Raw genomic sequence first — 56974 nt, 5'->3', positions numbered from 1 at the left:
CGCCGCAGCGTCAGGATTACCAGCGCTCCGCCGGCCTGTTGAACGAAGGCGCGCGCGAGCTGGGGTTCAAGGATGTCGGCGCGATGTGGCGGTCGAATTACGACATGCCGCCGGAGGAGTTCGCGAAGCTCACCGACAAATTGTGGAACGAGGTGAAGCCGCTTTATGAGTCGCTGCACACCTATGTCCGCTGGAAGCTTAACGAGAAATATGGCGACGCGGTTCAGTCCAAGACCGGCCCGATCCGCGCCGATTTGCTCGGCAATATGTGGGCGCAGGAATGGGGCAATATCTATGACGTCGTCGCGCCGGCGGGGTCGGGCGATCTTGGCTTTGACGTCGGCGAATTGCTGGTCGCCAAGGACTATGATGCGATCAAGATGGTCAGGACCGGCGAGGGCTTCTACTCATCGCTCGGGCTTGAGCCGATGCCGGAGACGTTCTGGAAGCGCTCGCAGTTCGTGAAGCCCGCCGACCGCGAGGTGCAGTGCCATGCGTCGGCGTGGAATCTCGACAATGTCGATGATCTGCGCATCAAGATGTGCATCAAGGTGAATGGCGACGATTTCACCACGATCCACCATGAGCTGGGCCACAACTACTACCAGCGCGCCTATAACAAGAAGCCGTTGCTGTACCGCAACGGTGCCAATGATGGCTTCCACGAGGCGATCGGCGATTTCGTCGCGTTGTCGATCACGCCGGATTACCTCGTCTCGATCGGGCTGCTCGACCAGAGCAAGGTGCCGAGCGCGGACAAGGACACCGGGCTGTTGCTGCGTCAGGCGATGGACAAGGTCGCGTTCCTGCCGTTCGGCCTGCTGATCGACAAATGGCGCTGGGGCGTGTTTTCGGGCGGCATCCCGGCGACCGGCTATCAGGGCGCATGGGACGCGTTGCGGCTGCAATATCAGGGGATTACCCCGCCGGTGAAGCGCGATGAGACCAAGTTCGATCCGGGTGCGAAATATCACATCCCGGCGAACGTGCCGTACACCCGCTACTTCCTCGCGCGTTTGCTGCAGTTCCAGTTCTACAAGGCGGCGTGCGACCAGGCCGGCTGGAAGGGGCCGCTCCACCGTTGTTCCTTCTATGACAATAAGGAGGTCGGCGCGAAGCTGAACGCGATGCTGGAGATGGGCGCGTCAAAGCCGTGGCCCGACGCGCTCGAGGCGTTCACCGGCAGCCGCGAGATGTCGGGTGCGGCGATGGTCGAATATTTCGCGCCGCTGAAGACGTGGCTCGACGAGCAGAACAAGGGCAAGCCGACCGGCTGGTAACGAAAAGGGCCGCCGCGAGGATCTCGCGGCGGCCCTTTCTCGATGGCGAGGGAGCGTGGCTTACTTAGCCGGCTTGTCCTTCGACTTGTCGGCGTCGTTCGGGCCACCCTGACCCTTTTGCACCGCGTAAAAGATCCCCGCGACCGCTGCGCCGATCGCGGCGACACCTCCGATCACGGTCGCGAAGAAGTTGCGATCGCCCATTTTCTCGCGCGTTTCCGCAACGAACTGCACGGGGGCGGATTCTGTCACGGTCTGCGCGGCACTCTGGGCTGCCGACGAGACCTTGGCTGCGGCAGCCTCGACCGCGGCGCGCGGGCGGCTGCTGGTGGCAGTCTTGCGCGTCGATGCGCGTGGCTTGGCGCTCGCAGCCGGCTTGCGCGTCGCGGCGGAGCGGCGTGGGGGCGGTGCCTTGTCGGCGGGGGCCGGAGCCTTGGCGGCGGCCGGCTTGCGCGCGGGGGCCTTGGCTGGCGTCGCAGGTTTTTCGATCGCTACGGGCGCTTCAGCGGCTGGCTTGGGCGCGACCTTAGGCTTTGGTGGAGCCTTGGGCTTCGCGGGAGCCTTGGCCTTCGCCGGCGCCTTGGCCGGGGCGGCTTCCTTCGCGTCCCCCGCCTTGGCCGCAGGCTTCGCTGCCGCCTTGCGCGGCTTGGCAGCGGCCTTGGCTTCGGTCGGGGTGTCGGCGTCGTTCGATGTGGTCGGGGCTTTCGCCATCACGCAACTCCAGTGGTTTCGTGTCTGTAACCAACCTGAGGCAAATCGGTTTCCCGCGTCAATGAAAAGCGCGCGTTCGCCCCGAACTTACCGGAAGGGCGGCTCGTTGAACGCGCGCAGCTTGCGACTGTGGAGTTTGGCGCCCTCGCGCCGCAGTTGCTCGCAGGCTTCGATCCCGATCTTCAAATGCTCGGCAATCGCGCGCTCGTAGAAGCGGTTGGCCTGGCCCGGGAGCTTCAGCTCGCCATGCAGCGGCTTGTCCGACACGCACAGCAGCGTGCCGTAGGGGACGCGGAAGCGATAGCCCTGTGCGGCGAGCGTCGCGCTCTCCATGTCCACGCCGACCGCACGGCTGAGCGAGAAACGCAGCGCCGAACGCGAGAAGCGCAGTTCCCAGTTGCGATCGTCGGTGGTGACGATCGTCCCGGTGCGCAGGCGGCGCTTGAGTTCGTCGCCCGACTGGCCCGATACCGTCTCGGCGGCGCGGGCCAGCGCCTGCTGCACTTCGGCGATGGCGGGGATCGGGATTTCGGGCGGCAGCACGTCGTCGAGCACATGATCGTCGCGCAGATAGGCGTGGGCGAGGACATAGTCGCCGATGCGCTGGCTGGGGCGCAGGCCGCCGCAATGGCCGATCATCAGCCACGCCTCGGGCCGCAGCACGGCGAGGTGGTCGGTGATCGTCTTCGCATTGGACGGGCCGACGCCGATGTTCACCAGCGTGATCCCGCTGCCGTCCTCAGCCATCAGATGCCATGCCGGCATCTGGTGCCGCCGCCACGCGCTGTCGGTCAGCAGCATTTCGGGGTCGTCGCCGGCCTTGAAAATCATGCCGCCCGGCCCGGACACGCCGGTAAAGCGGCTGCCTTCGCCAACCTGCTCCGCCGCCCAGCTGACGAATTCATCGACATAGCGGTGATAGTTGGTGAACAGGATGTACTGCTGGACATGCTCGGTCGGCGTGCCGGTATAGTGGCGCAGCCGCGCGAGGCTGAAATCGGTGCGCAGCGCGTCGAACAGCGCGAGCGGGCGGGTGCCATCCTGGCTGATCCAGCTGCCATCGGCGATCTCGTCGCCGATATGCGCGAGCTCAGTCGCGGGGAAATGCCGCGCGAGTTCGAGCACCGACACCTGATCCATCTTCAGCACATGGCTAGGGTCGATGACATAGGGGAAGGGGATTTCCTGACGCCCGGTGGTCGCGGTGACCTCGACGTCATAATCCTCGATCAGCAGGGTCAGCTGCTCGATCAGATAATCGGCGAACATCGCGGGGCGAGTGACGCTGATTGCATAGTCGCCGGGCTCGACAAGGCGGCCAAAGCTGCGCGCCGGGGTCGGGCGATCGACCTCGTTGCGGTAGCGGACGCGGATTTCGGGATAGGCGAAGCTGCCGTCGTGACGGTGCTGCGGATCCGGGGCGATCCCCTGGGTCAGATAGAGATCGAGGGCCTCACGCAGGCGGGTGACGGAGGCGGTGTGCAGCCGATCCAGTTCGGCGACGATTGTTTCTGCTTGTGTCATCTTCAACGGCTAATTTGCCGCGATGACATTGGCAAGACTCGATGGGGTAGCGGACGACGGAGACGCGGTCGCTTTCGCGGCACGCCGATCGCGGGGATCGACGTGCCGCAAAGCGTCACTTCGCGTCGTCGTCCTTGTCGAGCAGCTTGCTGATGCCGAATGCGGCACCCGCCACTGCGGCGGCCGCGCCTGCGGCAATCGCGGCGGTCGCGACGGGGTTCTTCTTGGCCGCTTCCACAAGATCGTCGACGACGTCGCCGATCGTCTCACCGGCGTCGGAAAGTGCTTCCTTGGCCTGGCTGAACAGCGTGTCCTCGCTGGCGGTTTCGGTCGTCGCCGGAGTGGCGGCGGGCTTGGTCTCGGTGGTCATTTCGGGGTCTCCCTTCCACAGTGACAACAGCTTCGCCGCACACCGGTTCCACCGTCAACGGGAAACCGGCGCGCGACTGAAACGGTTAGTCTTCCGATCCCGGTTGATCGTCAATCCGGGCAAGACCGGATGGCGTCAGAGATTCTCAAGCAGATGCTCGGCCGAGCTGACCTTGAACTCGCCCGGTGCTTCGACGTGAAGCTGTTCGACCACGCCGTCGTTGATCAGCATCGAATAACGCTGGCCGCGCGTGCCCATCCCGAACTTGCTGCCATCGAACTCGAGGCCGACCGCCTTGGCAAAGGCACCATTGCCGTCCGAAAGCATGGCGATGTCGCCGGCATCGGCGCCCTTCGCCCAGGCGCCCATCACGAACGCGTCATTGACAGCAGTGCACGCGATTTCGTCGACGCCCTTCGCCTTCAGCTCTTCGGCCTTCTCGACATAGCCGGGCAGGTGACGCGCCGAGCAGGTCGGGGTGAACGCGCCCGGGACCGAGAACAGCGCGACCTTGCGGCCCGCGAAATATTCGTCCGAGCTGACCTGCTCAGGCCCGCTTTCGGTCGCCTTGACGAAGGTGGTGCTGGGAATGCGTTCGCCGATCTGGATCGTCATCTGGTTTTCCTCTCACTCCGCGGAACTGCGGCTTGCCGTCCAAGTGGCATGGTTGTCGGGATTTTCAAGCGTGGCGGAGCGCAAGCCGTGCGCCTATGTTGGCGCGCGATGGACGATAGCAGCTTTCTGACCGGGCAGATCCTGCTCGCCTTGCCCGGGATCGGCGATCCGCGGTTCGAGCGCGCGGTGATTGCGATGTGCGCGCATGACGATCAGGGCGCGCTGGGCGTCGGGATCGGCCATGAGATCGAAGGGCTGAGCTTTCACGAACTGCTCGGCCAGTTCGAGATCGATCCGGGCGCCGCGCCGGATGCGCCAGTTCACTATGGCGGTCCGGTCGAGCCGCGACGCGGCTTTGTGCTGCATTCGACCGATTGGGGCGGACAGGACACGATCGATGTCGCCGGGCGCTGGGCGCTGTCGGGGACCGTCGACGTGCTGCGGGCCATTGCCGAAGGTACCGGCCCGTCGCGCTGGATCGTCGCGCTTGGCTATGCTGGTTGGGCGGAGGGGCAGCTCGACGAAGAGATGACGCGGCACGGATGGTTCAACGTTCCGGGCGACGCGGCGCTGCTGTACGAGAACACTGCCGATCGCCGCTGGGAACGCAGCTTCGCCCGCGCCGGCATCGATCCACGGCTGTTGTCGAGCGGCGCTGGGACGGCCTGATCCCATTGCTCGCACCTATCAGGCTGACAGCAGGCGTGGGACAGGGCAGGAGCGGGGCATGAGCCACCTCCTTGATCGCCCAATCTGGTTTGCGCTGACGAGCGGGTGGACCCACTTGGCCGAAGGCAGTCCCGCCGCTTTGCGGATCGACCGTGCAGTCGGCCTGTTCGGGGCAGCGGCCGATGACTCGCCCGAGAGCCTGGCCGCGCTTGCTGACCTCGTGCCGGAGGATGGCGAGTTGTGGCTGGTCGAGCGGCAGCCCGCGCCTGCGCCGCTGGGAACGCGGGTGGTGCGTGAGGGGCTGGCGGTGCAGATGGTCCTCGATACCTTGGTCGCCGCCGACCGCGCGCCGCCGGTGATCGCGCCGCTGGGCGAAGCTGATGGTGATGAGATGTTTGCGCTGGCGATGCGCACCGAGCCGGGACCATATGCCCGGCACAGCCATCGCCTCGGCGGCTTTGTCGGCGTGCGCGTCGATGGACAACTGATTGCGATGGCGGGTGAGCGGATGCGGATGCCGGGCTATGCCGAGATCAGCGCGGTGTGCACTGCCCCCGACTGGCGCGGTCGCGGGCTGGCCGGGCATCTGACGCGCCATGTTGCTCACGCAATTCTGGCGCGTGGCGAGACGCCATTCCTGCATTGCTACGCCAGCAACCTCCGCACCGTCGCGCTCTATGAAGCAATGGGGTTCCGCATCCGGACGGAGATCCGCGCACCCATATTGGTACGCGATGCGCCATAACTTCGTGAAGGACATATAAAGATATCTTTATGTTTCATTTGCGCATCGTGCGCTGATCGGCTAGGGGCGCGCGCAGAGCCGCGGGCATGCTGCGGCGACACCGTTCATTAGCCGGAGAAAGATCGTGGCCACCGCGCTCGACAAGACCGATTACGTCATTCAGGATATCAGCCTCGCCGATTTCGGTCGCAAGGAAATCGACATCGCCGAAACCGAAATGCCGGGCCTGATGGCGCTGCGCGAGGAATTCGGCGCGAGCAAGCCGCTCAAGGGTGCGCGCATCACCGGTTCGCTGCACATGACGATCCAGACCGCCGTGCTGATCGAGACGCTGGTCGAGCTGGGCGCCGACGTGCGCTGGGCGACCTGCAACATCTATTCGACCCAGGACCATGCCGCCGCCGCGATTGCCGCCGCCGGCATCCCGGTGTTCGCCATCAAGGGCGAGACGCTTGAGGAATATTGGGATTACGTGATCCGCATCTTCGACTGGGGCACGGACACGACCTGCAACCTGATCCTCGACGATGGCGGTGACGCCACCATGTTCGCGCTGTGGGGCGCGCGCGTTGAGGCGGGTGAAGAGCTGTTCACCCCGTCGAACGAGGAAGAAGAGATCTTCGTCGCGACGCTCAAGCGCTTCCTGGCCGATCGTCCGGGCTACCTCACCAAGACCGTCGCCGCGATCAAGGGCGTGTCGGAGGAGACCACCACCGGCGTGCATCGCCTGTATGAGCTGTCGAAGAAGGGCAAGCTTCCCTTCCCGGCGATCAACGTCAACGACAGCGTGACCAAGTCGAAGTTCGACAACCTCTATGGTTGCAAGGAATCGCTGGTCGACGCGATCCGTCGCGCGACCGACGTCATGCTCGCCGGCAAGGTCGCCTGCGTCGCCGGCTTCGGCGATGTCGGCAAGGGTTCGGCGCAGTCGCTCCGCAATGGCGGCGCGCGCGTGCTGGTCACCGAAGTCGATCCGATCTGCGCACTGCAGGCGGCGATGGAAGGCTTTGAAGTCGTGACGATGGAAGAGGCGGCGACCCGCGCCGACATCTTCGTCACCGCGACCGGCAACGAAGGCGTGCTGACCGTCGATCACATGCGCGCGATGAAGAACATGGCGATCGTGTCGAACATCGGTCACTTCGACAGCGAGATCGAGATCGCTGGCCTCAACAACATGAAGTGGACCGAGATCAAGCCGCAGGTCGACGAGGTCGAGTTCCCCGATGGCAAGAAGATCATCATCCTGTCCAAGGGCCGTCTGGTGAACCTGGGCAACGCGACCGGCCATCCGTCGTTCGTGATGTCGACGTCGTTCACCAACCAGGTGCTGGCGCAGATCGAACTGTGGACCGGCGCGGACAAGTACAAGAACGACGTGTACGTCCTGCCCAAGCATCTCGACGAGAAGGTCGCGGCGCTCCATCTGGAGAAGCTGGGCGTCAAGCTGACCAAGCTGAGCCAGAAGCAGGCCGATTACATCGGCGTTCCGGTCCAGGGTCCGTACAAGCCGGATCACTACCGCTACTAAGCGGCGGTCAGGCTGAAACAGAAAAGGGGGGCGCTTCCGGTATCGGGAGCGCCCCTTTTTGCAGTCAGGCGCCGGCGAGTGCGCCGAGCTCTTCGCGTAGCGGCGCGAGCCATTCAGAATAGGGGCGCCAGATGTCGAAACCGTCGCGGTTGAGCGGGCGGCGCACCTGCTCGCTGCTGGGTGTGCGGACCACGCGATCGAGCGTGTGGAAATCCAGGATCGATGGCGTCCAGTCGAGCCCGAGATAGGCAAGGGCAGGGCGCAATTGCGGCTCGGGATCATCAACCATTGCCGCATAGTCGATATGGTGGACGAGACCGGGGGCTGTCGCGTCGATGTGATCCATCAGGCGCACATAATCGACATAGCTGCGCCCGATATGCCGCAGGTCGAACGAAGATGCGTGCGCGCTCGAGAATAGCTGGGTGTAGTTCGAGAAGCAGCAATCCATCGCATCGCGTCGAATGTCGAGGAAACGTGCCTGAGGCAGGATGCGCTTCAGGAAGAGCAGGTTGCTCCAGTTGTGCGGCAACTTGTCGATGAAAAACCGGCTGTCGGTACGGCGATGCTCGGCAGCACGCCGCAGATAGTCTTCGCCGAGCACGCGCGCCTGATCGTCGGTCAGATTGCGGGTCAGTTGCGGCACGGTCATCGGGCCACGCCGTGTCGCCAGTTCGATCGCCGAGCGCAGGATCGCGGGGCCATAAGGCAGTTCGCCGACCGCTTCGAGCTCAGGGTGGCTGCCCAACATCTGTTCGAGTAGGGTGGAACCCGACCGCGGCAGGCTGACGATGAAGATCGGCACCGAACCGTCGCCCACTGGCGCCTGTGGCATGCGTGCAATGAAATCGGCGTCGATCGTCCGCTTGATCTCGCTAATTTCGTCGGTCAGCTCGGCCGGGTCATATTGCAGGCTCGCGGCGCGCTGATCATTGCCCTTGGTATAATGGGCGAAGGCTTCGGCGTAGCGACCCCGGTCGTGCAGCGCCTTGGCCATCGCGAAGTGCAGCGGCGCGCTGTTGCGCGGGTCGATCGCGATCTCGATGCCACGCGCGATGAGGTCCAGATTCTGATCGGTCAGCACCTTGCGCTTGATGCTGGCGAGACTCCACCACGCTTCGCCAAATTCATAGTCGGCTTCGGCCGCGCGCCGGTAGGCGGCTACCGCCTCGTCAACACGCCCCATCGCGCGAAGAATATGGCCGAGCGGGATCAGCAGGCTGGGCTGGGTGTCACCGGCCTGGTTCACCAACTGCTGTTGAAGCGCAAGCGCCTCGTCATGACGTCCCAGCTTGTCGAGTAGCGCGCTCCGTGCGGAGGATATGGAAATATCCGACAGCTCCTGCTCCAGCGCCTCCATCAGTGCCAGAGCCTCGACCGGGCGCTGCTGTTGATTGTAGACGGCCGCCAACTCACGTCGTGCGTCTGGCCCCGTGGCACCGAACGCGATCGCCTGGCGCAGGAATTGCTGCGCCTGTTCGAGCGCGCCGAGCCTGTTGGCAATCGACCCCAGCATGGTCAGCGCATCCGCATCGCGCGGATAGCGTCGCAGATGGTCCATCACCTCGCGCGCCGCTGCCTCGGGCTTTTCCGCAGCGAGCAGCGTGCGAGCGCGGGCGAGGGCGGGGCGGGACGAAACGGTGTCGGCGTGGTTCATTCAGTCAGCCTACGCATAACCGAGCAGGGCGCGAAGGCCCGGCGCGTTGAAATCGACCAGCGCCCGGTGACGATCGCCCAGCGTATCGGGCAACTGCTTGATGATCCCGGTCAGATTGTCGCGTGCCGTTCCGCTTTGTGCGGGATTGGCCCCGGTGCGGACACGCATCTGCCAGTCAGCAGGCATCGCGATGCCGCATGCGTTCAGCAGTGCCGAAAAGAAGGAAGCCGCAGCGTCGGTTTCCGGCGCCTTGGCGTGCGCGACGAGGTCCTCGAACTTTACCGGGTAAACGTGCGAGCCAAACCAGGCCGCGACATTCAGCTCGTACATCGCATGCAATGAAGGTTGCTTGCCGGGAATTCCGAAGATCATCATGGTCAGCAACTCGTCAACGCCGAGCGCGCCGGACTTCAGGAATTCGACATTGCCGCTGAATTGTTCGGACAGAAAGAAGCGGGCTTGAGCGATCACCCAGTCATAGGGGTCGCGATACAGCAGGATGCGGCGCGTCGATGCGGTTTCGATAACCGAGGCATCGGCGAAGAAAAGGTGACCCCAACTGAGCTTGGGTGCCGCCGGGTCGAAGGCGGCGCGATGGCGCTGCAGCGTCGGCCACTGGATGAAATCGGCCTGATATTGCTGCGCTACCGGAACGAACATTCTGAGGATGTTGCGAAGCAGGTGGCTGCCGCTTTTGGGCAGGCTGTTCAGGAAAATCGGCTGCGATAGCTCCGCCTGATCGAACTGGCGGTTCGCTTCATCAAGCGTGTCGGGCGTTACGAGGACTTGCGGCATTGCGCGGCCCAATTCCTTTCGGTCCACAAAAAAGGAAACGGGCGACATGTCACCATGACGCCCGTTCCCGTTTCCGTGATGTCTCGGATCAGAACTTTGCCGAGACGTTGATGAACGCGCGGCGTCCGACGAAGCTGTACTGCGACGCGGCGACGACCGGGCCGAGCATGCTGATCTGACCACCGTTCAGGACCGACACGCGCGGCGGGCGCGTGTTGAACAGGTTGCTGACACCCAACGTGATCTCGAACTTGTCCGCCACTTCCTGCGTGATCGACGCGCTGTGGTAGAAGGTCGCGTTGGTGGTCAGATCGGGGCAATAGGTGCCACGGACCGGCACGCCGTCTCCGCGATCCCCGTTGACGCACGGATTGCCGCCATTGTCCGCCAAGAACTCGGCAACGTTCGACGTCCCCCCAATCACGTTCATGCTGTAGAACAGCGTGGTCCCGCTGCTCGGCAGGTTCCAGGTCAGGCGGAAGTCGCCAACCCACTTCGGCGATCCGGCTTCGCCATTGTCGGTCTGCAACGGCGAGGTCGGGAGCAGCTGGAAGTTGTCGCGGGTCTGCCAGGTCATGTCGGCGGTGAAGCTGATATTGCCCCACGAGCCGAGGTCGCTGCGCACATTGGCGGTCAGGTCGACACCGCTGCTCTGCTGGCTTGCGATGTTGATATACTGATCGGACACGGTGTTGATGTTGAACGGTGCACCGGTCTGGCCGCGCGTGAAGAGCGAGCAGAGCGGATCAGTCGGGAAGCTGGCCGAGTCATAGCACCCGAAGATGATGCTCGCGGCGCCCAGCTGCGAGACCTGGCCCGACACCTTGATGTCGAAATAGTCGACCGCGATGTTGATGCGCGTGCGGCTGCCCAGGAACCCGAACTTGGGCGTCAACACGCCACCAACGACCAGCGCCTTCGACGTCTCCGCCTCGAGATTGCCGATGCCGCCCTGTGACGAAACGGTCGCCGTCACCCCCGACCCGTTATAGCTGGTCGGAATACCCTGCGCGACGCAGTTGTCGCGCTGACGCTGGTTGATCCGGCCGGTCAGGAAGCCATTGGTGTAGCCCGCGCACGGATCGATGTTACGCGAGGCCTGGAAGCTCGTTTCGTTTGCCAGGAACTGCTCGAACAGTGCCGGCGAGCGGTAGGAGGTGCCATAGCTGCTCCGGAAGCGAAGCCACTCGGTCGGCGCCCAGTTGCCGCCGAACTTGTAGGTCCAGTTCCCGTTGTCGCTGTCGGAGAACCCGTCGGAGGTGCGCGTCGAGGTAACGTTCGTCACGCGCCCTGCGGCCGAAAGCGACAGTTCGTGAATGAACGGCAGGTCCTTGAACAGCGGGACGTTGACTTCGCCGAACGCTTCCCAGGTCTTGGTCGAGCCAGCGGTGATCCCCGAGGTCGATGCGCCCCAAGCGTTGCCGGCGCGGGTGATTTCGCCTGGCGTGTCGTTGATCTCGTCCCGGCGGAACGCGGCGCCGAGCGCGACGCCGACCATGCCACCCGGCACCTTGAACAGTTCGCCAGTGATCGCGCCTTCACCGGTCCACTGGGTATAGAGCGTGCGACCCTCTTCCCAGTCGAACAGGTACGCCTTCTGCGCATCGGTGAGCTCACCCCGCAGGAAGAAGGGGTTGGTCCACGGGATATCGATGCACTGGCGACCCGAAACTGGGGTCACCATGCCGACGCACGAACCGATCACACCAAAGCCCTGCTGGGTGCTGATGTCATAGGCATCCTGCAGGACCTGCTGCGAGCGATAGCGACCGATGCTGCGGCTGTACTGGCCGTAGACTTCCCACTTCCAGTTGTCGGACGCGCCGAACGAACCGCGCAGGCCACTGACGCCGCGATAATAATCGACCTTCTGGCTCGAATCGCTCTGATCGGTGATCGCGGTCGGGCTGATCAGGTTCACGCCGCCGAAGCCGCCTGCCCAATAGTTATTCGCGTTACCGCCCGGATTGTAGCCGTAGAGGTCGCCGGTGTAACCAAAGCTCCAGAATTGGCGCCATCCGTTCTGGTAGGTTTCGCGACGGTTGAACAGGAACTCGCCGAACCATTCGATCGAGTCGGTGATCTCCTGCGACCCTTCGGCGAATACGGTGTAGAGGTCGCTCTTCGGGATGATCGTCGATTGCTCGACGAACGGGTGATAGGCGTTCTGCACCGCCAGCGATGCGGTGTCGTAGCCGGTCGGGAACCATCCGGCCGGAGCGGTGAAATCGCCGGGATAAGCAGGGGCGCCATAGCCCGGGATCCCAAGGGATTCGCCCGGATACTGGTATTGCAGCAGGACCGTCGAAGCGTTGAACGACGTGTTGCGCCCGGTATTCGGACCACCCGGTCCGTCGAGCTGCAGGTTGTCGATCAGGTTATAGGTCCAGATGTGGCCCCAGCGCAGGTCTTCGCACGCGTAATTGCCGGTGCGCGGATCGATCAGGTCGGCGCGCGAGCCGTCGGGACGGAACGTGTAGGCTTCGGGGCAGGCGAGATAATCGCGATCGCCGCGAGTCAGTTCGTTCTGGTGCCAATAGTCGGCGCCGATCAGGAAGTGACCCGTATCCCACTTCTTCCCGTAGATCGCGTTGATGCGGTAGTTTTCACCACCGCCGTCGAACGGGGCAGACACGTTGCCCGCAATCTCAAGGCCTTCGATGTTGGTCTTGGTCGTGATGTTGACCACGCCGGCGACTGCGTCCGAACCGTAGACCGACGACGCGCCGGTCTTGAGGATGTCGATGCCCTGAGCGATTGAGGCGGGCAGGACGTTCAGGTCGAACGAGGACACGCCGCCGCGCGTGCCGGCCGGGCCGGCGCGGCGACCGTTGAGGAGAACGAGCGTGCGGTTGGCGCCGAGGCCGCGAAGGTCGATCGTCTGCGCACCAGGACCGCCATTGGTAACGAAGTTCGACGAAATCGCCGACGTGATCTGGGTCGAGCCGGCCGCGATCGGGCTGCTCTGCAGCATCGAGGCAATGTCGGTCTTGCCTTCCTTGGCAACCAGTTCAGGATCGATCTGGCTGATCGGGTCGGGACTGTTGAATGGCGTCAGGCCGCGGATACGCGAGCCGGTGACGATGACTTCCGAGGCCTCCGGCGCCTGAGCGGTGGTCGGCGCTTCGGGTTCTTCAGCAGTTGCGTCTTGCGCGAACGCTGGAGCTATGCCGGTAACCGCCAGCCCGATCGAAAGGGTCCATAGCGCAGTTGCGCTCCGAAAGCGTGATTTAGTCATTTTGTGCCCCCTATTGCACAGCTGAAGCACTTTTGTTGCTGCGATGCGAAAGGAAGGCAAGTGCGGGGTAAGCAAGTCGCGATTTTCATTAGCTTTACGGAACGGTTGTAGCAAATCTGCAACACCACGCGCGTGAGGTGGTCACGTCGCCTATTTTGCCGCTCGCTTTGGCGTCTCAGAAACTGAGGCGCTGGGGCAACATTCTGAGAAAATCGACGCAGAGGGTTGCGCAGAATGGATAAAATGACGCATCGCGAACTTAGGGTGGGGACCCAATCGTGTGTGTAAAAGGGATTTGTACCGATGCGTTTCCTCCCATCCGCCAGCAGGTCTGGCTATCATAAGTCGGTGTCTGTCGCCGCGCTGGTGCTGGCGGGCATGGCCCCCGCGCTGGCTCAGGACGGTTCGACCCAGACTGCTTCGCCCCAGGCAGACGATGTTGCGACCTCTACCCAACAGTCGGATGACGAGGTCGTTGTCGTCACCGGATCGCGTATCGCGCGTCCCGAGATCAACTCGCCCAATCCCGTAACCTCATTCAGCGCCGCGACGGTCGAACAGTCCGGGCGGACCAACCTCACCGACTTTCTGGTCCAGAATCCGGCACTGATCGGATCGACCACCAGCGCTGACCAGTCGGGTTCGACCAGCGGCTTTGGTGCGACCGGCACCAACCTTCTCAACCTGCGCAATCTGGGCACCGACCGTACGCTGGTGCTGGTAGACGGCCGTCGCCATGTCGCGGGCCTGCCGGGTTCCGCATCGGTTGATATCAACACGATCCCGAAGGACTTGCTGGAGCGAGTCGACGTCCAGACCGGCGGTGCGTCGGCAGTGTACGGCGCCGATGGCGTGTCGGGCGTGGTCAACTTTATCCTGAAACGGGATTTCGAGGGCGTGCGCGTCCGTGGCCAGATGGGCATTTCGGAAGACGGCGACGCGGCCAACCGTTTCGTATCGGTCACCGTTGGCAAGAACTTCGCCGGGGACCGCGGCAATATCGCGTTGTCTTATGAATTCACGGATGATGATCGCCTGAGCTCCTCCGCTCGCGCCCGGGGCGGCGATCCGCTGCAGACGTTCGGGCTGGTCCGCAATCCGGATGACTTCCCGGATTCGCCGACGGTTTATGACCGCATCCTGCTGAACAATCTTCGCTATGCCGACAGCTCGCGCGACGGCGCGGTCGATCTCGACCTTGATGGCATTCCCGACTTTACGGGCACGGGTGCGGTGTATGACCGCGGTCGTCTGCTGCCCAGCTCCGGTGGTTTGACCCAGGGTGGGAGCAGCACGCCGCTCGCCGGGTATCAGGGGGACCTGCAGCCGCAGAACCGCGTTCATAATGTGAACGTGATTTCCAGCTTCGAAGTGTCCGATGCACTGCGCATCTATGCCCAGGGCAAATATGCGCGCACCGAAAGCTTCTCGGTCGCGCAGCCCAGCTTCGACTTCTTCACCTATCTGGCGCCCGACAACGCCTATCTGATCGAGCGCTTCGGTGCTGCGGGCGCGCCTAACGGCGCACTGCTGTCGCGCGATAATTTCGATCTTGGTGTCCGTGGCGAGTCGACCGAGCGCGAGACGTGGCGTGGCGTGATCGGCGCGGAAGGCCGGATCACCGACAATGCGCGGTACGACCTGTCCTATACCTATGGACAGACGTCGAGCAGCTTCCTGAGCACCAATTATCGGCTTGCCGATCGCTATTTCGCGGCGCTCGACGCGGTGCGTGATCCGGTCTCGGGCCAGATTGTTTGTCGTTCGACGATCACTGCGGGCAACATCGATCCGAACAACTTCGATTCGCCAGCGACCACGTTCACCCCGGGCACGGGCAGCGCATGCCGTCCGCTGAACCTGCTGGGCGAGAATGTGGCGAGCCAGGCGGCGCTCGACTTCATCAATGTCGATTTGCTGAACCGCTACAAGGTTACCCAGAATGTCGTCTCCGGATCGGTAACCGGCGATTTCGGCGCGCTGTTCCGTCTGCCGGGCGGTCCGGTCGGGTTTGCGATCGGCGGCGAGTATCGCAAGGAAACGAGCGAATTCGAGTCGGATCCGTTCCTGCAGCGCGGCGAACTGGCGGACATCGCGCAGATTTCGCCGGAGCGGGGTAGCTTCGACGTCAAGGAAGCGTTCGCGGAGCTGCGCGCGCCGCTGCTCGCCGACCTGCCGTTCGCACATATCCTGGAACTGAATGCGGCGCTGCGCCTGTCCGACTATTCGACGGTCGGCAGCACCACGACCTGGTCGTTCAGCGGCATTTACGCACCGGTTCGCGACTTGCGTATTCGCGGGACTTACTCGCAGGCCGTCCGCGCGCCGAACATCACCGAGCTGTTCGCGCCGACGAACGGGACGTTCTCGTTCATCGATGATCCGTGCGATCCGACCAACATTGCCGAGGGCACGTCCTTCCGTGCGGCGAACTGCAGTGCCGCGCTTGCCGCCGCCGGTCTCACCCCGGCGCAGATCGCGGCGTTCAATCCGGTCGATGACCCCACCGCGACGGTCAGCCTTCCGGGTCGCGTCGGGGGCAACCGCGATCTTGGCGAAGAGACGGCGCGCACCTGGACCGCGGGCTTCGTTCTTCAGCCGTCGTTCCTGCGCGGCCTGACGATCACCGCCGACTGGTACGACATCCGTCTGGAAAACGCGGTGCGCACGGCAACGGCGCAGGAGTTTGTTGATCTGTGCGTCGATCAGCCATCGCTGGATAACGTCTACTGTCAGAACATTACGCGCAGTGGGACGACCGGTTATGTCAGCGACTATCTGGTGCGCCCGGAGAATGTCGCGGCATTTGAAACGGCCGGCCTCGATGTGACGGTGAACTATGCGTTTGACGCGGGCAATATCGGTCGCTTCAACGTGCGTTTGCAGGGTAACTATCTGGACAAGCTGACGTTCGTCCCGACGCCGGGTGCGGATGCCGAAAACAGCAAGTTCACGGACTTTGCCCCGGAGTATAGCGGCAACTTCGACCTGACCTGGACGAAGGGCCCGGTCACGCTGAACTACGGTCTTGCCTATTTCAGCAAGACGCGTCGCTACAGCGAGGATCAGCTTCGGGCGAATCCGGATATCGCCGATCCGCAGTACTTCTGGTACCGCGAAAAGTGGGAGCATGATTTCCAGGCGTCGTTCTCTGTCAACGATCGCTACAGCTTCTACATGGGCGTCAACAACTTCACCGATGAGAAGGGTGATGTTGCTCGCATTGCTTATCCCTATTCGGAGATTGGCCGTTACTTCTACGCCGGTGCGCGGGTCGCGCTCCCCGGCTTCTGATGATCGCATAAGGATGGGGCCGGGCGACCGGCCCCATCTGTTTTTCGGACAATCGATAGCACTTTGCGCTGGCAATCGCTTCGCCTTAGAGAGCGCAGATGACTAGCGGTGTGCGCGCGTGATCGAGATTTCCCAAACCGCAGCGACGCTCGCTGGCGCGGCGCTCGCCCTGTTGCTTGCTGCTGGCGGGGCGATGCTGTTTGTTGGTCTGCGCGCGCGGTCGCGGGCGGGGCAGCTGAGCGACGCGAATGCGCGGCTGCTTGCACTGGCGGCGGGGTCGCCGGCGTTGGCGATGATCGTGCGGGCGGATGGGCGGATCGAATTGTCGATCGCGCTCGCCAACCTCTTCGGGTTCGACGCGGTGCCGGCCCATTTTTCCGACCTGATCGATAATGACGCGGTGCTCGCGCCTGAGGACGCGCGGGCGCTGGATCAGGAGGTGAGTGCGGCGCAGCGGGCGGGCAAGCCGTTCCGGATGATCGTGCCGGTGCGCGGAGCGAGCCGGACCTTGCTCGCAACCGGCGTCCGTGCGCCCGATGCGGTGCGCGCGCCGGGTGGGGCGGTGTTGTGGTTCCTCGACGCGACCGAGCCGAGCGAGGAAGTGGCGCGCTTTGCGGCGGAGGCCGATCGCTATCGCGTCGCGTTCGATGCGTTGACCGGCCTCATTCAATCCGCGCCGATGCCGATGTGGTATCGCGATCCCGAACTGCGCATCGCGATGGTCAACAATGCCTATGTCGAGGCGGTCGAGGGCAAGGATGCCGAGCAGGTCGTCGCCTCGGGTGTCGAACTGGTCGATGCTTCGGCACCGGGCGGGCCGCTCGCCAGCGCGGCGCAAGCGCGTGAGGTGGGCGCGCCGCAGATGGTGAAGCTGCCCGCGACGATCGGCGGCAAGCGGCGCACGCTGCACATCCATGACGTCCCGCTGCCGACCGGTGGGGTCGCGGGCTTTGCCGTGGATGTCGAGGAACTGGAGCAGGCCCGCGGCGGGATCAAGCGCGCGGCGGAGGCGCAACGCGCGATGTTCGATCGACTGTCGGCGGGCGTGGCACAGTTCGGGCCGGATCGCGCACTGGTGTTCTGCAACCAGCCATTCCGGCGCATTTTCGAGCTGAAGAACGAATGGCTCGCCGATCGGCCCGAGTTCGACCGCATCCTCGAGCGGATGCGCGAGGCCAACCGCTTGCCGGTGGTGCGCGACTTTCCGGGTTGGAAGAATGAGCGGCGCGAATGGTTTCTGGCGGCGGAGAGCGCGCGCGAGGAAAACTGGACGCTGCCCGGCGGCACGCATCTGCGGGTCGTTGCCCAGCCGCTGCCAGAGGGCGGGTTGCTGACGATTTTCGAGGATCTGACCGAGCAGGTACAGCTGGCGAGCGCGCGCGACACGTTGCTGCGGGTGCGGACGGCGACGTTCGACAATCTGTTCGAAGGGCTGGGCGTGTTCTCCGCCGACGGGCGGCTGCAGCTGTGGAACAACCGGTTCAAACAGGCCTGGGGGTTCGAGGACGCGTTCATCACCGGGCATCCGCGGGTCGATGCGCTGGCCAAGGAAGCAGCGGCCAAGCTCGCCAAGCCGGGTCGTGCGGCGCTGATCGGCGATCTGGTGCGTGCGGCGACAGTCGAGCGGCAGCAACGCGGCGGGTCGATCGACTTTGCCGATGGCCGCATTTTCGAGGTGGCGGCGGTGCCGCTGCCCGATGGAAATGCGCTATTCACGATGCTCGACATTTCCGACCGGCGGCGGATCGAGAATGCGCTGCGTGAGCGCAATGACGCGCTGGAGGCGGCGGACCGGATCAAGACCGCGTTCGTCGCCAGCATGAGTTATGAGCTGCGCACCCCGCTGACGTCGATCAAGGGCTTCGCCGAGATGCTCTATAACGGCTATGCCGGGGCGTTGCCGGAGACGGCGGTCGAGTATTCGGGGGCGATCCTGGAGTCGGTCGGGCGGCTCGGCGATTTGGTCGATGATGTGCTCGACCTGACCCGCGATGGCGGCGCGCTGGCACGGGAGGCGGTCGATCTCGAACTGGTCGCGGGCGCTGCGGTCGAGAATGTCCAGCCGTCGATCAAGACCAAAAAGATCGAGCTGGCGGTCGAGATTCAGGGGAGCGCTGGCAGCATCCAGGGCGATGCGCGGCGTATCCGCCAGATCGTCGAGAACCTGCTGCGCCACGCGGTCAGCGGTACCGGTGAGGGCGGTCGGGTGCTGCTGCACATCGACGGATCGGACAAGCGCGCGCGGATCGTCGTGTCGGATGACGGCCCCGGCATGGCGGAGGCGGTGGCCGCCAAGGCGTTCGACCGTTTCGCGCAGGCCGGGATCAGCCGCAATGGCGAGCGCGCGCTGCAACTCGGCCTGCCGATCGCCAAGCAGTTCGTCGAGGCGCATCGCGGGACGATCGAGCTGGTGTCGGAACCGGGGCAGGGGACGATGGTGGTCGCGGAGCTGCCGCGCGCATGATCACGCTCGCCGATGCTGCTGCGACGCAGGCGTTCGGGCGCGCGCTCGCGGCGCAAGTGCGGCCGGGCGATGTCATCGCACTGTCGGGGCAACTGGGCGCGGGCAAAACGAGCATTGCGCGCGGGCTGCTCGCGGCGCTGGGGCTGGAGGCTGAAGCGCCGTCGCCGAGCTATGCGATCGTGCAGCCCTATGACCCGCCCGAGGTCGCGTTTCCTGTGCTGCATGTCGACCTCTACCGCATCGACGATCCGGATGAGGCCGAAGAGCTGGGGCTGGAGGATGCGCGCGGCGATTCGCTGCTGCTGGTCGAATGGCCCGAGCGGTTGCCCGATGCCTGGTGGGCGGATGCCCTGTGGCTGACACTGACGATCGAAGCCGATGGGTCGCGTGGCTTGACAGCGCGGGTACCGGCGGCATGGAAGGACCGATGGCCCCTGCAAGCGACGGCGTGATTTCGCCCCCCGACATGAACCCGCCCGCACGGGCTCCGCATTTCCTGGCCGAGATTGGCTGGGGCGATGGGGAGATCCTGCCGCTGGCGGGGGACGCATCGTTCCGCCGCTATTTCCGGGTGCAGGCGCCGGGGCGCAGCGCGATCCTGATGGACGCGCCGCCGCCGCATGAGGACCCGCGTCCGTTCATTTCGATCGCGCGCTGGCTGACCGACCGCGGGTTCGCCGCGCCGACCATCTATGGTGAAGACCTGGACACCGGGCTGGTGCTGATCGAGGATTTCGGCGACGCGCGGCTGCGTGAGACCGCGGACGCCGCGCCCGAGAGCGAGTTGCGGCTGTATGAAGCCGCGATCGACGTGCTGATCCGCCTGCGCGGGCATGCGGCGGCGGACATCGACCCCTATGACGTTGACACGTGCCAGCGTGAGGCGGCGTTGCTGACCGATTGGTATTGCCCGGCGATCGGGGTCGAGGCGGACGTCGAGGGCTATCGCGCCGCGTGGGACGCGGTGCTGGCCCCGACGCTGCAGGGGCAGCGGGTGACGGTGCTGCGCGACTATCATGCCGAAAACCTGATGCTGATCGAGGGCAGCGAGACGCTGGGCCTGCTCGATTTCCAGGACGCGCTGGCGGGGCATCCGGCATACGACCTCGTCTCGCTGTTGCAGGACGCGCGGCGCGATGTGCACCCCGATCTGGAGGCGGCGATGCTCGACCGCTATCGCCGCATCACCGGCGCGGATCAGGCGTTCGTCGATGCCTATCATGTGCTCGGCGCGCAGCGGAACGCGAAGATCATCGGCATCTTCACCCGGCTGTGGCAGCGAGATGGCAAGCCGCGTTATCCGGGGCTGTGTCCGCGTGTGTGGGGCTATCTTGAGCGCGATCTTCAGCATCCGGCGCTGGCCCCGGTGAAGGCGTGGTTCGACTCGAACATCCCGGCGCATCTGCGCGGCGACCCGATGGTGGTGGTGCAGGCGTGAGCGCGAAGAAAACGCTGGCGATCCGGCCGATCCCGGCCGGTGCAGTGCCGCGCACCGCGATGGTGATGGCGGCGGGGCTGGGCAAACGCATGCGCCCGCTGACCGCCACCCGGCCCAAGCCGCTTGTCGAGGTCGCGGGTAAGCCGTTGATCGACCATGTGTTCGACCGGTTGCGCAGCGCCGGCGTCGCGCGCGCGGTGGTCAATGTCCACTACCTCGCCGATGCGCTGGAGGCGCATGTCACCCATCGGGTGAAGGACATCGACGTGCTGGTATCCGACGAGCGCAAGCAGCTGATGGAGACCGGCGGCGGGCTGGTGCAGGCGCGCGAGATGCTGGGCGATGACCCCTTTGTCTGCGTCAACAGCGACAATCTGTGGGTTGATGGCCCGATCGACGCGATCCGTCAGCTGGCGGCTGCGTGGGACGATGACCGGATGGACGCGCTGCTGCTGCTCGTCCCGCTCGCCCGCGCGCATTGCCATGGCGGGCAGGGGGACTTTCACCTCGACCCGTTCGGCAAGATCGTCGGGCGACGCAAGCCGGGGCGATTGGCACCCTTTGTCTATACCGGGGTGCAGATCCTGTCGCCGCGAGTGATCCGCGACTGGCCGGAGGGGGCGTTCTCGACCAACCTGTTCTGGCAGCGCGCGATGGAGGCCGGGCGGGCGTTCGGCGTGGTGCATCAGGGGCTGTGGTTCGATGTCGGCAGTCCGCCGGCGATTGCGGCGACTGAGGCGGTGTTGGCGGATGGGTGACGGCAGGGGGAGCCTGGGCATCCGTTTCTGACAGACGACAATCGCGCTGCTTTTCCGCATGATGGGGCCGTGGCCGTGCTCAAACCCCTGATACTGGCATTGGCGATCACGAGCGCTTCGCCTGCGATCGCGCAGCAATGGCCTGTGCCGGTGGCCGCCCGGGAAGCATCCGAGCGCAACGACCACCGTCAGGCAGCGGCGACGATCCTTGCCGAACTGAAACAATGCGAAGCGGTCGAGCCATCCCGCTGCGCGCTGCTGTTGATGTGGGCGGGGTCAGAGACGTTCCAGTTCGATTATCAGGCGGCCGAACGGCTTGCGCGGCGGGCCGTCACGCTGACCGCTCCACCTGACGGCAAGAGCTACCCTGACCGAGCGCATGCGCTGGACTTCCTGGCTTTGACGCTTGGTACGCAAGGCCGGTTCGTCGAGGCGGAGGCTCCCCGACGCGCAGCGCTGGCGCTGCTCGAGCAGACCTTGCCGGAAGCCGATCTGCGGGTTGCCGACGGTTACAATCAACTGGCCGGCGTTCTCGATCGGCTGAGCCGGCATGGCGAGGCAGAGGTATTTCTTCGCCGCATGCTGCTGCTGCATGAGCGCCATCGGCCGCCAGGGCATTTGTTGATCGCGATGAGCTACAACAACCTCGCAGACAATCTCGCCAGTCAGGCCCGCTACGTCGATGCGGAGCCATTTTATCGCAAGGCAATGGCGCTGCGGGAGCAATTGTCGCCATCCAATCCATCCGCACTCGCCGCGAGCTACGAAGGGTTGGGACGGGCGCTGATCAACTTGTCCCGCGCCGACGAAGCTGAGCCGCTGTTGCGACGTGTCATCGACATCCGCATCAAGACGTTCGGGGCAGAGGGCTACATCGTGGCGTGGAGCTACGACAATCTCGCCACGCTGTTGGAAAATCGCGGTGATTATCGCGAGGCCGAGTCGCTGCGCCGGAAATCACTGGCAATTCAGGAGGCCAACTGGCCCGCTGGGCATCTCACGATTGCTGCGGGGACAGCGATGCTGGCGAGCAACCTCGATCTGCAAGCGCGGTACGTTGAGGCAGAGCCGCTGCACCGCAAAGCGATTGCGGCATACGCTGCCGTGACGCCGGAGGATGCGCCGGCGATGGCGGATCTCTACGACAGCCGTGCCTTCAACCTGGAGGGACAAGATCGCGAGAAGGAAGCCGAGCGGTTCTATCGGCGATCGCTTCGTGCCCGGGCAACGCTGCCCGCAGCCCATCCCAGACGGATTTTCGGCTACCGGTCATTGGCAGGGTTTCTTCGCGATCACGATCGTTCGTGGCCCGAGGTTCGTTCCCTGTATCGTGCCGCGCAGGCTGGCATCTTTGACCGCCTCGCCAGCTATTCGAGTTTCGACCGTGAAGCGCAGATCGAACTGCGGGACTACCAACCGGTGTTCACCGGGCAGGTGCGCGCGGCATGGACGCTATCGAATATGCCCGCCCGCCCATAATCGCCTTGGCGGGGACGGCGCAGGGCGGCTACGCATTGGCGAATGACCACCCGCCTCAACCTCTACACCATCCCGCCGCATCGCGCCTTTGCCGATGCGCTCGCGCAGGGGTTGATCCGGCGGCATGGCGGCGATCCGTTGCGGCTGGCGCGGGGCGTGGTGCTGGTGCCGACCAATCGCGCCAAGCGGACGATCACCGATGCGTTCGTGCGCGCGAGCGGGGGCGGGTTGTTGTTGCCGCGGATGGTGGCGATCGGCGATCCCGAGCTCGACGAGGCGGCGGGGCCGTTTCTTGATCCCGCCGACGAGGACGCGCCGATCCCGCCGGCGGTCGATCCGTTGCAGCGGCGGATGATCCTGGCGCGGCTGATCGAGGCGCATGACCGCAGCGTCGATGCGGCGGAGGCGGTGCGGCTGGCGGGCGATCTGGGGCGGACGCTCGATCAGATGCTGGTCGAGGAGATCGCGCCGAGCGCGCTGCGCGACGTGGTGCTGCTCGATCACCTGACGGTGCATTGGCAGCGTGCGCTTGATCTGTTCGAGATCATTTTGGAGAAATGGCCACAAGAGCTTGAAAAGCTTGGGCGGATTGATCTGGCCGAGCGGCGCAACCGGTTGCTCGATCGGGTCGCGGCGCGGTGGCGGGCGGAGCCGCCCGAGCGCTTTGTTTGCGCGGCGGGGATCACGACGAGCGCGCCCGCGATTGCGCGGCTGCTGCGCGTCGTTGCGGGGTTGCCGCAGGGGCAGGTGGTGCTGCCGGGTGTCGATCTGGCGATGGCGGATGAGGAATGGGCGATGCTGGGGCCGTTCCCGGCTGACCCGGTCAGCGGGCGGCGCAAGCGCAGCCTGGAGACGCATCCGCAATTCCATCTGAAGCTGTTGATCGACCGGATGGGGGTGCAGCGCGGCGAGTTCGAGAGCTGGCGCGTCGCGACCGAGCTCGATGCGCCGCCCGCGCGCAGCAAGGCGATTGCGAGCGCGATGATGCCAGCCGAGCGCACGACAGTGTGGAGCGACTTGCCCGCGGGCGAGCGGCGGCTGGCGGGGGTGCGCGTGCTCGAAGTCGCGACCCCGGCGGAGGAGGCGCAGGGGATTGCGCTGGCGCTGCGGCAGGCGCTGGAGGAGCCGGGGCGGACTGCCGCGCTGGTGACGCCGGATCGCGCGCTGGCCAAGCGGGTCGCGGCGCATTGCGCGCGCTGGGGGATCGCGATCGACGATTCCGCCGGGTCGGCGCTGTCGATCCTGCCGCCGGGGACGCTGTTGCTGGCGCTGGCCGAGGCGGCGGCGCAGGGGTTTGCGCCGATGGCGTTGCTGGCGCTGCTCAAGCATCCGCTGGTGCGCGCGGGCGAGGCGCGGATTGGGTGGCTGGAGCAAGTGCGGTCGCTCGATCTCGCGCTGCGGGGGCCGAGGCCGCCTGCGGGGCTGGCGGGAGTGACGGCGCATCTCGCCTATCCTGACGGATATGACGCGCGGACGCGGGGGAGGGCGATCGAGCCATGGGCTGAGATTGCCGCGCTGCTGGAGCCGGTCGAGGCGGCATTTGTGGCGGAGATGGTGCCGCCTGCGACGCTGTTGGCGCAGTTGCGCGAAGGGGCGGAGCGGCTGTGTGGCGAGCGGTTATGGGCTGGCGTCGATGGCCGCGCGGCGGCGGCGTTGCTTGACGATCTGGAGCGCGAGGCGGTGCATGGTCCTGCACTGATCGCCCCGGCGAGCCTGCCCGCCTTGCTGCGGACATTGATGGACGAGGTGGCGGTGCGGCCGCCACAGGGCGGGCATCCGCGGCTTGCCATATTGGGCGTGATCGAGGCGCGGTTGCATGCCGCCGATCTGCTGGTGCTGGGCGGGTTGAACGAAGGGGTGTGGCCGGGGCTGCCCGCGCCCGATCCGTGGCTGGCGCCGCGTATCCGCAGCGAATTGGGGCTGCCGGGGTTGGAGCGGCGGATCGGGCTTGCGGCGCATGATCTGGCGCAGGGGCTGGGTGCGCGTGAGGTGCTGTTGACGCGGGCCAAGCGCGATGCGGGGGCGCCGACGATTGCTTCGCGCTTCTGGCTGCGGCTTGAGGCGCTGTCGGGCGGGCTGGAGCGCGCGACCGAGCTGGAAGCATGGGCACGCGCGATCGACGTGCCAGGAGAGCACAAGCCGGTCGCGCGGCCCGAGCCGTGCCCGCCGGTGGCGATCCGGCCGCGATCGATTCCGGTCACCGATGTCGATCGGTTGAAGGCCGACCCCTATGCCTTTTACGCCAAGCGCATGCTGCGGCTGCGCCCGCTCGATCCGGTCGATGCCGATCCGAGCGCGGCGTGGCGCGGGACGGCGGTGCATGACGCGCTGGAGCAATGGGCGCGGCACGATGGCTGCGACCCCGACGCGCTGGAGCCGCGCGTGCTGGAGATGCTGCGTGCCGCGCACCCGATGATGCGGGCGCTGTGGCAGCCACGGCTGATTGAGGCGGTGCGCTGGATCGTGCGGGAGACGGCGGCGCATCCGGCGCGGCGCATTCTGGCGGTGGAGCAGGAAGGCGGGATCGACATTGCCGGGGTGCGGCTGACCGGCAAGTTCGACCGGATCGACGCGATGGGCGACGGGACGATAGGCATCGTCGACTACAAGACCGGCCAGCCGCCGAGCACCAAGGCGGTGCGCGCGGGCTATAGCTTGCAGCTGGGCCTGCTTGGCCTGATTGCCGAGCGCGGCGGGTTTGCGGGGATTTCGGGGCGGGCGAGCTGTTTTGAATATTGGTCGCTGGCGCGCAAGAATGGCGAGTTCGGCTATGTCGCGACGCCGGTCGATCCGGCTGAGAAATATGGGCGGATGAAACCCGAGGAGTTCGTGCCGACCGCTGCGGAGAATTTCGCTGATACGGCGGGGCGGTATCTGACGGGGGGCGAGGCGTTTACGGCCAAGCTGCACCCCGAATATGCGCCCTATTCCGATTATGACCAGCTGATGCGCCGGGACGAATGGTATGGCCGTGAGCGGCGCTAATATCTCCGCCCTTCCGCCGCTCGCCGGGAGTCAGGGCGCAGCGTCGCAGCCGGAGGCGAGCGTGTGGCTGTCGGCCAGCGCGGGGACGGGAAAGACTCAGGTTCTGGCGGCGCGTGTGTTCCGCCTGTTGCTGCGCGGGGTCGATCCGGGTGCGATCCTGTGCCTGACCTTTACCAAGGCGGGCGCGGCGGAGATGGCGGCGCGGGTCAGCGGGCGGCTGGCATACTGGGTGCGGGCGAAGCGGACCGAGCTGTTCGCCGATCTGGAAGCGCTCGGTGAGCCGGCCGATGATGCGCAGATTGCGCTTGCGCGGACGCTGTTCGCCAAGGTGCTGGATGCGCCGGGCGGGGGGCTTCGTATCCAGACGATCCACAGCTTTTGCCAGACGTTGCTGTCGGCGTTTCCGGTCGAGGCGGGGCTGACGCCGGGGTTCCGGCCGCTGGAGGCGCGCGAGGAATCGGCGCTTGCACGCGAAGCACTGGCGGAGATGCTGGTGACCGCCGAGCGCGAGGGGCGCGGATGGGTGATCGACGCGGTCGGCGCGCTGAGCTTGCGGCTGGGCGAGGGCAAGGCCGAGGCGTTTCTGAGCGCCTGTGCCCGCGCGCCCGAGGCGATGGCGGCGATGCCGAGCGGGATCCAGCCATGGTTGCGGCGCGCGTTCGGGCTGCCGTCGGGCGATGTCGCGGCTGAAGCACAGCGCTGGTGTGATGACGAACATTTCGACACCGACGCAGTGCGCCGTCTTGCAGATGCCAACCACGCGTGGAAAACGGCTACCGGTGACAAGGATGCCGCGATCGCCGAACGCTGGCTCGCGGCTGATCCTGCCGGGCGATTTGAGCAGCTTCGTGACCTTAGCCTTATCGCATTGAAGAAAGACGGTGATTTCCGGGTGTTCAAGGGCAAGTTGCTCACACTTGACCCGGATTACGCAGAACTAGCGGTCGCACTCGGCGAGGCGTGCATCGCGGTGCAGGGGATGGTGGCGCGGGCGGGCTATGTTGATTGTCTGGCGCAGGGACTTGAGGCCGGGCGTGAGTATGCGGCGACCTACACGGCGGCGAAGCGGCGCGCGGGGGCAGTCGATTTCGACGATCTGATCGGCAAGGCGGTGGCGCTGCTCGAACAGCCGGGGATGGGCGACTGGATCCGCTACAAGCTGGATCAGGCGACCAGCCATGTCCTGATCGACGAAGCGCAGGATACCAATGTCGCGCAGTGGCGGATCGTGCGTGCGCTGGCGGATGAGTTCTTTGCCGGCGAGGGTGCGCATGGCGAGGAGGTGCGGACGATCTTTGCGGTCGGGGATTATAAACAGGCGATCTTCGGCTTTCAGGGGACCGATCCGGTCAATTTCCGCGCGGCGCAGCAGCATTTCGACACGCGCGCGGCGGGCGCGCTGGATACGCTGTCGCTGGTACACAGCTTCCGTTCGACCGCGCCGGTGCTCGAGTTTGTCGATGCGGCGATCGATGCGTTACCGACGCCCGGCATGGGGGCCTTTGCTGAGCCCGAGCCACATGCCAGCCGGGTCGAGGGGCCGGGGACGGTGACGCTGTGGCCGCCGGTGGTGACGGGCGGCGACCCGGAGGATGAGGAAGGCTGGATCGACGACGCGACGCGCGAACTCGCCAACCGGATCGCGCGGCAGATCAGGGACTGGATCGGCACGCTGGAGCTGGAGAGCAAGGGGCGGGTGCTGCGGCCTGAGGATGTGATGATCCTGGTGCGGCGGCGCGGCGAGCTGGCGGGGCTGATCGTGGCGCGGCTTTATGCCGAGGGGGTGCCGGTGGCGGGGGTCGACCGGCTGCGGCTGAACGCGCCGCTGGCGGTGCAGGATCTGCTCGCGGCGGTGCGGTTTGCGTTGCAGCCAGACGATGATCTGTCGCTGGCGGCATTGCTGGTGTCGCCGCTGATCGGGTGGAGCCAGGATGAACTGATGGTCGCCGCGATCCGCGAGCGCGGGAGCCTGTGGCGCCATCTGCGCGCGACGCAGACGCCGGAGCGGCTGGAGCCGTTGTTCGGGCTGCTCGCCCGCGCAGATTTCATGACGCCGCACCGGTTTCTGGAGGCGATCCTGACCGGGCCGATGGACGGGCGGCGCAAGCTGCTCCACCGGCTGGGGGCTGAGGCGCTCGATCCGATCGAGGAGTTGCTGACGGCGGCTTTGGGGTTCGAGGGGGTGGCGACGCCGACGCTGCAGCGCTTCCTGGACTGGTTCGACCGGGGCGATGTCGAGATCGTGCGTGACGCGGCGCAACCGCAGGCGGCGGTGCGGGTGATGACCACGCATGGGGCGAAGGGTTTACAGGCGCCGCTGGTGATTCTGGCCGATGCCACCGCCGATCCGGTGGCGGGCAATCGCGGGGATTTTGTCGAGTGGCAGCCGGACGGCGAAGGGTTCAAGCTCCCGGTGTTTCGCCCCGGTAAGGCCGAGCGCGGCGGGCCGGTCGATGCGGCGGTGAGCGCAGCGGAAGCGCGCGAGCTGGAGGAGCATTGGCGGCTGTTCTACGTCGCGGCGACGCGGGCGGAGGAGCGACTGGTGATTGCGGGGTCGCTGGGGCCGAAGGCGAATGGTGAGCCGCCCGAGTTGAGCTGGTACACGGCGGCTGCTGCCGGGCTGGACGCGCTGGGCGTGGAAGCGGGCGAGGCCGAGCGGAGCTTTACCGGGCTGGCACCGACCCGTGCGGTGCCGCGCAAGGCGATCGTCGCGGATGCGGGCGAGGCGGCGGGTGCCGTACCCGATTGGGCGCGGCGTGCGGCTCCGGTCGAGGCGCGACCGCCGCGCCCGCTCGCGCCGTCTGCTCTGGGCGAGGATCTGGTCGCCGATCCGCCCCCCGCTGCGGCATTGCGCGCGGCGGCGGAGCGTGGGCGGTTGATTCATGCGTTGCTGGAGCGCCTGCCGGTGGTCGCGGCCGAGCGGCGCGCGGAGGTGGCGGAGCGCTGGCTGGCGGGTGCGGGTGGCGTTGATGATGCGGGCGAGCGGGCCGTGCTGGCGCGTGCGGCGCTGGGGGTGCTGGCCGAGCCGCGCTTTGCCGAATTGTTCGGGCCGGAGGCGCTGGCTGAAGCGCCCGTGGCGGCGGTGGTGGGCGGCGGGCATGTCGTCTCCGGCACCGCCGACCGGCTGCTGGTGACCGACAGCCGCGTGCTGGTGGTTGATTTCAAGACCGGGCGGCGCGCGCCGGGCTCGCTCGGCGATGTGCCGCCCTATCATGTCCGGCAGATGGCGGCCTATGTCGCGGCGCTGGAGGTGATCTTTCCGGGGCGCGAGGTGGTTGCGGGGCTGCTCTACACCGCTGGGCCGGTGCTGTTCGAACTGCCCGCCGATCTGGTCGCTGCGCACAAGCCGGGCTTCGCAGGGAACGAACAAAGCTTGCCACTCGATGCTTGAGACGGGCGGCCGCCGACCCTAGTTAGGCAGCAACACACAGGAGATTTGAGACATGGCGAAGGCCGTTACCGACGAGAGCTTTGCAACCGACGTGCTGCAGTCCGACAAGCCCGTGCTGGTCGATTTCTGGGCCGAATGGTGCGGCCCGTGCAAGATCATCGGCCCGAGCCTGGAAGAGCTGGCCGAGGAGCTGGCCGACAAGGTCACCATCACCAAGCTGAATATCGAGGAAAATCCGGACACGCCGGGTCAGCTGGGCATTCGCGGCATCCCGACGCTGTTCGTCTACAAGGATGGGCAGAAGATCGCGCAGCAGGTGGGGATCCAGGAGATCAACACCAAGTCCAAGCTGAAGGCGTGGATCGAGAGCGTGGTCTAATCTTCATCGTCACCCCGGCTTCGTGCCGGGGTCCACTCCGCCGGGCGCGCGTCGTCTGGCCTCTTGCTCCGCGCTCGCCACACGATGGATCCCGGCACAAGGCCGGGATGACGATTGTTGCGATTAACTCCGATAGTCCGCGTTGATCGAGATGTAGCCGTGCGTCAGGTCGCAGGTCCACACGGTGGCGCGGCCTTCGCCAAGCCCCAGATCGACGCCGATCTCGATGTCCTGACCTTTCAGATGCGCGGCGACGGGGGTTTCGTCATAACCCTCGACCGCGAGGCCGCCTGACGCCACTTGCACGCCGCCGAAGGTGATCGCGAGTTTGTCGCGCTCGGCGGGTTCGCCGGCCTTGCCGACGGCCATGACGATGCGGCCCCAATTGGCGTCCTCGCCCGCGATGGCGGTCTTGACCAGCGGGGAATTGGCGATGCTGAGTGCGATGCGGTGCGCGCTGGCGTCGTTTTCGGCGCCTTCGACATCAACGCGGATGAACTTCGACGCGCCCTCGCCATCGCGGACGACGAGATGGGCGAGTTGGAGGCAGAGGTCGGCGAGCGCGGCGCGGAAGGCGTCGGCGCCATCGCTGTCGTCATCGCTAAGCGGCGCATTGCCCGCCGCGCCGGTGGCGAAGGCGAGGACGGTGTCGCTGGTCGAGGTGTCGCTGTCGACGGTGATGCAGGAGAAGCTCTTGCGGTTGGCGTCGCTCAGCGCCCGCTGGAGGAATGCCGGATCAACTGCGGCGTCGGTGAAGACATAGCCGAGCATCGTTGCCATGTCGGGGGCGATCATGCCGCTGCCCTTGATGATCCCGACGAGGTTGACCGTGCGGCCATCGACGATGGCGGAGGTCGCTGCGCCCTTGGCGAAGGTGTCGGTGGTGCCGATGGTGTTGGCGGCATCCTCCCAGCCGCACGGTTCGGCGGTGAAGGCGGCGTCGAGGCCAGCCTCGGCCTTGTCGATCGGGAGCGGCACCCCGATCACACCGGTGGAGGAGACGAATACGTCCGAGGGCTGGCAATTCAGATGCCCCGCGACCCGCGCGGCAATTGCCTCGACCGCAGCGCGACCCCGGTTGCCGGTGAAGGCGTTGCTGTTGCCGGCATTGACCACCAGCGCGCGCGCGCCACCGAGCGGGAGCGCGTCGCGGCACCATTCGACTTCGGGCGAGGGGCATTTGCTGGTCGTGGTGACGCCTGCGACTGCCGTGCCCTCGTCCAGCGTCACGAAGGTCAGGTCGCAGCGGTCCCACTGCTTGTAGTGCGCGCGGGCGACGCGGAGCGTGACGCCGGGGATTGCGGGAAGCGCCGGGAAGGCGGCGGGGGCGAGGGGGGAGCGGGTCATTTCTGTTCCTCTATTCCTTTCGTCGCCCCGGCGGAGGCCGGGGCCGCCCTGTGGTGGGCTTCCCTAACAAACTTGGCGGCCCCGGCCTGCGCCGGGGCGACGGAACCTTAAGCCAGCGCGCTTGCGGCGCTGAGCACGGCGCGGACGCTGGCGGTGGCGACGTCTTCGTCGATTCCGACGCCCCACACGGTCTGGCCATCGGAGGTGCGGCATTCGACATAGGCGGCGGCCTGCGCGCTAGAGCCATGGCCGATCGCATGTTCGGCATAGTCGGCAATGTCGAGTTCGACGCCAAAGCCCTCACGGATCGCGGCGACGACGCTGGAGATCAGGCCGTTGCCGCGCCCGCTGACCGATTTGGACACGCCATCGACCTCGATCGTTCCGGCGAAGATGCGCTCGCCATTGGAGGCGCGCGTTTCGTCATAGGCGCCAAGCGTGAAGCGCTGCGGCGTCTCGAGGCGATAGGCGCTCTGGAAGGTTGCCCAGATGTCCTGCGCGTTGAGTTCGCGGCTGGTTTCGTCGGCCATGCGCTGGACGTGGCGGCTGAAATCGGCCTGGAGCCGCTTGGGGAGTTTCAGCCCCTTGTCCTGTTCCAGCACCCAGGCAACGCCACCCTTGCCCGATTGCGAATTGACGCGGATTACCGCCTCGTAGCTGCGGCCGAGATCGGCGGGGTCGATCGGGAGATAGGGGACCTCCCAGAAATCGTCGTTGCGCGCGTCCTGCGCGGCGAAGCCCTTTTTGATCGCATCCTGATGGCTGCCCGAAAAGGCGGTGAAGACCAGGTCGCCGGCATAGGGCGTGCGCGGATGGACCGGGATGTTGGTGCAATATTCGACCGTCTTCACCACTTCGTCGATGTCGTCGAAGGTGAGCTTCGGATCGACGCCCTGCGTGTACAGGTTCATCGCGACGGTCACGAGGTCGCAATTGCCGGTGCGCTCGCCATTGCCGAGCAGACAGCCCTCGACGCGGTCGGCGCCCGCCATCAGGCCCAGTTCCGCCGCCGCGACGCCGGTGCCGCGATCGTTATGGGTGTGCAGCGAGATCACCACGCTGTCGCGATTGGGGATGTGGCGGCAGAAATATTCGATCTGGTCGGCATAGATGTTGGCCGTCGCCGCCTCGACCGTCGCGGGCAGATTGAGGATCAGCGGGCGATCGGGGGTTGGCCGGAGCACCTCCATGACGGCGGCGCAAACCTCGACCGAGAAATCGAGTTCGGCGGTCGAGAAGGTTTCGGGTGAATATTGGAAACGCCAGTCGGTGTCGGGCTGGGCCGCCGCGCCGTCGCGCAGCATGCGGGCGGCGTCGATGGCGATGCCCTTCACCTGCGCGCGGTCCATGCCGAACACGATGCGCCGCCAGGCCGGGCTGACCGCGTTATAGACATGCACGATCGCCTGTTTCGCGCCGCGCAGGCTGGCGAAGCTGGTTTCGATCAGGTCGCGGCGGGCTTGGGTCAGAACTTGAACCGTCACGTCGTCGGGGATGCGTCCGTCGCGGACGAGGCCGGAGATGAAGTCGAACTCGGTTGCGCCGGCGCTGGGGAAGCCGACCTCGATCTCCTTGATCCCGACGCGGCAGATCAGGTCGAAGAAACGGGTCTTCTTCTCTGCGTCCATCGGGTCGATCAGCGCCTGATTGCCGTCGCGCAGGTCGGTGGAGAGCCAGCGCGGCGCTTTGGTGATCGTGCGGCTCGGCCATTGCCGATCAGGCAGATCGACCTGAGGGAAGGGGCGGTATTTGACGCTGGGGTCGCGCAACATGGGACTTCTCGCTTCGAAACGGACGGTCGGGGGAGGGGTTGCTCTGCCCTTAGGCCGTGTGCGCAGGCGATGCCCGCGCGAATCCACGCCCTAAGGGCGGATAAGTCGAAGCAGGGGAAGGTTGGCGCCGTGCAACATTATGCGAGGCGCTTAGCCCGGCCGCGCAACAAATGTCCAGTACGGATTCCTCCGCTCGGCCACCGGCCTTGCGCTATCATTCTATAAAGATTTGAGCGGCATAGGATGAGATGGGGGCCGAACAGGACGAAAAATGCTTCAAATCATGTACATCAGCAGCGCCTCCAACTGCGCCCCGATCGACGTTGCCCAGATCTTGACGGTGTCGCGGCGCAACAATGCACGTGATGGGATTACCGGACTGCTTTACGCCGACGGGCGGCGGTTCCTGCAGGTGCTGGAGGGACCGGCCGAGGCGGTCGAGCGCGCCTTTGTCCGGATCGGTAGCGACCCGCGCCACCGTGCAGTCGTGACGCTTTCCCGTCGCGCGATTGAAGCGCGTGAGTTTGGCGAATGGGCGATGGCGCACCGCATGCCCGGTGGCGACTCCGACGCGCTGATGGAACAGATTGCCGAGCGGCTCGAGGCCGCGTCACCGAATATTCGCGCCACCTTTGAGGGCTTTGCGAAGATCCGGCGCGCGGCCTGAACCCTTACTTCTGGAACGCGGCGGCGATGGTCAGTTCGACTTCGTCGCTGACCAGCGGCACGGCATAGCCCAGGCCGAAGTCGCTGCGCTTGATCTTCGCCTCAGCCTCAAACCCGACATTCTCCTTGCCGCCCATCTGCGCCGGCGCCTTGCCCGCGCCGTAGAAATCGACGTCGAGCGTTACCGGCTTGGTGATGCCGTTGAGCGTCAGGTTACCGTGAACCTTGGCCTCATCACCATCGGGGTCGATCATCACATGGGTCGACACGAACTTGGCGTCAGCAGGCGCCGACCCGAAGAAGTCAGGCTTGCCACCGTCCTTGCCGTCGCGCAGCAGGTGGGCAGTGAAGCCAGGGACGCCGGTCACCATCTTCGACACCGGGATGGTCACGTCAACCTTGGACGCGGCGGGGTTCTTCGGGTCGAGCTGCATCGTGCCGGTGACTGCGCCGAACAGGCCCCAGAGCGGCGAGAAGCCGAAATGGTTGACCTCCCACTTCACCAGCGTGTGGTTGGCGTCGACGGTGTAGGTGCCGCCGGTGATGGCGGCCTTGTCCTTCGTGCCCGGCATCTGCTGGGCGACGATGGGCGTGGCGATGGCGGTGGCGGCGAGCAGGGTGGCGAGTACGAGGCGCATGGGTTCAGTCTCCGGATTGCGTTACGGGGGCGCCACGACAATGCGCGACACCCCCGACTTGTTCAAATGGCGAAACGGGAACGCATGGTTTCCCGAACTGCGATCAAAGTTGCGGCAGGATCAGATATTTCTCGCCCGTCGCGCGGCGGTTGTACGCGGCGATGCAACCGGGTTGGACCGCGTCCTCCAGGCTGATGCGGTTGCTGTAGCTGCTGGCGAAGGTCGTGCGGATTTCAGCCGTCACCTTGGCGCGCATCCGCGCCACCTCCTCCATCCCCGCCTTCATCAAATAGGGGGTGAGCAGCCAGCCGCCGACGCCCCAGATCATACCGAAACCGCGATTCAGCTCAGTCGGCGCGGTGCTGAGGCCGCCATAGATATAGACCTGCTTCATCGTGGAGGAGCCATAGGGGCCGTTCGCGGGGTTGGTGCGGACGGCTGCGGCCTCCATCGCGGTCAGGATCTGGCCGGCGAGTTTGCCGCCGCCGATCGCGTCGAAGGCGAGGAACGCCTGGGTCTCGGCAATCGCGTCGGTGAGCTGGGCCATGAAGTCGGGCGCGCTGCTGTCGACGACATGGGTCGCGCCGAGATCGCGGAGCAGCAGCGCCTGAGTCTGGCTGCGTACGATGTTCACCAGCGGCACGCCTTCGGACAGGGTCAGCTTGACCAGCATCTGGCCAAGGTTTGATGCGGCGGCGGTGTGGACGAGGCCCTTATAGCCTTCACGCCGCATCGTTCCGACCATGCCGAGTGCGGTCATCGGGTTGACGAAGGAGGAGGCGGCTTCCTCGGCGGCGATGCCATCGGGGAAGACGAGGCAGTCGCGCGCGCGGAGCAGGCGATACTGGGTGTAGAAGCCACCGCCCGCGGCCGCGACAGTCTTGCCGATCAGCGCCTGGGCGGCGGGATCGTCTCCGGCGGCGACGACCGTGCCGGCGCCTTCATTGCCGATCGGGAGCGGCTTGCCTGCGCGCACGGCCACGTGGCGGCGCAGCGCTTCGGGGATTTCGGCACGCGCGCCATAGCCAAGCGGCGCGAAGGCGTTGGAGTCGGCGACGCTGAGCATCACGGCGAGGTCGGACGGGTTGATCGGGGTCGCCTCGACCCGGATCAGTACCTCATCGCCGCTGGGCTGGGGCACCGGCACGTCGCGCAGGGTGAGTTCGAGGCCGCCATCTTCGGTAACGGTCGACAGCATCTGCTTGGCCTGAGCCGGGATCGGGTGAGTCATTGCATCCTCCTTTATCGTTTGAACCGGGCATACCGTGAATTCGAAAGCGGGATCAATGGGGCTTTACGGATTTGCGCGGGCGCGCGATTGCCCCCTCGCATTTGCGACCGGTTTACGTTAAGGTGAACCCATGACGCGCGCAGCCATCCCGTTCGAAGTGCCCATCCCCGTCGATCCCGCCGACATCGACTTCATGGGGCACGTCAATAACGCCAGCTATCTGAAATGGGTGCAGGAGGCGGTATTGGCGCATTGGCAGAAGCTGGCACCGGCGGAAGAGGTGGCGAAACACCTGTGGGTCGCGCTCAAGCACGAGATCACCTATCGCAAGCCCGCCTTCCTCGATGACGAGGTTGTCGCGACGGTGCTGCTGGAGAAGGTGCAGGGCGTCAGCGCGTTCTACGAAACGATCATCCGCCGCGGCGATGATGTGCTGGCTGAGGTCAAATCACGCTGGTGCTGCGTGGACGCAACGACGCTGCGCCCGGCGCGGATCGCCGAGCATATCGTCGAGCATTTCTTTGGGAAGCGCGAGGGCTGAGGCGCGTTTACAGCGTGAACAGCAGAATGAGGCCGAGAAGGGCATAGAGTCCGAAGCTGAGCAGGATGCACGTGAAAGCATCCTTCGCCTTTGCCTTGTAACCGGTAGCGTAGAGGCTGATCGCAGAGATCACAGAGATCAAGAGCAGCGGGCCAATCAGAAGAAGCAACACGATGCCCGGCCAACCCAATGGCTGGGTGGCCCTTTCCGACTCCTCGGCACGGACGGCCGCGACGTGGTCTTCCATTTCGGCACGGGCATCGCTCGAAACGCCTCTGCGATCCAACTCCGCCCGGGCAGCGACGATAAAATCCTCTCGGATGCCGTCTTCCGGGGACGCGAACGCAATATCGCTCAGTTGCTCCACCCGCATATTTGCCATGCGGCCCGAAAGCTCACTAGCGGCCACAGGTCGTCTTTCCCTACAGCCAGCGCGGAACGTTGTGGGCGTAGTTGACGTAGGGGACGCCGAATTTGTCCGCCATATAGCGTTCCTCGCGCGCGATCACGCCATAGTGAATCGTCATGATCAGCGGGATGAACAGCCATAATGCGACGGGCGCATTCGCGGCGACGGTGAGGCCGAGATAGGCCAGCGTCATGCCGAGATACATCGGGTTGCGGGTCCAGCGGTAGACGCCGTGCACGACGAAGGCGGTGGTTGGCTGCCAGGGCGGGGCGGGGGTTCCGGCTGCCTTGAACCGGCCGAGAGCTGCGACGATCAGGCCACCCCCAGCGAGCAGGAACAGCGCGACGACCGTCCAGCGCAGTGAGCCGGGCATGTCGAGACCCTGGGTGCGCACCACCAGATATTCCAGCGCGATCCCGGCGATCAGATAGCCGAGGAAGATCAGCGGCGGCGGGGCGATGACGCCGGGAATGTCGGATTTTGGTTCGGTCATGGGGCGTTCCTAACCTTCCGAATCGAACTTGTCTCGCTTTCGCTTTCCGAACAACAGGCGGCGTTCGAGATGGCGGCGCGCGGCGGCGTAATAGGCGTCGAGGAAGGCGCGGTCCTCGCCGACATGGGTGCCATTGTCGGGGCGGCCGAGCTTGCGCCGGATCACACCGGCGACGGTGACGATCGTATCCGCCTCGTCGCGGTGGAGGATGTCGGCGAGGCGCTGGACCTCCATCTGGCCATAGGTTTCGAGCTCTTCAGGCGTGAAGGCGTAAAGCTCGATCCGCTCGGGCTCGGCATCGGCGAGCAGGTCGGGCGCGATTTTCGGCCGCTCATTTTCGACGACCCAGGTGCCCGCGATCAGGTCGCCCGCGCGCAGCCGGTCGCGGTTGAATAGCGGAAAGAGCATGAAGATCGCGGTCCAGCCGAAGCCGAACAAGGTCAGCCAGCGGCTGCTGAACCCCTCGGCCTGTGCCGAGAGCAGGAACATCAGGGGCAGGAACACCTCGATCTCACGCGTCAGGTTGCGGGCGAGGACCGCGCCGCCGGTGAGCCGCCCGCCGTCGCGGGCGACGACGCGCAGCTTGAGCGCGCGCTTGCCCAGCGTCGCCGCGCGCCCGCCGCTCTCGAACAGGGTGAAGTAGAAATTGCGGAGCAGGAAGAAGCCGAGCAGCCACAGGATCGCCGCGACACTGGACGATTGCTGATTGGTCAGCAGCCCGACTGCGGCGAGCGTCAGCCCGATCAGCGCGGCGAGCATGATCGCGGCATCGATCGTGAACGCCGCGGCGCGCGACCCTGCGTTGGCGAGGCGCAGGTGCAGCACCGCACCCTCGGGTGTGACCAGTTCGCGGACCAGCCGATCCTTGCGCTCAGCCATGGCGACGGCGTCCGCCCAGCGTGAAATAGACGACCCAGATCGCGAACATGGTCGCAGCGATGGCGAACCGCGCCGCGTCGGCGGTGATCAGCTGGCGCGCGAACCCTTCGAGCAGGCCGGCGGCGAGCAGCATGATGACGACGCCGATCATGACCAGCGCCCCACGGCGTCCCGCTTCGCCTGCGGCGGCGAGACGGCTGCGGTCACCGGGAAAGGCGACTGCGCGGCCGATATGCAGCCCGGCGGCTCCGGCGAGGATGATCGCGCTGAGTTCAGTCGATCCGTGGATCATCAGCCAGCCGGTGAAGCCGACTCCCAGCCCCTTTGACATGAACGCGGCGTAGAAGGCGCCGAGCAACACGCCGTTGCTGGCGATCAGGAACAATGTCGGGATGCCGAAGGCGAAGCCCAGCGCGAAGGCCAAGATCGACACCTGGCTGTTATGCGTGAACAGCGAAGTGGCGAAAATCTCAAGGCCGCCCTGTCTGGGCGGGCCGTAGATCGATTCGCGCAGGGTTTCGACGCTGGCCTGCATGTTGCGACCGCCGGCAAGCTCGCCGGGGACGATCGCACCGAACCAGCCGGGATCGGCGAGCACGAGGAAATAGCCCGCGAGCCCGCTGCCCAGGAACAGTGCAGCGATGATCAGCATCTCCGGGACAACGCCGCGCACGGCGGCGGGCCAACCTTGCGCGAAGAAGCCGCCGATCTGTTTCCAGAAGGAGTCGCGGCATCCGTACAGGATGAAATAGGCGCGGGTCGACAGGCTTTCCAGATAAGCGATCATCGACCCGTCGAGCGACGTTTCGCGCGCGATCGACAGCGCAGAGAGCGTCGACCGATACAGGCGCGGGAGCTCGAACAGATCCTCGCTGGACAGCCGGCGGGGCGATTTCTTCTCGATCAGGTCGAGCATCGCCTCAAGCCGCTTCCAGTCGGCTTCGCGTTCGGCGCGGAACTGGCTGACGCCAAAGACGGTGCTGCTCATGGGCGTTCGCGGTCCCGGACATAGCGCTCGGCGAGCGCAAGGGCGAGGTCGTCGGGTTCGGCTTCGAGCACGTCGATGCCGAGCCGTTTCAACCGTTCGATGACGATCCGCCGCTCGCGCAGCAGCGCGTGGGCGACATTGGCGCGGGTGACGTCGTCGGCGGTTTCCGGGCGCGCCTCCAGAAAAGCTTCCAGCTCGATATCGCGGAACAGGACGAACAGCAGGCGGTGCCGCTTGCGCATCCGCGCGGCGGCGGTGAGCATCAGTTCGGCGCTGGTCGGATCGGTGAATTCGCTGAACAGGATGATCAGGCTGCGGCGCTGGAGCCGCTGGTCGAGCGAGACGAGCGAGAGGGTGAAGTTGCTTTCCTGCGCGCCATAATCGAGTTCGGCGGCAGTGCGGTGGAGCGTCGCGAAGCCGCGCGCGCCGGTGATGCTGCCCGAATCCGCGGTCGGGCGTCCGGCGAACCCGAATAGGCGGACGGTATCGCCGGACTTGAGCGCGACGAAGGATGCTAGGAGGGCGGCGGAGACGGCACGGTCGATGCGCGGCATCCCGGCGACCGGTTCGCTCATTGTGCGGCCGCAATCGACCGCAAACACGACGCTGTTGTCGCGCTCCGTGCGATATTCGCGGGCGAGTAGCGAGAGGTGGCGGGCGGTGGCCTTCCAGTCGATCGCGCGGCGTTCCATGCCGGGCTGGAAATCGGTGAGCGACTGAAACTCGGTGCCGTCGCCGCTTTCGGGGCGGATACGCGTGCCGAACTGGCGGCTGCGCAGGAATTGCCGCATCCCCTGTTCGCGGACGGGGCGCAGGTCGGGGAGGACGCGGATGCTGTCGTCGGTCGTGATGCTACGCTGGCGATACGCGAGGCCGAGTGGGCCGGAGGCACGTGCCCATATGCGTGAGAGCTTCGCGGTACCACGCCGGGTGGCGGTGAAGTTGAGCTTATCGCCCTCCCGCTTGCGGGCGGGGAGAGGTTCTAGTGGAGAGGAAATGTCTGCCGCATAAGCGAGGCCCGGGGTCGCGCCGGCAAGCGCAACCGTTCCGCCGACATCCACTGCGCCTGGTCCCTCGACCCTGAGATCGCCTGCCCGGATGCGTGGAGCCATGAGCCCGTCGAGCAGCACCAGCAGTGCGACGCCGAGCGCCCAGGCGACGGCAAGCAGCCAGCCGTCCGGACGCACGACGCCGAGCAGCAGCGCCATCGGCGCCGCCACCAGCGTCAGCGCGACCGCACGCTGGGTCGGGACGATCAACGCGGTGCCTCGACCCGGTCGATGAGCTGGGCGACGATATCGTCGGTGCGGCGGCCGTCGATCTCGGCGGCGGGCGACAGGACGACGCGGTGGCGCAGCAGCGGCTGGGCGAGCAGCTTGACGTCGTCGGGGATGACATAGTCGCGGCCCTCCAGCGCGGCGGCGGCGCGGGCCGCTGCGGCGAGCGCGGAGGCGGCGCGCGGCGATGCGCCGTGCGACAGATCGGCGTGATCGCGGGTCGCGCGGATCAGATCGACGACATAGGCGATGATCTCATCCGCAAGCCGCACGGTCAGCACGGTGTCGCTGGCGGCCTTGAGCGCGTCGGGGGTTGCGACCTGTTCGACGCCGCTATCCTCCGGCCGGGGCGAGCCGGTGCGGGTGCCGTACTGTGCGACGATCGCGCGTTCGGCCTCGGCATCGGGATAGTCGATCGCGAGCTTGAACAGGAAGCGGTCGAGCTGGGCCTCGGGTAGCGGATAGACGCCTTGCTGCTCGATCGGGTTCTGAGTCGCGACGACGGTGAAACGGTCGGACAGTTTCTCGGTCGAGCCGTCGATCGTCACCGCGCGCTCCTGCATCGCTTCGAGCAGGGCGGCCTGGGTCTTGGGCGGGGTGCGGTTGATTTCGTCGGCCAGCAGCAATTCGGTGAACACCGGACCGCGCCGCAGTTCGAACGACGAGGTCTGGAAGTTGAACAGGCTGGCGCCGACAATGTCGCCGGGCATCAGGTCGGGAGTGAACTGGATGCGACCGAAGTCGAGGCCGAGCGTGCGTGCGAAGCTCTGCGCCAGCAGGGTCTTGGCGGTGCCCGGCGCGCCTTCGAGCAGGACATGGCCGCCCGAGAGCAATGCGATGGTGAGGAGGCGCGTCGCGCGCCCCTGACCCACCACGGCCTTGGCGACCTGGGCTTCGATCGCCGCACCGAGTTTGCGGACGTCGTCGAGTGTCATGCCTTCACTTCCTTTCGCCAATCATCGAGCGCCTGCGCGGCGTGGAGCAGTTCGGTTTCGGTGGTCGCAGCGCGGGCCCGTTCGGTCGCGGCGGTGTACGAGGTCGTTGTCGGGATCGCGTCGAGCTGCGCGTCGAGCGCCTCACCCTGGAGCGTGCGTGGCAGCGCGAGCCTGCGCGCGGCCCAGTCGCGGATCGCGTCGGCATAGGCGCTGCCCCCTTCGCGGGTGCGGCGCGCGCGGCGGGCGAGGCTGACGATATTTTCGATCAGCGCGGCCTTTCCGAATGGGACAGCGCGTTGTTCGCGACGTACCGGGCCGAACCGGACCAAGGTCGCGATCCCCGCGAGCAGGGCGGCGATCAGCAGCGCGATACTGACGCCGGCAAAGGGTGGCTCAAACGCGAGCTGAAGCAGGTTGCGACCGCCGCTGCCATAAGGGAGCATCGTGTCGAAGATCACGGTGCCGGGCGTGTCGGGGTCGAGCGCAGCAAGCAGGGCCATCGCGGCACGGGCATTCTGCCTGTGCGCCAGACCATGATTGTTGAGGAGATCGGGATCGGCGAGGATGTAGGTGCCGGAAGCTCCGACCTGGGACAGAACCGACGCACCATCCGGCGCGACGATCAGCGGGACCAGCTTGTCGCTTTCAATCGCCTGAATTTCGCCGTCGATGCGAAACGGAGAGCCTGGCAGCCCGGAGCTATAGCGCAGCCGAGTTCCGGCCTTTTCCGTGTGCGGGGCGATATTGACGGTCTGCCCGAGCATCGCGACCAATCGCTCCGGGGAAACAGTCGTCAGGCGCTGCTCGCGGTTGGGGCGACCCTGGATCGGGGCGGCCACCCATTTGGGCAGGATCACGAGAACCGGACCTTCGTGCGCGCCGATCGCCTGCCGAATCTCATCGGACTTGGTTCCGATATTGGGGGTCAGGATCAGGACGCCGCTTTCCGGCCGTTCTTCCGGATCGCTCGACAGCGATACCGTGCCGCCGGACAGCTCGACCAGCTTGGTCAGGCCGTAAAAGCCGGTGGCGAAGCGCGACGACGGGCTCGGGCTGTTGCCGCGCTGGCGGTCGAAGCGGTCGCCATAGGCGCTGACCAGCAGGAAGCCGAGCGCGAGGATGAACCCCGCCGCGACGAGGATCAGCACCGTGCGGGTGCGAAAGGGGCTGGCGCTGCTTTGGGTCATCGGCCGAGTGCGAAGCCGGCATAATCGGCGCGGGCGCGGGTCCAGTCGGCTTCGCCGAGCGGATGACCGGCGAACAGGCTGCGCTCCACATCGGCGACGATGCGACCGAAGACGGTGCGCGCGGCATCGGGCAGCGCCTCGATCCGGGCGATGTCGCGGCTGGTCCAGGACGGGCGGAGCGGATTGCCGCGCCAGCGTTCGATATCCTCGACGCTGCGGTGGAGGAGGAGGCGGACGGCTTCGTCATAGCGACCGGCGGCGGCGAGCTGGTCGGCCTCGACCAGCAGCGCGCGGGCGACGGATGCTTCGGGCGCCCAGCCCGGCGTCGCGACCACACCGCCGCGCGCCGCGATGCGGTTGGCGAGCCACGCGCGGAGCGGAGGGAAGATCGCGAAGGCGAGCGCGATCACGACCAGCGCGACCGCGACCCACATCAGCACGGTCCAGCCACCGCCGACCCATTCGATGAAGCTGCCGAGCGCGCCGAAGACGTCTTTAAGCCATTGCGGCATTTCGCGCTGTTCGGGGACGAACCACGGAAAGTCGAACTGGATGCTCGCATCGCCCTTCAGCGTTTGATGCGCGGCGTCGGCGGCCGCCGGATCGCCAAAGGGCGTCGCGGCATTGCCAGCGACCGCGCCATCGCGCGCGGCGACGCTTGCGCCCTGTGCCGTCATTGCCCCTTGCCCCCCGCAACTGCCTCATACCCTTGGAGCAAATCGGCAAATTGCGCGCAACGCTTTTCATCCCTAACGTTGCCAGAACGGCGCGGCGGACCGACCGCGCGGCATCGGACAGGGAGAAGTAGGCGTTGATCCGGATCATCATCGGCACGGCTGCGGCGGCGACGCTGGCGGCCTGTAGCGCGACTGCAGGCGGCAAGCCCCAGAGCGCGTCGTCGGAGGCTCCCGCGAAAAAGGGGCCGGGCAAGAACAAGGGATATGACCACAATCCCTATCCGTCGACCTACAAGGCCTATCCGGGCGTGCCGACGCTGTTGACCAATGTCACGATTCTGGACGGCGAGGGTGGCAAGATCGAGCGTGGCGCGGTGCTGTTCCGCGACGGCAAGATCGTCGAGGTCGGCCAGAGCATCGCAGCGCCCGAAGGCGCGACCGTGATCGACGGGGCAGGCAAATATGTGACGCCCGGCGTGATCGACGTGCACAGCCATCTGGGCGACTATCCCAGCCCCGGCGTCTCGGCACATTCGGACGGCAACGAAGCGACCGGGCCGGTTACTGCCGAGGTTTGGGCCGAGCATAGCGTGTGGCCGCAGGATCCCGGCTTTTCGCGCGCGCTCGCCAATGGCGGCGTGACGACGCTGCAGGTGCTGCCGGGTTCGGCGAATTTGTTCGGCGGGCGCGGCGTGACGCTCAAGAATGTCTATGCGCGCACGATGCAGGGGATGAAGTTCCCCGGCGCGCCCTATGGCCTCAAGATGGCGTGCGGCGAGAACCCCAAGCGCGTCTATGGCGGCAAGGGGCGGATGCCGTCGACCCGGATGGGTAATATCGCGGTGGATCGCCAGACCTGGGCGCGGGCGCAAGACTATAAGAAGCGCTGGGACCGCTATGAGGAGCAGGGCGGCGAGGCCCCTGCGCGCGACATGGCGATGGACACGCTGCGCGGCGTGCTGGCGGGCGAGATCATCGTCCACAACCACTGCTACCGCGCCGATGAAATGGCCATCGTCCTCGATATGGCCAAGGAGTTCGGCTACAAGGTGGGCACGTTCCACCACGCGGTCGAGGCGTACAAGATCGCCGACCTGCTCAAGGCCAATGGCACCTGCGCCGCGGTCTGGGCCGATTGGTGGGGGTTCAAGATGGAATCCTATGATGCCATCTCCGAAAACCTCGCCGTGCTGGAGCGCGAGGGTGCGTGTGGCATGATCCACTCAGACGATGCCAACGGCATTCAGCGGCTCAATCAGGAAATCGCCAAGGTCCGCGCCGCCGCCAAGCGCGCTGGCTTTGTGATCTCGGAAGAGATTGCGTGGAAATGGGCGGCGATCACGCCGGCCAAGGCGCTGGGCATCGACAAGGTCACCGGCAGCCTGAAGGCGGGCAAGATGGCCGATGTCGTGCTGTGGAACGGCAATCCGTTCAGCGTGTACACGCGCCCCGAGAAAGTCTGGGTCGACGGCGCATTGCTGTTCGACATGCACAACCCCAAATTGCGGCCGGTGTCCGACTTCGAGCTGGGCCAGCCCGGATCGGGAGATGTGAAGTGAAGAAACTCCTGATTGCAGCCGCGGCGATGGGCGCCGCTTTTCCCGCCGCCGCGCAGACGGTCGCGGTCACCAATGCGCGTCTGGTCATCGGCGATGGCTCGGCTCCGGTCGAGAATGGCACTGTGGTCGTACGCGACGGGCGTGTCGTTGCTGCCGGCGCAGGCGTCGCCGTTCCTGCCGGGGTGCCGGTGGTGGATGCGGGTGGCCGGTGGGTCACGCCGGGCCTGTTCGCGGGCTTTACCCGGATGGGCATCGTCGAAGTCGATGGCGTCAGCGAAACCGACGATAGCGCGGCGGGCAATTCGCCATTCAACGCAGCGATCGACGTGTCGCCTGCGGTCAATCCCAAGACGAGCGCGGTCGCGGTCAACCGCGCCGAGGGGATTACCCGCGCCGTCGTTGCCCCGGAAGCGCGGGGTTCGATCTTTGCCGGGCAGGGCGCGATCATCGATCTGGGCGTGGACATGGACGCGGTGAGCAAGCCGCGCGCGTTCCAGTTCATGGTCTATGGCGAAGAGGGCGGGCGTCGTGCGGGGGGTAGCCGCCCCGCCGCGATCGCGATGCTCAAGAACATCCTGTTCGAGGTACGCGATTATGCCCGCGCGCCGGCCAGTTTTGCCGATCGCGGCAAGGACGCGCTGTTGACCCGGGCCGATGCGCAGGCTCTGGTCCCGGTGGTGACGGGGCAAGTCCCGTTGCTGGTGCATGTCGAGCGTGCGTCGGACATCCTCGTGGTGCTCGACCTCAAGCGCGAGGTGCCGGCGCTCAAGCTGGTGCTGGTCGGCGTGAATGAGGGCTGGACCGTCGCGCGGCAGATTGCAGCGGCGAAGGTGCCGGTACTGGCATCGGCGCTGTCGGACCTCCCGGCCTCGTTCGAGCAGTTGGCGGCGACCCAGTCGAATATCGGGCGGATGCAGGCGGCCGGCGTGACGGTAGGTATCGGCATGATCAACGATGATGAGGCGCGTCAGGCGCGGCTGATCAAGCAATATGCCGGCAATCTGGTGGCGTTGACCAAGGTGCCCGGCGCTTCGGGGCTCGACTGGGGTCAGGCGTTCGCGACGATCAGCTCGAAGCCCGCCGAAGCGATGGGTATGGGCGGCGACTATGGTTCGCTGCGCCCCGGGCGTCGCGGCGACGTGGTGGTGTGGGACGGCGACCCGCTGGAGATCGGGACTGCGGTGGTGAAGCTGTTTATCGATGGCGTCGAACAGCCGATCGAAACGCGTCAGGACCAGCTGCGCAAGCGCTACTTCGATCCGAAGGAAGGCGCATTGCCCAAGGCGTACGAACGCTGAGCGTTCCCTTTCACACGGCCTGCGCGGGCGAGGAGCCGCGCCGTGCGGGCCGCCCGCGTGATCCCGCCAAATATGCGGCGATCATCGAGGCGGCACGCCAGGCGTTCTTTTCGCGCGGCTTCCACGCCGCGACGATCGAGGAGATCGCGCAGGCCGCCGGCGTGTCGAAGGTCACGGTCTATAGCCGCTTCGGCGACAAGGAGACGTTGTTCGAAGAGGTGATCCGTGTCGAAAGCACGCGGATGGCGGAGGTGTTCGATGCCGGCGTCGCCGACCAGCGGTCGCTGGAGGACCAGCTCAACGCCTATGGCGTGTCGCTGCTGACCTTCATGTTCAGCGAGGACCATGTCGCGATCGACCGGGTGCTGCTGAACGAAATCTCGCAGATCCCGACGCTGGCGCGCCGCTTCTATGAGGCCGGGCCGGGGGTGTGTTTTGGGCGTCTGGCGGAGGTGTTGGCCGAGGCGCAGGCGCGGGGCGAGGTGGAGGTCGATGATCCCAATCTGGCCGCGCAGGATCTGTGCGGGCTGTGGAAGGGCGCGGCGGACATGGGGCTGAAGCTCGGGCTGGAGCCGCTGCCGTCGCCCGAGGCGATCCGGGCAAGGGTCGAACGCGCGACGCGGCTGTTTCTGAAAATGATCGGATCGAAGCCGTGACGATCGGCGTTATCACCGCAATGGAGGTGCGAACGATGCGAAGCATGATGGCAATTGTTGCGGGCGCGGTGCTGCTGGCCGGGTGCGGTGGTGGCTCTGGCGAGAACGTGCCGGATCCTGCGGCGTCAAAGACCCCGGCGGCATTGAGCGATCTTCAAAAGCGCGTCGTTGCGCTGCCCAAGCGGTTGCAGGATGGCGTGATGCTGCGCGCGATCCGGGACGCCGGGCTGAACTGCCAGCAGGTCACCGAACTGACGCGCGTCGAGACTCGCGCGGACCGCATCCGCTGGCGGGTCGTGTGCGACACTACTCAGCCTTATGTGGTCGAGATTACCCCGGACGGCACGGCGCAGATCCGCAGCCGACCCTGATCACGAGCCGGCGTAGATACAAAGAAGGGGGCGGTCGCGAGACCGCCCCCTTTTAGTTGGGGTAACTGATCAGAGGCCGACGACGCCGCCGTCATTCTTGGTAATGACCACGACCGCCGAGCGCGGGCGCGTGCCAGCGGGTGCAGTACCGGTCGCCTGGGTCGCGGGCCAGCCGCTGTCCGGGGCGGTGGCGGTGCCGTCCTCTCCCGGATGCTGGATGCCGACGAACAGGGTGCGGCCGTCCGGGGTCGAGTCGACGCCGGTGATCTCGCACCCGATCGGGCCGACCAGGAACCGCTTGAGCGTCGCATCGGTCGCCAGCGCGCCGCGCCGGGTCGCCTGGGTGCCGGTCGTCCCGCCGCTGCCGCGGTTGGTGATCGTCACATTCGCGCCGTCGCCGGTGACGCCGGGCATTGCGACGAGCATCTGGTTGTTGGTGCGATCGGTAAAGGCACCGTCGTCGGTCTGGATCCACAGCAGCGGCTTGACGAGGCCGCTGGCGTTGGTCGGACGCGCGAACCACAGGCCGTCGGGGCTGGAGAAGTCGTTCGCCGCGGTGAGGCCCGAGATGTTGACGTCGCTGTTCGCCTCGGCCGAGTCCGCGCCGAACAGGTAGATGTCCCATGCGAAGGCGAGCGATGCGGGATCGTCGCCAGTTTCGCGCAGGCGCAGGATATGGCCATTGGGGTTGCCATACTGGTTCGACGCGCCCTTGGTGTCGTTATAGTGGCGCGGGTTGGCAGCGTCCGTACCGGTGATCGGGCGGAGCGACGCATTGTTGTTGGTGAGGGTAAGGTAGATTTCCCCAGTCACTGGGTTGGTCGCGGTCCATTCCGGACGATCCATCCGCGTCGCACCGACCGCGTCCGCAGCGAGGCGGGCATTGGTCAGGATGTCGGCCTGATCAGCGAAGACATATTCGGGATCGGCGTTGACTGCCGGACGGTTCGGAACCTGGCCGAACACCAGCGGGAGCCAGCGGCCCGATCCATCGGCGTTGAAGCGCGCGACGTAAAGCGTGCCGGCGTCGAGATATTTGTCGCCGACTGCGAGGCGGTCAGCCGCCTGCGCGTCGCTCGCGGTCCAGGTCGCATTGGAGACGAACTTGTAGAAATATTCGCCGCGCGAGTCGTCGCCGAGATACACGGCGAGCTTCTTGCCGGGCGTGGCGTTGCCGAGCCATGCGCCTTCATGCCCCATGCGGCCGAGCGCGGTGCGCTTCCGTGGTGCCTTGGTCTTGTCATAGGGGTCGATCTCGACGACCCAGCCGAACTGGTTGGGTTCGTTGCGCCAGTCGGTCGTGGCGGTGCCGCCCGCAGTCGCACGCGCGTCCCAGCGGCGGAACAGCGTGTTGTTCGTATCTGCCGGGGTCACGGTCGACCAGCCATAGCTGCCGCTGCCGCTGGTGACGCCATAGCGGCGCAGTGCGACGAGTTCGCGTGGCGTGCGCTGGGCGTCATCGCCGGTGCGGCGGAAATAACCGGCCCAGTTTTCCTCGCAGGTGATGTTGGTGCCCCACAGGGTATGGCCGTTGGCGCAATTGTTGATCGTGCCGCGACCGGCGGTGCCGTCGGTCGAATAGGGGGTGCGCAGCAGCGTTGCGCCGCGCACCGGGCCGTTAAACACCATCGGCGTGCTGGGCGTGATGCGGCGGTTGAACGTCGAGTTCTGAACATAGGTCCAGGCGCGCCCGGCGCCTTCGACGATTTCGGTCACCGATACGCCGTGCGCCTCGATCTCCTTGAGCGCTTCGGCTTCCGGGCGGACGCCACCGGGCGTGGTCGGGCCGGCTGGGTGGAGATACTGGACGTTGAGGTTCTCGTGGTTCTGGACGAGCAGGCCGCGCACCGAGCTGTTGTCATCGCGCGCACCCGCCGCCGACAGGCCGTACCAATAGAGCGCGTCGCCATGGTCGCCGATGCGGTTGGCGAAATCGGTGTCGGTGCCGTCATTCTTGTAGGCCGGTACGCCCGACGCGATCGGGTCGCCGAGGCGCGTCAGAACGGTTACGGAGTAGCCCGTCGGTACGGTGACGATGTCGTTGCGGTTCTTGGCGATCGAGGTGAAGCCCAGTTCGGCGGCTTCGATCGCGACCGTGACACTCTGGGTCGAAACCTGGCCGGCACTGTCGACGGCGCGATAGTCGAAGCGCAGCGTGGTGCCACCCGCGACCGACGGCGCAATGAACGATGTCGTTGCAGCGTTCGGGCTGCTGAGCGTTACTGCAGGCCCCTGGGTCTGGATCCAGACCGATGCGGTCGGGCCATTGTCGGTGGCGTTACCGGTGAGGGTGACGACCCGGCCCGATTTGCTGGCGCCCGACGATCCGACCGAGACGATGGTGGGGAAGGGGTCAGAACCGGTCGCGGCGCTGTCGCAGCCTGCGAGCACCGCGCCACCGAACACTGCTGCCGACGCCGCAACCGCGCCCGAGCGCAGCGCCTGACGCCGCGAGTAGCGCTGTTCGATCATCGCGTTGAGGCTGGGATTGCTGCTGGTGTTCGTATCGACGTCGCCATCGCTATACGCGAAGCCGTGCGCAGTGAGTTCGGTCATGTCTGTGTCCCCTGACCCCGTGTCCCGTTTGGACTGGGTGCAGATGGCCTGTGGGCGCGGCGCTTTACGGCGTGATGCAGGTTTGTGGACGAACGCGTTGCGATCTGGCGTCATTTTGATGACGTTTGGCAGGGGGCAGTCGGTTCGCTAGAGGCGGGGCGATGAGCGAACCGCGCGACAGCCTGACCGATCGGCTTGCCCGACGCGCCGCGCGCGCGGCGCGGGCGCGACCGGCGCTGGCGGTGCCCGACATGCGGCTGACGCTGGCACTCGCCGGAGTCGTGGCGCTGGGGCCATTGCTGACCATCGTTGGTGCGCAGGTGCTGCGCGGCGGGGTTGAGGCAGACAATCGCGTGCTGGAAATGCAGTTGCGGAGCCGGACCGCACCACAGCTTGCGCGGGGCGAGGCGGCGGCGGTGCTACGCGATTCGGTGCGCCAACCTGCGCTCGCTCCGACGCTGGACCGGCTGGCGCGGGCGTTGCCCGACGATGCGCGGCTGGTGTCGGCGGCGCGCGGCGCAGATGGTCATGTGCAGATCGAGATTTCGGCAAGCGACCCCGATCTGTTGCGCGGGGCGCTGCGGCGCGATCCGTTGCTCGCCGCGATGCGGGAGAGCGGACAGCGGCGCACGCAGGACGCGCGCGTGGTCGTGACGCTGCGGACCCGCGCATGAGGCGGGGGAGTGTAGCGATGGGGCTGGGCGGCGGGCTGGTTGCTGTTGCCCTGCTGGCATTCCCGGCTTTGGACGCGCTGGAGGCGCTATGGTCCGCGCGCCAGACCCGCGCGGATCTCACGGCAAGTCTTGCCGCGCCGCGCGCGCCGGTTCGTCCGCTGGTAGCCCCCGGCTTGGCAATCGCCGCAGCGGATCGCGCGTCCGCCGCGCGGAGCCTTGCCGGGCGGATCCGGGCCAGCGCGGCGTCGGCGGGTGTGCTGGTTGAGGTGCTTTCGTCTGCCCCTTCACAGTCGGGCATCGTTACGCTGAGGGTCCGCCTGTCCGGCCCCGAAAAGGCGGTCGTCGCGATGCTCGACGGGATGGAGCGCGGGACCCCGCTGACCCGTTTCCGCAGCTGGCGCGCGAGTGCGCTCGCCGATGGCGGAGTGCGGGTCGAGGGGGAAATGGTGGCGGCATGGCAATGAGCCGGACCGAACGGCGCGTGCTGATTGCGGCGGGGTTCGCTTCGGCGATCGTGCCGGTGATCGGGCTCTATCCCTATGCGGCTGAGCCTCGCCCGGGCGCGCGGTCTGCAGTCGCGACGATCGTGCCGCCGCCCTTGCCCGCACCGGCGCGGGTATTCGAACGACCGCTATTCGCTGCGGCAGAGGGCGACGCGGCACCCGCCGACGCGCCCGTGCTGACCGGAATCGCCGGACGCCTCAACCGCGATGCGGTGGCGCTGGTGCGGATCGCCGATGGCAACGCGCGGACGCTGGCGGTGGGCGAAAGCGTCGATGGCTGGCGGCTGGAGAGCCTGGCGATCGACGCCGCCTTCTTCACGCGCGGGCGTGAGCGGGTGCGGGTGGCGATGCAGGGTGAAGGCGGCGATGGTGCCGCCCCGCCCCCCGACGATCAGTAAATCCCGTCGATCTCGAGCGTCAGCCGGGGCTGGAGCGGCTTGAGCAGCAGGTTGCTGGGCGAATTGAGGTCCAGTTCCTCCGACCGCAGCCGGGCATATTTGGCCTTGGCGATCGCCGCTGCATCCTCGCCGTTGCGCAGAATGGTAGGCTTGAGGAAGATGAACAGGGTGCGCTTTTGCCGGGTTTCGCGGCGTGCCTTGAACAATTCGCCGAGGATCGGGATGTCGCCGAGGATCGGCACCTGGCTTTTCACCTGTCCGTAGTCGTCGGAGGTAAGGCCGCCGAGCACGATCGTCTGGCCATTGTCGGCGAGCACGGTGGTGTTGATCGCGCGGCGGTTGGTGATCAGGTCGGTTGCCTGGCTGAGCTGGGTCGCGGCGATCGACGATGCTTCCTGCACGACTTCAAGCCGGATGGTGTCGCCGGCATTGATGCGCGGGAGCACCTTGAGCGTGATTCCGACATCCTTGCGCTCGATCGAAGTGTACGGGCGCACGTCGCTGGAATCGGTCAGGATCGATCCGGTGACGAACGGCACTTCCTGCGCCACCACGAACTCGCCGACCTTGTTATCGAGCGTCGTGATCTGCGGCGTCGAGAGCAGGTTCGACTTGGTCGAGGTGCCAAGCGCCTGCACCAGGATCGAGAAATCGTTGCCGATCGAGACATTGCCGATGAACCCCTGGCTCGACCCAAGCAGCGTGCCCGCTGGAACACCGAGCGCACTGAGGATCGCGCCGAGCGACGGTCCGGCGGTGCTGAACGAGGTTCCTGCGCCCTCGACACGATTGAGTGCGGCGCCGCTGGTGCCGAGCTGGACCGCGAGCGCCTCTGCCTCCTCGCCGGTGATTTCGGCGATGGCGGCTTCGATCAGCACCTGCGGACGGCGGACGTCGAGGTCGGTGATGATGGCTTCGATCGCCGCAACCGTGCTGGGGGTGCCGCGCACGACCACGGCGTTGATGTCGGGCGAGGGCTGGACGGTGATCTCGGGGGTCGAGAAGCCCTGCGGCGTTGCTTCGGACTGCTGGCCGAGCTGAGCCGATTGCGCGGTCGCGGCGGCGCTGGCGGCAGCGGCGGCGGTTTCGGCGCTGCTGGTTCCGCCCGAGGCGATCAGGCCGCCGAGCACGCCGGTCGGGCTGCGCGGATTGTTGCGCGATCCCGACAGGCTGCGTGCGACCGGGTTTGTAGTCGTCGATTCCTGCCCGAGAATGCCGCGCAGCACATCGGTGACCGACTCGGCGTCGGCATAGTTCAGGCGGAACACGCGGGTCATCGGCGTCGCGCCGCCAGGGGCGTCGAGCGAGGCGATCATGCGGCGCGCATCGGCGACGGCGGAGGGCGATCCGCGCACGATGATCGTGTTGCTGCGCGCATCCGCGGCGACGCGCGCACCGCCCGATGCGGCGTCGCCGAGTACGGTCTGCAGCGCCTGTGCGACTTCCGGCGCGCTGCCGTTGCGCAGCGTGATGGTGGCAAAGGTCATGCCGCTGCCGGTGCCGTCGAGCGAGCGCAGGATCGCCTCCACCCGGCGGACATTGTCGGCATAATCGGTGACGACGACGGCGTTGGGCTGGGCGAGCGGTTCGACGCTGCCGAAGCTGGCGACCAGCGGGCGGACGACGCGCGCGGCTTCGGCGGAGGGCACGTTGGACAGGCGGATCATCCGCGTGACCAGCTCCTGCCCCGATGCCGAGCGCGACGACACGCCGCCATCGCGCACGGCGTTGCCGGCAGGTACGATGCGCCAGGCGCGACCCGAGCGGACTGCGGCAAAGCCATTGGCGCGCAGGACCGACAGGAACAGCTCCCACACCCCCGCAGAGGTCAGCGGGGTGGCGGAGGTGACGGTGACGCTGCCTTTGACCGCCGGGTCGAGGATCAGGGTGCGACCGGTTAGGCGTGAGATCTGGTCGGCGACATCCGCGATCTCGACCCCGCGCATGTTGACGACGATGTCCGCGCCGTCGGTCTGCGTGGCCAATACCGGCTGAGCGGTCATGGCGGCGAGCGCGAAGATGAGAGCGGTCTTGCGGATCATGTGCGGCACGGTGGGTTACCTAGCGGGTCGGGATGGTCAGCGTCACGGGCTTTCCATCGCGGGTGATCTGGACTTGGACGGAGCCGCGGCCTTGCGCGGCGGCAATGGCGGTGGCGGCGCTGGCCGGGCTGGTCAGCGGGGTGCCACCGATCGAGGTGATGACATCGCCGGTCTGAAGGCCGGGCGGGGCGTTGGCGCCGACCTGCATCCCACCGCCTGGGGCCGGCGTCATTGCGGCAAGGACGCCGGCCGCTGCGGTCGCGGGGGCGGCTGCTGACTGTGCCGGGGCGGCGGGCGCTGCGGGAGGTGCCGCTGCCGCCGTCTGTTGCTCGGCGGTCAGCGAGGGGTCGGGGAAGGCGAGATATTCGATGCGGCCAGCCACGCGCAGGATGACGCGGTCGCGCAAAATGCCCTCGATCGTGCCACCGCCGGGCGCTTCACCGATGCGGAAGGGCTTCGCCGCTTCGCCGCCGACCTCGATATAGGCAACCGAAAGCGCGGCAGGGCTGGCGGTAAACACGCCCTTGAGCTTGAGCGGGAGCGCGGTTGCCTGAGTCGCATCCGTCGCCGCGCCCTTGCCGAACGGTGCGAAGGCGAGGGCGGGGGTGACATCGGCGGTGACCGCGACCGGTCGCGCGCCTGACGGGATGGTGACCGCGCCGGTGCTGGCATGGCCCGCGATCCGCCAGGTGAGGCCGGCGAGTGCGACCGCGACCGACACGATCACGGCGGCTGCAACGATATCCAGTGTCGTACGCGCCTGACGCGGCGAAAGATCGAGGAAGCGGATCATGTCCGAGCGCCCTCCACGAACCCGTCGAGCGATGCAAGCGGCGAACGTTCGCCCTCCGGAATCACCTGAATGCGGACCTTGTCGATCGCGGGGTCTTCGGTGCGGGTGCGGGCGACGTCGACCTGCCATTGCTGGCCGAGCAGCTCGACCTGCTTCTGCGCGGCGGCGGGGTCGGCGAGCTGGAGTTCGGCGAGGCGGTTCTCCGCGACCCACATCGCGGCGGCGCGGCGTTCGAGGCCGCGGGTCGAATCAACATGGCTCTCGACCGCGCGGACCAGGCCAACGGTCGCGATGGCGAGTACCGCGAGCGCGACCAGCGCCTCGATCAGCGAGAAACCCTGTTCGTTCTTCACGAGGCTTCAGCCCGGCTAGCGGTGGCGGTCATGCCGTCATAGCGGACGACCCAGATCTGCTCGCCATTGCTGATCGTCGCGTTGAGCGGTTTGCCCGCGCCATCGACGCCCATCATGACCGGCGGGGTTACATCGAGTTCGACCGCGATGCCTCCGGGCAGGCGGTGGAAGGCGAGGCCATCGGACAGCGGTGCCATCGATCCGTCGCGTCCGACTGCGGCGAAACCATAGCCGTCCTTTTCGACGGTGAACGCGATGATGCGGTCGCCGATCATCGCATCGTCGGCGGCCGCCTGAAGCCGCAACGCGAGGCGGCGGGCTTCGGTCTCGACCGAGGGGGCGCGGGTCGCCGAACCGATGCCGAGCGCGACTCCGCCCGCCGCGACGCCGATGATGACGAGCACGATCAGCATTTCGATGAGCGTCATGCCGCGCTCACCGTTGCGGATGGTCGCCCCCCGCACGGGCCTTATCCGCCCTTGGCGGGCGTCTGGGCCGCGTCGCGCGAATCGAGGTCGGCGTCGAGCTCGGTGCCGCCGGGCTTGCCGTCACGACCCAAGGACTTCAGCTCGAAGCTGCTGCCGGTCGAGACATAGGTGTAGGGATTGCCCCAGGCATCTACCGGAGCGGATTTTACATAGCCGCCATCGGGCCAGGCGGTGGGCAGCGGCGGGGTGGTCGGTTTTTCGACCAGCGCCTTCAGCCCCTGCTCGGTGGTCGGATATTGGCCATTGTCGAGGCGATAGGTGGTGAGCGCACTCGACAGGGTGACGAGGTTGGTCTTGGTCGTGGTCACGCGTGCCTGATCGGGGCGGCCGACGACGTTCATCGTCACCAGTCCGGCGACGATCGCGATGATGACGAGGACCACGATCATCTCGAGCAGGGTAAGCCCCGCCTCACCATTTGGCACCGTGTGGCGCTTGCCCTTCGTGGCATCGACTGCCACGGTGTCATCGAATTGTTTCAAAACTATGCGCATCGCAGCCCCATGCGTGTTCATCGTGAAAGCCATGTTACAGCCGGGACCTCTCAAAGAATGACTGGCAAACCCTTTTCGGAGTCCGCGCAAGCCGCGTCCGGCGGCGTGTGGACGCTGGCGGGCGGGCAGGCGATCATAGCCGAGCCTGATGGCCCTGCAACCATCCTCGTCCCGAGCGAATCGGTGTCGCTGCTGCGCGTCGAGCTGCCGCTGGCGAGCCGGGCGAAGCGGATCGAGGCGCTGCCCTTTGCGATCGAGGACCGGATCGCCGACCCGATCGAATCGGTCCATATCGCGCTGGGCGCAGAAATCGCGCCGCGGACCTATCTGGTCGCGGTGGTGCGGCATGCGCAGATGGCGAACTGGGTCGAGGCGGTGGAACTTGGCGGGCTCGGTCATGCGGCGCTGGTGCCGGATGCGCTCGCGTTACCTGCGCCGGGACCGGGCGAGTGGTGTGCCGAAGCGCGCGATGGCCGGGTGTTGGTGCGCAGTGGCGACGGGACCGGGTTTGCGCTTCCTGCCGCGCTGGTGGGGTCGGCTTGGGAGCGTGCGGGAAGCCCGCGCATCTGGAACTGCGGGCCTGTGACGATCGGGGAGCTGCCGCAAACGCCGTGGACTGGCGGCGGCGGCGGGCTGGCCGATAGGCTGGCAAACCCGGCGATCGACCTGCGGCAGGGTGTTTATGCGCGGCGTGGTGCACGCGGGAGTAGCTGGAAGCGACGGCTGGCATGGATCGCGGCTGCGGGCATTGCGGCGCATGTCGTGATCGCGGCGGCAGACGTGGTGATGCTGCGCGTGATTGCCGAGCGGCGCGCCGAGGATGTGCGGTCGGCGGTGGCGCAGGCGGCGCCGGGCGCCAATCTGTCGGGCGACCTTGAGGCTTCCGTAGTAGGGATGCTGCCGGTATCGGGTCCGCCGCCGGGGCGCTTTGTGCCCGCCGTGACCGCGGCATCGCGCGCGCTGGCGCCGCTGTCGAGCGCAGTGACCGCGCGGGCGATGCGGTTTGAGGGGAATGCGCTGGTGCTCGATATCGAGCCGGGCGCTCCGGATTTGGCCGAGCGCATTCGCGCGGCGTTCCGCGCCGCGGCGGTGCCGGCGCAAATCGGGGCAGGGGCGGATGGTGCAATTCGCGTGACGGTGACGGTATGAAGATCGAACGTTCACCGACCATCGACGCGGCCGTGCTGCGGTTCCAGCAGTGGTGGAGTGGCCTTAGCCCGCGCGAGCGGGTGCTGGTCGGGACGCTGGGTGCGATCCTTGCGGTGCTGATCCTGGTGTTCGGGATCGTCAAGCCGCTCCAGGGCGCGCGCGCCGACGCGATCGCCGATATCCGCAGCCATGAGACGCTGGCGGCGCGGGTGCGCGCGGCGGGGACGTTGGTCGCGCCGGGCACTCAACCCAAGCTCAGCGACGGTCCACCGATCGAGGCAGCGCAGGCGGCGGCGAGCGCAGCGGGGCTCACCGTGACTTTGACCCCCGGTGGTGTAGGCGCGACCGGGCAGGTTGCCGAGGCGAGCTATGAAGCCGTGGTCGGCTGGATCGCTGCGGTCGAGCGCACCACGGTGTTGCGTGCGCGCCGGGTCGAGCTGACCAAAGGTGGCGCGCCGGGCCGGGTGAGCGCGAGCGTGGAGTTCGGCCAGTGAATGCCGTGACGATGGATTTGCCGAGCCTGCCCTATAGCTATGCGCGCAACCATGGCGTCGTACTGCGCGTGGGCGCCGGCGGCGTGGAGTGCGTACATCGGCCCGATGCGGCGCTGGACGCGCTTCTGGAAGTGCAGCGGGTGGCGCCGGGGGCGCGCTTCGTGGCAGTTTCGGTCGCGGAGTTCGATCAGGCGCTGGCGGCGAGCTATTCGGGTAGCGCGGGTGCGGCGGCGGAGTTTGATCTTGGCGGTATGGACCTTGCCGCGCTGGCGGACAGCGCGGCGGCGGTGGACGACCTGCTCGATTCCCGCGACGATTCGCCGGTCATCCGCCTGATCAACGCGCTGTTGCTCGAAGCGGTGAAGGAAGGCGCGTCGGACGTGCATGTCGAGACGCAGGAAAAACGCGTCGTCGTCCGTTTCCGCATCGACGGCGTGCTGCGCGACAAGCTCGAGCCGCGCCGCGAACTCGCGCCGCTGCTGGTCAGCCGGATCAAGGTGATGGCGAAGCTCGACATCGCCGAGAAGCGCGTGCCGCAGGACGGACGCGTGACATTGCGGATCGGCGGGCATGACGTCGATGCCCGTGTCTCGACCATCCCGACCCAGCATGGCGAGCGGGTGGTGATGCGCTTGCTGGAGAAGGGTTCGCTCAGCCTCGACATGGAGGCACTGGGCATGAGCGCGCGCGATCGCGATGTGTTCGCGCGGCTGCTCGAACGGCCGCACGGGATGTTGCTGGTCACCGGGCCGACCGGTTCGGGCAAGACCACCAGCCTTTATG

At 66.4% G+C, this 56974-nt stretch carries 51 protein-coding genes (2 of these 51 cut by a window edge); 25 read left to right on the top strand and 26 right to left on the bottom strand.

All coding sequences use genetic code 11. The annotated features are described in order from the left end of the window. A protein-coding gene (locus K9B35_RS02625) for a M2 family metallopeptidase (RefSeq protein ID WP_224920244.1) crosses the window boundary here: on the top strand, positions 1 to 1280 show its 3' portion. Its footprint begins 541 nt before the window's first position; only the last 1280 of its 1821 coding nucleotides appear in the window; its start codon lies off the left edge, out of view; the stop codon is at positions 1278 to 1280. Positions 1281 to 1340: 60 nt separating this feature from the next. Here K9B35_RS02625 and K9B35_RS02620 read toward each other — a convergent pair whose 3' ends face one another. The 4 genes from K9B35_RS02620 to K9B35_RS02605 form a co-directional block, all read right to left on the bottom strand. Next, on the bottom strand, positions 1341 to 1991 hold the full coding sequence (locus K9B35_RS02620) for a hypothetical protein (protein ID WP_224920243.1): 651 nt from the start codon (positions 1989 to 1991) through the stop codon (positions 1341 to 1343). Between the two features lie 87 nt (positions 1992 to 2078). Beyond that, on the bottom strand, positions 2079 to 3515 hold the full coding sequence (locus K9B35_RS02615; protein WP_224920242.1) for an AMP nucleosidase: 1437 nt from the start codon (positions 3513 to 3515) through the stop codon (positions 2079 to 2081). A gap of 115 nt (positions 3516 to 3630) precedes the next feature. Further along, complete coding sequence (locus K9B35_RS02610; RefSeq protein WP_224920241.1) at positions 3631 to 3885, bottom strand: hypothetical protein; 255 nt, start codon at positions 3883 to 3885, stop codon at positions 3631 to 3633. Positions 3886 to 4020: 135 nt separating this feature from the next. Beyond that, a complete protein-coding gene (locus K9B35_RS02605) occupies positions 4021 to 4500 on the bottom strand; it encodes a peroxiredoxin (RefSeq protein ID WP_224920240.1) in 480 nt (159 codons plus the stop codon). Between the two features lie 108 nt (positions 4501 to 4608). On the opposite strand from K9B35_RS02605, the gene K9B35_RS02600 reads away from it, so the two are divergent. The 3 genes from K9B35_RS02600 to ahcY all read left to right on the top strand — a co-directional run bounded on the left by K9B35_RS02600 (position 4609) and on the right by ahcY (position 7445). Continuing rightward, complete coding sequence (locus K9B35_RS02600) at positions 4609 to 5169, top strand: YqgE/AlgH family protein (protein WP_224920239.1); 561 nt, start codon at positions 4609 to 4611, stop codon at positions 5167 to 5169. A 58-nt stretch (positions 5170 to 5227) separates the two neighbouring features. Next, positions 5228 to 5914: a GNAT family N-acetyltransferase gene (locus tag K9B35_RS02595; RefSeq protein ID WP_224920238.1), complete on the top strand. Its 687-nt coding sequence runs from the start codon at positions 5228 to 5230 to the stop codon at positions 5912 to 5914. Positions 5915 to 6038: 124 nt separating this feature from the next. Further along, positions 6039 to 7445, top strand: a complete 1407-nt coding sequence (gene ahcY / locus K9B35_RS02590; RefSeq protein ID WP_224920237.1) for an adenosylhomocysteinase — start codon at positions 6039 to 6041, stop codon at positions 7443 to 7445. A gap of 64 nt (positions 7446 to 7509) precedes the next feature. Here the strand turns inward: ahcY and K9B35_RS02585 are convergent, their stop codons facing one another. From K9B35_RS02585 to K9B35_RS02575, 3 genes are all read right to left on the bottom strand, one after another. Continuing rightward, the gene (locus tag K9B35_RS02585; protein ID WP_224920236.1) at positions 7510 to 9102 is read right to left on the bottom strand and encodes a tetratricopeptide repeat-containing sulfotransferase family protein; all 1593 of its coding nucleotides are present in this window, start codon (positions 9100 to 9102) and stop codon (positions 7510 to 7512) included. Positions 9103 to 9111: 9 nt separating this feature from the next. Continuing rightward, entirely contained in the window at positions 9112 to 9897 is a 786-nt protein-coding gene (locus K9B35_RS02580; RefSeq protein WP_224920235.1) for a hypothetical protein, read from the bottom strand. Positions 9898 to 9985: 88 nt separating this feature from the next. After that, positions 9986 to 13135: a TonB-dependent receptor plug domain-containing protein gene (locus tag K9B35_RS02575; RefSeq protein WP_224920234.1), complete on the bottom strand. Its 3150-nt coding sequence runs from the start codon at positions 13133 to 13135 to the stop codon at positions 9986 to 9988. 303 nt (positions 13136 to 13438) lie between these two features. Between K9B35_RS02575 and K9B35_RS02570 the strand changes: the two genes are divergently transcribed. From K9B35_RS02570 to trxA, 9 genes are all read left to right on the top strand, one after another. After that, complete coding sequence (locus K9B35_RS02570; RefSeq protein ID WP_224920233.1) at positions 13439 to 16429, top strand: TonB-dependent receptor plug domain-containing protein; 2991 nt, start codon at positions 13439 to 13441, stop codon at positions 16427 to 16429. A 118-nt stretch (positions 16430 to 16547) separates the two neighbouring features. Continuing rightward, positions 16548 to 18893, top strand: a complete 2346-nt coding sequence (locus K9B35_RS02565) for a PAS-domain containing protein (RefSeq protein ID WP_224920232.1) — start codon at positions 16548 to 16550, stop codon at positions 18891 to 18893. After that, positions 18890 to 19345 (top strand): tRNA (adenosine(37)-N6)-threonylcarbamoyltransferase complex ATPase subunit type 1 TsaE, encoded by a 456-nt coding sequence (gene tsaE / locus K9B35_RS02560; protein WP_224920231.1) that lies wholly within the window; start codon positions 18890 to 18892, stop codon positions 19343 to 19345. The genes K9B35_RS02565 and tsaE overlap by 4 nt, the downstream gene beginning before the upstream one ends. Before the next feature lie 14 nt (positions 19346 to 19359). Next, positions 19360 to 20331, top strand: coding sequence for an aminoglycoside phosphotransferase family protein (locus tag K9B35_RS02555; RefSeq protein ID WP_224920498.1), 972 nt, complete (start codon positions 19360 to 19362; stop codon positions 20329 to 20331). Positions 20332 to 20390: 59 nt separating this feature from the next. Next, positions 20391 to 21089, top strand: a complete 699-nt coding sequence (locus K9B35_RS02550) for a nucleotidyltransferase family protein (RefSeq protein WP_224920497.1) — start codon at positions 20391 to 20393, stop codon at positions 21087 to 21089. 69 nt (positions 21090 to 21158) lie between these two features. Next, positions 21159 to 22568, top strand: coding sequence for a tetratricopeptide repeat protein (locus K9B35_RS02545; protein WP_224920230.1), 1410 nt, complete (start codon positions 21159 to 21161; stop codon positions 22566 to 22568). A gap of 42 nt (positions 22569 to 22610) precedes the next feature. Further along, on the top strand, positions 22611 to 25553 hold the full coding sequence (gene addB / locus K9B35_RS02540) for a double-strand break repair protein AddB (protein ID WP_224920229.1): 2943 nt from the start codon (positions 22611 to 22613) through the stop codon (positions 25551 to 25553). Then, positions 25534 to 28944, top strand: coding sequence for a double-strand break repair helicase AddA (gene addA, locus K9B35_RS02535; RefSeq protein WP_224920228.1), 3411 nt, complete (start codon positions 25534 to 25536; stop codon positions 28942 to 28944). The genes addB and addA overlap by 20 nt, the downstream gene beginning before the upstream one ends. A 52-nt stretch (positions 28945 to 28996) precedes the next feature. After that, the gene (gene trxA, locus K9B35_RS02530; RefSeq protein WP_224920227.1) at positions 28997 to 29323 is read left to right on the top strand and encodes a thioredoxin; all 327 of its coding nucleotides are present in this window, start codon (positions 28997 to 28999) and stop codon (positions 29321 to 29323) included. 123 nt (positions 29324 to 29446) lie between these two features. Here the strand turns inward: trxA and argJ are convergent, their stop codons facing one another. After that, the gene (gene argJ / locus K9B35_RS02525; protein ID WP_224920226.1) at positions 29447 to 30670 is read right to left on the bottom strand and encodes a bifunctional glutamate N-acetyltransferase/amino-acid acetyltransferase ArgJ; all 1224 of its coding nucleotides are present in this window, start codon (positions 30668 to 30670) and stop codon (positions 29447 to 29449) included. A gap of 107 nt (positions 30671 to 30777) precedes the next feature. Then, positions 30778 to 32442: a 2-isopropylmalate synthase gene (gene leuA / locus K9B35_RS02520; RefSeq protein ID WP_224920225.1), complete on the bottom strand. Its 1665-nt coding sequence runs from the start codon at positions 32440 to 32442 to the stop codon at positions 30778 to 30780. A gap of 271 nt (positions 32443 to 32713) precedes the next feature. Between leuA and K9B35_RS02515 the strand changes: the two genes are divergently transcribed. Continuing rightward, entirely contained in the window at positions 32714 to 33109 is a 396-nt protein-coding gene (locus K9B35_RS02515) for a BLUF domain-containing protein (RefSeq protein WP_224920224.1), read from the top strand. 4 nt (positions 33110 to 33113) lie between these two features. On the opposite strand, the gene K9B35_RS02510 is transcribed toward K9B35_RS02515, so the two are convergent. Together K9B35_RS02510 and K9B35_RS02505 are read right to left on the bottom strand one after the other, a co-directional pair. Further along, positions 33114 to 33746 (bottom strand): YceI family protein, encoded by a 633-nt coding sequence (locus K9B35_RS02510; protein ID WP_224920223.1) that lies wholly within the window; start codon positions 33744 to 33746, stop codon positions 33114 to 33116. A gap of 103 nt (positions 33747 to 33849) precedes the next feature. Next, positions 33850 to 34977: a zinc-binding dehydrogenase gene (locus K9B35_RS02505; protein ID WP_224920222.1), complete on the bottom strand. Its 1128-nt coding sequence runs from the start codon at positions 34975 to 34977 to the stop codon at positions 33850 to 33852. A 130-nt stretch (positions 34978 to 35107) separates the two neighbouring features. Between K9B35_RS02505 and K9B35_RS02500 the strand changes: the two genes are divergently transcribed. Further along, entirely contained in the window at positions 35108 to 35518 is a 411-nt protein-coding gene (locus tag K9B35_RS02500; RefSeq protein WP_224920221.1) for an acyl-CoA thioesterase, read from the top strand. 7 nt (positions 35519 to 35525) lie between these two features. Here K9B35_RS02500 and K9B35_RS02495 read toward each other — a convergent pair whose 3' ends face one another. Genes K9B35_RS02495 through K9B35_RS02460 form a run of 8 tightly spaced genes read right to left on the bottom strand, consistent with a single transcriptional unit; the run spans position 35526 to position 42363 of the window. Next, positions 35526 to 35900, bottom strand: coding sequence for a hypothetical protein (locus tag K9B35_RS02495; RefSeq protein ID WP_224920220.1), 375 nt, complete (start codon positions 35898 to 35900; stop codon positions 35526 to 35528). Between the two features lie 40 nt (positions 35901 to 35940). Next, on the bottom strand, positions 35941 to 36420 hold the full coding sequence (locus K9B35_RS02490) for a methyltransferase family protein (protein WP_224920219.1): 480 nt from the start codon (positions 36418 to 36420) through the stop codon (positions 35941 to 35943). Positions 36421 to 36429: 9 nt separating this feature from the next. Next, positions 36430 to 37299, bottom strand: a complete 870-nt coding sequence (locus K9B35_RS02485; RefSeq protein ID WP_224920218.1) for an RDD family protein — start codon at positions 37297 to 37299, stop codon at positions 36430 to 36432. Further along, on the bottom strand, positions 37292 to 38287 hold the full coding sequence (locus tag K9B35_RS02480) for a stage II sporulation protein M (RefSeq protein WP_224920217.1): 996 nt from the start codon (positions 38285 to 38287) through the stop codon (positions 37292 to 37294). The genes K9B35_RS02485 and K9B35_RS02480 overlap by 8 nt, the downstream gene beginning before the upstream one ends. Next, on the bottom strand, positions 38284 to 39546 hold the full coding sequence (locus K9B35_RS02475) for a DUF58 domain-containing protein (RefSeq protein ID WP_224920216.1): 1263 nt from the start codon (positions 39544 to 39546) through the stop codon (positions 38284 to 38286). The genes K9B35_RS02480 and K9B35_RS02475 overlap by 4 nt, the downstream gene beginning before the upstream one ends. Further along, a complete protein-coding gene (locus tag K9B35_RS02470; RefSeq protein ID WP_224920215.1) occupies positions 39543 to 40499 on the bottom strand; it encodes an AAA family ATPase in 957 nt (318 codons plus the stop codon). Before K9B35_RS02470 ends, K9B35_RS02475 begins: the two co-directional genes overlap by 4 nt. Next, entirely contained in the window at positions 40496 to 41686 is a 1191-nt protein-coding gene (locus K9B35_RS02465; protein WP_224920214.1) for a DUF4350 domain-containing protein, read from the bottom strand. The genes K9B35_RS02470 and K9B35_RS02465 overlap by 4 nt, the downstream gene beginning before the upstream one ends. Then, a complete protein-coding gene (locus tag K9B35_RS02460; RefSeq protein WP_224920213.1) occupies positions 41683 to 42363 on the bottom strand; it encodes a DUF4129 domain-containing protein in 681 nt (226 codons plus the stop codon). Before K9B35_RS02460 ends, K9B35_RS02465 begins: the two co-directional genes overlap by 4 nt. A gap of 137 nt (positions 42364 to 42500) precedes the next feature. Between K9B35_RS02460 and K9B35_RS02455 the strand changes: the two genes are divergently transcribed. Together K9B35_RS02455 and K9B35_RS02450 are read left to right on the top strand one after the other, a co-directional pair. After that, positions 42501 to 43922, top strand: coding sequence for an amidohydrolase (locus tag K9B35_RS02455; RefSeq protein ID WP_412103434.1), 1422 nt, complete (start codon positions 42501 to 42503; stop codon positions 43920 to 43922). Further along, positions 43919 to 45220, top strand: a complete 1302-nt coding sequence (locus K9B35_RS02450; protein ID WP_224920211.1) for an amidohydrolase family protein — start codon at positions 43919 to 43921, stop codon at positions 45218 to 45220. Before K9B35_RS02455 ends, K9B35_RS02450 begins: the two co-directional genes overlap by 4 nt. A gap of 10 nt (positions 45221 to 45230) precedes the next feature. Here the strand turns inward: K9B35_RS02450 and K9B35_RS02445 are convergent, their stop codons facing one another. After that, complete coding sequence (locus tag K9B35_RS02445; protein WP_224920505.1) at positions 45231 to 45395, bottom strand: hypothetical protein; 165 nt, start codon at positions 45393 to 45395, stop codon at positions 45231 to 45233. Between K9B35_RS02445 and K9B35_RS02440 the strand changes: the two genes are divergently transcribed. Both K9B35_RS02440 and K9B35_RS02435 read left to right on the top strand, forming a co-directional pair. Continuing rightward, on the top strand, positions 45355 to 45876 hold the full coding sequence (locus tag K9B35_RS02440; protein WP_224920496.1) for a TetR/AcrR family transcriptional regulator: 522 nt from the start codon (positions 45355 to 45357) through the stop codon (positions 45874 to 45876). The two genes, K9B35_RS02445 and K9B35_RS02440, sit on opposite strands and share 41 nt — an antisense overlap. A gap of 35 nt (positions 45877 to 45911) precedes the next feature. Continuing rightward, positions 45912 to 46247, top strand: coding sequence for a hypothetical protein (locus K9B35_RS02435; RefSeq protein WP_224920210.1), 336 nt, complete (start codon positions 45912 to 45914; stop codon positions 46245 to 46247). 69 nt (positions 46248 to 46316) lie between these two features. On the opposite strand, the gene K9B35_RS02430 is transcribed toward K9B35_RS02435, so the two are convergent. Beyond that, positions 46317 to 48803, bottom strand: a complete 2487-nt coding sequence (locus tag K9B35_RS02430) for a PhoX family protein (protein WP_224920209.1) — start codon at positions 48801 to 48803, stop codon at positions 46317 to 46319. Between the two features lie 161 nt (positions 48804 to 48964). On the opposite strand from K9B35_RS02430, the gene K9B35_RS02425 reads away from it, so the two are divergent. Genes K9B35_RS02425 through K9B35_RS02415 form a run of 3 tightly spaced genes read left to right on the top strand, consistent with a single transcriptional unit; the run spans position 48965 to position 50378 of the window. Next, positions 48965 to 49477: a hypothetical protein gene (locus tag K9B35_RS02425; protein ID WP_224920208.1), complete on the top strand. Its 513-nt coding sequence runs from the start codon at positions 48965 to 48967 to the stop codon at positions 49475 to 49477. Then, the gene (locus tag K9B35_RS02420; RefSeq protein ID WP_224920207.1) at positions 49474 to 49941 is read left to right on the top strand and encodes a GspMb/PilO family protein; all 468 of its coding nucleotides are present in this window, start codon (positions 49474 to 49476) and stop codon (positions 49939 to 49941) included. The genes K9B35_RS02425 and K9B35_RS02420 overlap by 4 nt, the downstream gene beginning before the upstream one ends. After that, positions 49932 to 50378, top strand: a complete 447-nt coding sequence (locus K9B35_RS02415) for a hypothetical protein (protein ID WP_224920206.1) — start codon at positions 49932 to 49934, stop codon at positions 50376 to 50378. The genes K9B35_RS02420 and K9B35_RS02415 overlap by 10 nt, the downstream gene beginning before the upstream one ends. Here the strand turns inward: K9B35_RS02415 and gspD are convergent. The 5 genes from gspD to gspG are packed head-to-tail and all read right to left on the bottom strand — an operon-like array spanning position 50372 to position 54581. Further along, complete coding sequence (gene gspD / locus K9B35_RS02410; RefSeq protein ID WP_224920205.1) at positions 50372 to 52420, bottom strand: type II secretion system secretin GspD; 2049 nt, start codon at positions 52418 to 52420, stop codon at positions 50372 to 50374. The genes K9B35_RS02415 and gspD overlap by 7 nt on opposite strands. A 19-nt stretch (positions 52421 to 52439) precedes the next feature. Then, positions 52440 to 53213 (bottom strand): type II secretion system protein N, encoded by a 774-nt coding sequence (locus K9B35_RS02405; protein WP_224920204.1) that lies wholly within the window; start codon positions 53211 to 53213, stop codon positions 52440 to 52442. Next, a complete protein-coding gene (gspI, locus tag K9B35_RS02400) occupies positions 53210 to 53566 on the bottom strand; it encodes a type II secretion system minor pseudopilin GspI (protein WP_224920203.1) in 357 nt (118 codons plus the stop codon). The genes K9B35_RS02405 and gspI overlap by 4 nt, the downstream gene beginning before the upstream one ends. Continuing rightward, positions 53563 to 54030, bottom strand: coding sequence for a prepilin-type N-terminal cleavage/methylation domain-containing protein (locus tag K9B35_RS02395; protein ID WP_224920202.1), 468 nt, complete (start codon positions 54028 to 54030; stop codon positions 53563 to 53565). The genes gspI and K9B35_RS02395 overlap by 4 nt, the downstream gene beginning before the upstream one ends. 5 nt (positions 54031 to 54035) lie before the next feature. Next, complete coding sequence (gspG, locus tag K9B35_RS02390) at positions 54036 to 54581, bottom strand: type II secretion system major pseudopilin GspG (RefSeq protein WP_224920201.1); 546 nt, start codon at positions 54579 to 54581, stop codon at positions 54036 to 54038. A 24-nt stretch (positions 54582 to 54605) separates the two neighbouring features. Here gspG and gspL point away from each other — a divergent pair, with 24 nt between their 5' ends. The 3 genes in view from gspL to K9B35_RS20125 are tightly spaced (at most 11 nt apart) and all read left to right on the top strand, a layout consistent with a single transcriptional unit that may run on beyond the window. Then, a complete protein-coding gene (gene gspL, locus K9B35_RS02385) occupies positions 54606 to 55697 on the top strand; it encodes a type II secretion system protein GspL (protein ID WP_224920200.1) in 1092 nt (363 codons plus the stop codon). Then, positions 55694 to 56191, top strand: coding sequence for a type II secretion system protein GspM (gene gspM, locus K9B35_RS02380; protein WP_224920199.1), 498 nt, complete (start codon positions 55694 to 55696; stop codon positions 56189 to 56191). The genes gspL and gspM overlap by 4 nt, the downstream gene beginning before the upstream one ends. A gap of 11 nt (positions 56192 to 56202) precedes the next feature. Beyond that, on the top strand, positions 56203 to 56974 hold the 5' portion of the coding sequence (locus K9B35_RS20125; protein WP_263622234.1) for a GspE/PulE family protein. 689 nt of this gene lie beyond the right edge of the window; 772 of the gene's 1461 nt are visible here — the first part of the coding sequence; it begins with the start codon at positions 56203 to 56205; its stop codon lies beyond the right edge, outside the window.

The sequence above is a fragment of the Sphingomonas sp. R647 genome (genome assembly GCF_020177055.1).
Taxonomy (GTDB): domain Bacteria; phylum Pseudomonadota; class Alphaproteobacteria; order Sphingomonadales; family Sphingomonadaceae; genus Sphingomonas.
This window is presented reverse-complemented; position numbering and strand designations above follow the sequence as displayed.

Excerpts from the sequence above, each read along its gene's own strand:
- K9B35_RS02480 (WP_224920217.1), bottom strand. The coding sequence starts at position 38,287 with ATGAGCAGCACCGTCTTTGGCGTCAGCCAGTTCCGCGCCGAACGCGAA.
- argJ (WP_224920226.1), bottom strand. The coding sequence starts at position 30,670 with ATGACCCGCTCCCCCCTCGCCCCCGCCGCCTTCCCGGCGCTTCCCGCA.
- K9B35_RS02420 (WP_224920207.1), top strand. The coding sequence starts at position 49,474 with ATGAGGCGGGGGAGTGTAGCGATGGGGCTGGGCGGCGGGCTGGTTGCT.
- K9B35_RS02470 (WP_224920215.1), bottom strand. The coding sequence starts at position 40,499 with ATGACACTCGACGACGTCCGCAAACTCGGTGCGGCGATCGAAGCCCAG.
- K9B35_RS02615 (WP_224920242.1), bottom strand. The coding sequence starts at position 3,515 with ATGACACAAGCAGAAACAATCGTCGCCGAACTGGATCGGCTGCACACC.
- gspL (WP_224920200.1), top strand. The coding sequence starts at position 54,606 with ATGACTGGCAAACCCTTTTCGGAGTCCGCGCAAGCCGCGTCCGGCGGC.
- K9B35_RS02505 (WP_224920222.1), bottom strand. The coding sequence starts at position 34,977 with ATGACTCACCCGATCCCGGCTCAGGCCAAGCAGATGCTGTCGACCGTT.
- K9B35_RS02465 (WP_224920214.1), bottom strand. The coding sequence starts at position 41,686 with ATGACCCAAAGCAGCGCCAGCCCCTTTCGCACCCGCACGGTGCTGATC.
- gspD (WP_224920205.1), bottom strand. The coding sequence starts at position 52,420 with ATGATCCGCAAGACCGCTCTCATCTTCGCGCTCGCCGCCATGACCGCT.
- K9B35_RS02570 (WP_224920233.1), top strand. The coding sequence starts at position 13,439 with ATGCGTTTCCTCCCATCCGCCAGCAGGTCTGGCTATCATAAGTCGGTG.
- addB (WP_224920229.1), top strand. The coding sequence starts at position 22,611 with ATGACCACCCGCCTCAACCTCTACACCATCCCGCCGCATCGCGCCTTT.
- trxA (WP_224920227.1), top strand. The coding sequence starts at position 28,997 with ATGGCGAAGGCCGTTACCGACGAGAGCTTTGCAACCGACGTGCTGCAG.
- K9B35_RS02460 (WP_224920213.1), bottom strand. The coding sequence starts at position 42,363 with ATGACGGCACAGGGCGCAAGCGTCGCCGCGCGCGATGGCGCGGTCGCT.
- K9B35_RS02405 (WP_224920204.1), bottom strand. The coding sequence starts at position 53,213 with ATGATCCGCTTCCTCGATCTTTCGCCGCGTCAGGCGCGTACGACACTG.
- gspM (WP_224920199.1), top strand. The coding sequence starts at position 55,694 with ATGAAGATCGAACGTTCACCGACCATCGACGCGGCCGTGCTGCGGTTC.
- K9B35_RS02510 (WP_224920223.1), bottom strand. The coding sequence starts at position 33,746 with ATGCGCCTCGTACTCGCCACCCTGCTCGCCGCCACCGCCATCGCCACG.
- K9B35_RS02485 (WP_224920218.1), bottom strand. The coding sequence starts at position 37,299 with ATGGCTGAGCGCAAGGATCGGCTGGTCCGCGAACTGGTCACACCCGAG.
- K9B35_RS02495 (WP_224920220.1), bottom strand. The coding sequence starts at position 35,900 with ATGGCAAATATGCGGGTGGAGCAACTGAGCGATATTGCGTTCGCGTCC.
- K9B35_RS02550 (WP_224920497.1), top strand. The coding sequence starts at position 20,391 with ATGGTGATGGCGGCGGGGCTGGGCAAACGCATGCGCCCGCTGACCGCC.
- K9B35_RS02580 (WP_224920235.1), bottom strand. The coding sequence starts at position 9,897 with ATGCCGCAAGTCCTCGTAACGCCCGACACGCTTGATGAAGCGAACCGC.
- K9B35_RS02415 (WP_224920206.1), top strand. The coding sequence starts at position 49,932 with ATGGCAATGAGCCGGACCGAACGGCGCGTGCTGATTGCGGCGGGGTTC.
- K9B35_RS02425 (WP_224920208.1), top strand. The coding sequence starts at position 48,965 with ATGAGCGAACCGCGCGACAGCCTGACCGATCGGCTTGCCCGACGCGCC.
- tsaE (WP_224920231.1), top strand. The coding sequence starts at position 18,890 with ATGATCACGCTCGCCGATGCTGCTGCGACGCAGGCGTTCGGGCGCGCG.
- K9B35_RS02500 (WP_224920221.1), top strand. The coding sequence starts at position 35,108 with ATGACGCGCGCAGCCATCCCGTTCGAAGTGCCCATCCCCGTCGATCCC.
- K9B35_RS02430 (WP_224920209.1), bottom strand. The coding sequence starts at position 48,803 with ATGACCGAACTCACTGCGCACGGCTTCGCGTATAGCGATGGCGACGTC.
- K9B35_RS02515 (WP_224920224.1), top strand. The coding sequence starts at position 32,714 with ATGCTTCAAATCATGTACATCAGCAGCGCCTCCAACTGCGCCCCGATC.
- K9B35_RS02490 (WP_224920219.1), bottom strand. The coding sequence starts at position 36,420 with ATGACCGAACCAAAATCCGACATTCCCGGCGTCATCGCCCCGCCGCCG.
- K9B35_RS02555 (WP_224920498.1), top strand. The coding sequence starts at position 19,360 with ATGAACCCGCCCGCACGGGCTCCGCATTTCCTGGCCGAGATTGGCTGG.
- K9B35_RS02585 (WP_224920236.1), bottom strand. The coding sequence starts at position 9,102 with ATGAACCACGCCGACACCGTTTCGTCCCGCCCCGCCCTCGCCCGCGCT.
- K9B35_RS02605 (WP_224920240.1), bottom strand. The coding sequence starts at position 4,500 with ATGACGATCCAGATCGGCGAACGCATTCCCAGCACCACCTTCGTCAAG.
- K9B35_RS02435 (WP_224920210.1), top strand. The coding sequence starts at position 45,912 with ATGCGAAGCATGATGGCAATTGTTGCGGGCGCGGTGCTGCTGGCCGGG.
- K9B35_RS02610 (WP_224920241.1), bottom strand. The coding sequence starts at position 3,885 with ATGACCACCGAGACCAAGCCCGCCGCCACTCCGGCGACGACCGAAACC.
- K9B35_RS02600 (WP_224920239.1), top strand. The coding sequence starts at position 4,609 with ATGGACGATAGCAGCTTTCTGACCGGGCAGATCCTGCTCGCCTTGCCC.
- K9B35_RS02595 (WP_224920238.1), top strand. The coding sequence starts at position 5,228 with ATGAGCCACCTCCTTGATCGCCCAATCTGGTTTGCGCTGACGAGCGGG.
- K9B35_RS02575 (WP_224920234.1), bottom strand. The coding sequence starts at position 13,135 with ATGACTAAATCACGCTTTCGGAGCGCAACTGCGCTATGGACCCTTTCG.
- K9B35_RS02620 (WP_224920243.1), bottom strand. The coding sequence starts at position 1,991 with ATGGCGAAAGCCCCGACCACATCGAACGACGCCGACACCCCGACCGAA.
- leuA (WP_224920225.1), bottom strand. The coding sequence starts at position 32,442 with ATGTTGCGCGACCCCAGCGTCAAATACCGCCCCTTCCCTCAGGTCGAT.
- addA (WP_224920228.1), top strand. The coding sequence starts at position 25,534 with ATGGCCGTGAGCGGCGCTAATATCTCCGCCCTTCCGCCGCTCGCCGGG.
- gspG (WP_224920201.1), bottom strand. The coding sequence starts at position 54,581 with ATGGCTTTCACGATGAACACGCATGGGGCTGCGATGCGCATAGTTTTG.